This is a genomic window from Streptosporangium sp. OZ121, from assembly GCF_051918885.1.
In the GTDB taxonomy this organism is placed as follows: domain Bacteria; phylum Actinomycetota; class Actinomycetes; order Streptosporangiales; family Streptosporangiaceae; genus Streptosporangium.
Genome location: NZ_JBPXMC010000018.1, coordinates 114328 through 170907, shown reverse-complemented (window position 1 = coordinate 170907; position 56580 = coordinate 114328). Strand labels below are relative to the sequence as shown.

The window sequence follows — 56580 nt, the reverse complement described above, 5'->3', positions numbered from 1 at the left end:
CATCGTCGGCCAGCAGGTGCACGCCGACGGTGAGATCTGGTCGGCGACCCAGTACGACGTGCGCAGGGCCTTCGTCCAGAAGTACGGCCAGGGCACCCCGGCCAAGCAGAAGGCGTGCGCCGACGGCAAGACCCCGCTCGGGGAGTGCCCCGGCAACCGCCGCTGGGCGCAGGTCTCCTTCGACGCGCTGCTGCTGATGGCCTCCGGCGCGGTCAGCTACGTCGACCACCGCGACGCGCTGCTCGCGGCCGACGCCATCCGCTTCGGCGGCGCGAACCAGGCCATCATGTGGCGCGCGTTCGCCGAGCACGGCCTCGGCGAGGGCGCGGCGAGCGCCGGGGCCAACGACCCCGACCCGACGCCGAGCTTCGTCGACCCGGCCGGCAAGAACGGGAAGATCCAGCTCAAGCCGCTGCTCGAGGCCAAGGACGCCGCGCTGCGGCTGTACGTCGGCGACTACGAGGGCCGCGTCGTGCCGGTGGCCGACACCGACCCGGCGACCGAGCTCGGCGACACCGTCGAGATGACCCCGGGGATCTACGACTTCGTGGTCGCGGGCAACGGGTTCGGGCACACCCGGGTGAAGTTCGCGGTGCTGCCCGGCCTGAAGCTGCCGCTGCCGCTCGCGATCCCGAAGAACCTCGCCTCGGCGGCGCTGGGCGCCACCGCGACCGGCGACGGCGTCAACCAGGCCAAGCTGATCGACGAGACGGAGGCCACGAACTGGGCCTCGCTCACCGGCCCGGTCAAGGGCAAGGCCGTCACCGTGGACCTGGCCGGGACCAAGCCGGAGAAGATCCGCCGCGTGCAGGTCAGCGCCATGCTCAGGCCCCCCGCCGCCACCGACCCGGCCGACCCCGGCACCCAGAACCGCTTCAGCGCCCTGCGCGCCTTCGAGGTCCTGGCCTGCGACGCCACCAGGAAGGACTGCTCCTCGCCCGCGTCCTTCTCGGTCGTCTACACCAGCCCGCCCAACGCCTTCGACACGCGCAGGCCGCGTCCTCGCGGCGCCGACCTGCTCATCGAGTCCTTCAAGATCCCCACGACCACCGCGACCCACCTGACCCTGCGGGCCATCTCCACCCAGTGCACCGGCAACCCGGTCTACGCCGGCGAGCAGGACGCCGACCCCAACTCCGCCACCGACTGCGCCACCGCCAGCCCCGCCAGGGACCACCTGCGCGCGGCCGAGTTCCAGGCCTTCACCCGCTAGTCCTCCCGGAGTCTCCTGCCGGCCTCTCCCGAGGGGCCGGCAGGCCCTCCGGACACCCGCCCAGCCCCTCCGGAGCCCGTCAGTCCCTCCGGAGGAGTCCCCGGGTCCCGAGTCTCTCGGGGCCCGGGGACCTTTCCGTTCCGGGGCCTTCCGTTTTCCGGCGCGTTCCGCTTCCGGCTCCCGAAGGGGGCTAGACCGGGTTCGTCTCGGGACTGGCCACCGGCACGATCTCCGGGGCGCCCAGGCGGATGGCGTCGGCCTCCTGGTCGGTGTCCTGCTCCTGGGAGAGGCGCTCGGACTCGACGCGCTTGGTGTAGTACTCCACCTCGCGCTTGATCTGCTCGGCGTCCCAGCCCAGCGGCTCGGCGAGCAGCTGGGCCGTCTCCTCGACCACGCCCACCCCGCGGTGGAAGGTCTCGATCGAGATGTGCGTACGCCGGGTCAGCACGTCGTTCACGTGCCGGGCGCCCTCGTGGGTCGCCGCGTAGACCACCTCCGCCCGGAGGTAGTCGTCGGCCCCCGTCAGCGGCTTGGCCAGCGACGGGTCCCGCTCGATCAGCGCCAGCACCTCGTCGATCATCGACCCGTACCGCTGGAGCAGGTGCTCGATCCTGGCCACGTGCAGCCCGGAGGACTGGGCCAGCCGCTGCCGGGAGTTCCACATCGCCTGGTAGCCCTCGGCTCCGACCAGCGGGACCCGGTCGGTGCAGGAGGGCGGGACCCGCTGGTCAAGGCCGTGCGCCACGGCGTCGACCGCGTCCTTCGCCATAACACGATATGTCGTGTATTTTCCGCCGGCCACCATGACCAGGCCCGGGACGGGGTGGGCCACCACGTGCTCGCGGGAGAGCTTGGACGTCTCCTCCGACTCCCCCGACAGCAGCGGGCGCAGCCCGGCGTAGACGCCCTCGACGTCCTCGCGGGTGAGCGGGACCGAGAGCACCTCGTTCACATGGTCGAGGACGTAGTCGATGTCCGACCGCGACGCCGCCGGATGGGCCCGGTCCAGCTTCCACGCGGTGTCGGTGGTGCCGATGATCCAGTGACGACCCCAGGGGATGACGAACAGCACCGACTTCTCGGTGCGCAGGATGATCCCGGTGAGCGAGTGGATCCGGTCGCGCGGCACCACCAGATGGATCCCCTTGGAGGCGCGCACGTGGATCTGCCCGCGCCCGCCGACCATCTCCTGGACGTCGTCCGTCCACACCCCGGTGGCGTTGACCACCTGGCGGGCCCGCACCTCAAGCTCCCTGCCGCCCTCCAGGTCGCGCACCCGGACACCGGTGACCCGCTCCCCCTCGCGCAGGAAACCCACCACCTGCGCCCGCGAGGCGACGTTGGCCCCGTACATGGCCGCCGTCCGCAGCGTGGTCATCACATGGCGGGCGTCGTCGACCTGGGCGTCCCAGTACTGCACCGCGCCGGAGAACGCCGTCTTGCGCAGCGCGGGCGCGAGCCGCAGCGCCCTCGTACGCGACAGGTGCCTGTGGCCCGGCACGCCCCGGGCGAGCCCGGTGGAGAAACCCATCGTGTCGTACAGCACCAGGCCGGCGCCGACATAGGGCCGCTCCCAGCCGAAATGCGTCAGCGGGAACAGGAACGGCACCGGCCGCACCAGGTGCGGGGCGATCCGCTGCAGCAGCAGGGCCCGCTCCTGGAGCGCCTCCCTGACCAGGTCGAAGTTGAGCTGTTCCAGATAGCGCAGGCCGCCGTGGATCAGCTTGGACGACCTGGACGAGGTGCCCGAGGCGAAGTCACGCGCCTCCAGCAGCCCGACGGACAGGCCCCGGGTCACCGCGTCCAGCGCGACTCCCGCTCCGACGACCCCGCCTCCGATCACCACCACGTCGAGTTCCTCGGCGCTCATCTGCGCCAGTGCGGCGGACCGCTCGGCAGGACCGAGCCGTCCGGTGCCCATTCGCGCCGTCATGTGCAACCCCCTGGGGTGCGGCTTGTCGCCTTACGTGAGGTATCTACCCATCTACCCTAGGCACCATTACCGACCGGTAGGCAACGGCGGCGGTGACGCGCCACCGCGCCCTCCAGGCCCCGCCCGTGGCGTGTGACCGGGCGCGCACGCCCCGGAGCGTACGGTCACCGCTGGAGTGCCGGGAGCCGGTTCTCCCGAGGACCCGCGAGGATGGGGAGCATGAGCATCACACTCGCCGACGCCCGCGTCGTGACCCCCGAAGGTGTCCACGAAGGCTGGCTCACCATCGAAGACGGCCGCATCACCTACGTGGGCCAGGGCTCGGCCCCCGGCGCAGGGCTCGGTCTCGGCGGCCGGTACGTCGTGCCGGGCTTCGTCGACATCCACAACCACGGCGGGGCGGGCGGTTCCTTCCCCACCGGCGACCCGGATCAGGCGAGCCGGGCCGTCGACCTGCACGCCCGCCACGGCACCACCACGCTCATGGCCAGCCTGGTCACCGCGTCCCCCGAGGACCTGGCCAGGGCCGCCTCCTCCCTCGCCGACCTGTGCGAGGACGGGCTGCTGGCCGGGATCCACTTCGAGGGCCCCTACATCTCCGCCGCCCGCTGCGGGGCGCACAACCCGGCGCTGCTGCGCGAGCCCTCGCCCGGGGAGCTCAGAACGCTGCTCAAGGCCGGACGCGGCCACGTGCGGATGATCACCATCGCCGCCGAGCTGCCCGGCGCGCTGGACACCGTACGGGAGGCGGTGGCAGGCGGCGTGATCGCCGCTCTCGGCCACAGCGACGCCACCTACGAACAGACGATCTCCGGCATCGAGGCGGGCGGCAGCGTCGCGACCCACCTCTACAACGCGATGCCGCCGCTGCACCACCGCGACCCCGGGCCGATCGCCGCGCTGCTCCAGGACGAGCGCGTCACGGTCGAGCTGATCAACGACGGCGTGCACCTGCACCCGGCCATGACGCGCCTGGCCTTCGAGGTCGCGGGTCCCGGCAGGACCGCGCTGATCACCGACGCCATGGCGGCGGCGGGCATGGGCGACGGCGTCTACGGGCTCGGCCCGATGACGGTGAACGTCGCGGACGGGGTGGCCCGCCTGGCCGAGAGCGGCACCATCGCGGGCAGCACCCTGACCATGGACGTCGCGTTCCGGCGCGCCGTGCGCGAGGTGGGCCTGTCACTGGCCGAGGCGTCCGAGATCGCCTCCCTGACCCCGGCGCGGGTGCTCGGTCTCGCCGACCGCCTGGGATCCGTCTCGGTCGGCAAGCGGGCCGACCTGGTGGTGCTCACCGACGACCTGGAGGTCTCCGGCGTCATGCGCGGCGGCGCCTGGATCACCGAGCCCCGCTGAACCCCTGGATCCGGGCGGCTCAGGACCAGTCCCAGCGGATGCCGACCAGGCCGGGTTCCAGCGACCCGGCCACCAGGTGCACGGCGTTGTGGGCGTTGAGGGAGAGCTCGCCGAGATCCTCCTCCCCGGTGCCGGAGCCCTGCCGGGCGAACCGCTGGACGCGCACCGGGAGGGCCTCCGGCGCGAAGTTCACCCGGAGCACGTACTGCCCGGCCGGGTGCCGGAAGCCCCGCTCGTACTCGACGGTCTCCACGCCGCTCGGGTCGGCCAGCTCGTAGCGGATGATCTGCGTCTCGCCGGGCCGCAGCATCTGGTCGAACAACAGTTCCGCCACGACCAGGGCGGTCGGCCCGTCGCGGCGCACCCGGCCGACCCGGCAGTCCTCCAGGGCCCGGACGCGCACGCGCTCCACGTCGCATCCCAGGTCACCGCGGTAGACCATGATGTAGCGGTCGGTGGCCTCCTCGTGCGCCTGCACCACCTGGAGCGTCTCGCGCCGCGCGGTGCTGCGGTCGGGACCGATCTGCAGCGTCTCGTACATCCCGGCGATGTGCAGGCGCCGGTCGTCGGCCACCCCGTTCAGATCGTGGATCATCGCCGACAGCGTCTGGGAGGACTCCATGATCGCGGAGTAGGGCAGGGCGCCCACCGGCAGCTTCCCCGCGTCCCGCCCGCGAGGCCTGGGCGGGCCGAGAAGGGCCATGAGGGAGCGCGGCGGCAGGACGAGGATCTCCTCCAGGGCGCGCACGGCGCGCAGCGACTCGGGGCGCTCAGGGCGGCGCAGCCCCTGTTGCCAGTAGCTCAGGCTCGTCATCCCGACCCGGAGGCCGCGTTCGCCGAGATGCCGGCGAAGCCCGGTCAGCGTCAGCCCGCGGGTCTCCACCGCGGCGCGTAGCGCGACGTGGAAGGGCCCCTCCTTGAGGGCGACCCGGAGCTCCCGATCAGTTGGCACGTACGAATGCTCACAGATTTCTTCAAGCGCGTCATTTCGGTTATCGGCGGCACGGGAGACGGCGAGCACCCGGACTCGCGGGAGGGCGGCCCGGACTCGCGGGAGGGCGGCCCGGACTCGCGGGAGGGCGGCCCGGACTCGCGGGAGGGCGGCCCGGACTCGCGGGAGGGCGGCCCGGACTCGCGGGAGGGCGGCCCGGACTCGCGGGAGGGCGGCCCGGACTCGCGGGAGGGCGGCCCGGATGAGGTTCCGCCCCGCCCCGCGAGATGTCAGCCGATCTGCGGAGCCACGACGACCTCGACCCGCTGGAACTCCTTGAGGTCGGAGTATCCGGCGGTGGCCATCGTGCGCCTGAGCGCGCCCATCAGGTTCATCGAGCCGTCGGCGACCGAGGAGGGGCCGTGCAGGATCTGCTCCAGCGTGCCGACCGTGCCGAACTCGACCCGCTTGCCCCTGGGCAGCTCGGGGTGCTGCGCCTCGGAGCCCCAGTGGAAGCCCTGGCCGGGAGCCTCGACGGCCCGCGCCAGCGGCGAGCCGACCATGACCGCGTCCGCGCCCACGGCGATCGCCTTGGCGATGTCGCCGGAGGTGCCCATGCCGCCGTCGGCGATGACGTGGACGTAACGGCCGCCGGACTCGTCCATGTAGTCGCGGCGGGCGGCGGCCACGTCGGAGATCGCGGTGGCCATCGGCACCACCACGCCCAGCACCGTGCGGGTGGTGTGCGAGGCGCCGCCGCCGAAGCCGACGAGCACCCCGGCCGCGCCGGTCCGCATCAGGTGCAGCGCCGCGGTGTAGGTGGCGCACCCCCCGACGACCACGGGGACGTCGAGCTCGTAGATGAACTGCTTGAGGTTGAGCGGCTCGGCCCTGCCGGAGACGTGCTCGGCGGAGACCGTGGTGCCGCGGATCACGAAGATGTCCACGCCCGCGTCGATGACGGCCTTGTGGTACTGGACCGTGCGCTGCGGGGACAGCCGGACGGCCGTCGCCACCCCGGCGGCGCGGATCTCCTCGATGCGGCGGCCGATCAGCTCCTCCTTGATCGGCGCGTCGTAGATCTCCTGCAGCCGCTTCGTGGCGGGCTCGCCCTTGAGCTCGGCCACCTCCTCCAGCAGCGGCATCGGGTCGTCGTACCGGGTCCACAGCCCCTCGAGGTCGAGCACGGCGAGACCGCCGAGCCTGCCGACCTCGATGGCGGTCTTCGGCGAGACCACGCTGTCCATCGGGCTCACCACGACGGGCAGCTCGAAGCGGTAGGCGTCGATCTGCCAGGCGATCGAGACCTCCTCCGGGTCGCGGGTGCGACGGGACGGAACGATGCCGATCTCGTCGAGCGCGTAGGCACGACGGCCGTTCTTGCCGCGGCCGATCTCCACCTGAGTCATATGTCTGTCTTTCCCGTTCCGTGCGTGCACAGCGCACGCCGCGTTCCATGCGTGCGCCATGCACGCCGCGTTCCATGCGGTACGGCCGTGCGCGCGGCGTCCCGTGCGTGCACGGCGCACGCCACGTTCGCCCGCGCGCCCGGCGCGGGCCCGCCCTAGCGACCGTGGTAGTTGGGAGCCTCGACCGTCATCTGGATGTCGTGCGGGTGACTCTCCTTGAGGCCTGCCGCCGTGATCGGCATCAGCTCGCACCGCACGTGCATGTCGGCGACCGTACGGCACCCGGAGTACCACATGCCCTGGCGCAGGCCGCCGATGAGCTGGTGGGCCACCGCGGCGACCGGGCCGCGGTAGGGAACCTGCCCCTCGATGCCCTCGGGGATGAACTTGTCCTCGTTGCCGACGTCGCCCTGGGCGTAGCGGTCCTTGCTGAAGGAGGCGCCGCCGCGCTCGCGGTTGCGGACCGCGCCGAGCGAGCCCATGCCCCGGTACGACTTGAACTGCTTGCCGTTGATGAAGATCAGCTCACCCGGGGACTCCTCGCAGCCCGCCAGGAGGGAGCCGAGCATGACCGTGTCGGCCCCGGCCGCGATGGCCTTGACGATGTCGCCCGAATACTGCAGGCCGCCGTCGCCGATCACCGGGACCCCGGCGGGACCGGCGGCCAGCGAGGCCTCGTGGATCGCCGTCACCTGCGGGGCGCCGACACCGGCGACCACGCGGGTGGTGCAGATGGAGCCGGGCCCGACACCGACCTTGACCGCGTCGACCCCGGCGTCGACCAGCATCTGGGCGCCCGCGCGGGTGGCGATGTTGCCGCCGATCACGTCGACCCGGCTGTTGGACTTGATCTTGGCGATCATGTCGGCGAGGCCCTTGGAGTGGCCGTGCGCGACGTCCACCACGATCACGTCGACCCCGGCCTCGATCAGCGCGATCGCCCGCTTCTCCGCGTCGCCGCCGACGCCGACGGCCGCCCCCACGACGAGCCGGCCGTCGGCGTCCTTGGTGGCGAGAGGATACTGCTCGCTCTTGGTGAAGTCCTTGACGGTGATGAGCCCGCGCAGCCGCCCCCCGGCGTCGACCAGCGGAAGCTTCTCGATCTTGTTCTGCTTGAGCAGGGCGAACGCGTCGTCGGTGGAGACCCCGACCGGCGCGGTGACCAGCGGCATCGGGGTCATGACCTCGCGCACCGGACGGTTCTCGTCGGTCTCGAAGCGCATGTCACGGTTGGTGACGATGCCGACGAGCACGCCGGTCTCGTCGGTCACCGGGACGCCGGAGATCCGGTACGTCGCGCAGAGGCGCTCGACGTCGGCCAGCGTCTCGTCCGGGGAGCAGGTGACCGGGTTGGTGACCATCCCGGCCTCGGAGCGCTTGACGAGGTCGGCCTGCTGGGCCTGGTCCTCGATCGACAGGTTGCGGTGCAGGACGCCGATGCCGCCCTGGCGTGCCATCGCCACCGCCATGCGGGCCTCGGTCACCGTGTCCATCGCCGCGGAGACCAGCGGGATCCGCAGGGTGATGCCCCGCGACAGCCGCGTGGTGGTGTCGGCCTGCCCCGGCTGCAGGTCCGAATACGCGGGAACGAGGAGCACGTCGTCGAACGTGAGCCCCGGCTCGGTGAACTTGGCCATCTGAGATCCTCCTGCCGCGGCGCTCTCATGACGGGGAAAGGCGCCGACCCCCGGGTCACAGTTTAGAGTCTGGCGCCAAAGCCGGTGGACCCGGGGGAAAAGGCGGGGCGCGGAGGCCCCTGGGAGAGACGGGCCCCGGGGGGCCCGGAGGAAGGACGGGCCCCCGGAGGACCCGGGAAAAGCGGGGGACCGAGCGGTCGGTGACCCGCTCGGTCCCCCGGATCACCGGCATCGGCGCGGAGATGCCTTGACGCCAACCGAACCCCCCTCCGCATCCGGCTGGCAGCGTGATCCGCGCCTTCTGCCGACGCTGCGTCAAGAGTGCGTCACGATGCGTTCGTCTCGCAATGTCCAAACGTGCAATTGCACGAAGCTGCACACCACGGCATGCCAGTAGGAGCAACGCCCGGACAGGGACGATTCGCCGAGTTATCCTCGCCAGACCCTCGTGTCACTTGCAGGAGTCCCTCGCCGATGAGTACCGACACACCCACACTGCCCGACCCGCTGGAGAGCCTGGGGCTCACTCCGGCCCAGACGGCCCTGTACAACGCGGTCCTGCGCCTGCACCGCGCCACCTGCGCCGAGCTCGCCCAGGCCACCAACCGCTCGCCCGAGCCGCTCGGCCGCGAGCTGGCCACCCTGGTACGGCTGGGCGTGGTCGACGAGCAGGGGGGCGAGTACCTGGCCCGCCACCCGGCCGCGGCCCTCGGCCATCTGATCGCGGAGAGGCTGGACCGGCTGGCCGCCGAGAGCCGCCGGATCGACACCGTGCTCGGCTCGATCCGCGGCTTCATCCACCAGTACGACGCCGGCCGCGACTACCAGACCGGCCAGTTCTCCGTGGACCTGGTCGGAGGCGCCGACGAGCTCTACGAGAGCGTGATCGGCATGGCGGTCCAGGCCCCGCCGCTGAGACTGCTGTCGAGCATTCCCGACCGGCGGACGATGAGCGACTTCGCGCACCGCTACGCCGACCAGTGGATCGGCGCCCAGCGCACCGGCCTGCTCGCCTGCCGGGTCACCATCCCGGTCCACACCCTGGAGATCCCCGGCCTGCGCGACAAGCTGGACCAGTTCGAGCAGGCGGGGGCCGAGGTGCGCACCCTCGACGCGGTGCCCAGCTGGTTCCTCGTCGCGGGGGACGACGCCGCGGGCATGCCCGCCCAGTGGGGTGGCGCGCTCGCCGAGAACGCCTACAACTTCCACCTGGTCAGGGCTCCGGTCGTGGTGGCCGCGCTGCGCTCGCTCTTCGAGGAGCTGTGGGCCCGCGGGGCCCGCCTGCCCGGGACCCACCGCGACGACGGGGTGGTCCGGGTGCTGCGGCTGGCCGGCCAGGGCGTCCCCGACGAGATGATCGCCCGGCAGCTGGGCGTCTCGGTCCGCACGGTGCGCGCCAGGTTCGCCGACGCCATGGCCGAGCTGGGGGCGCAGTCCCGGTTCCAGGCGGGGGTGGAGGCCTCCCGGCGCGGCTGGCTCGTCTAGTGCCCCTCGGGCGCCGGAGGCCCGGGGCGACAGGGACCGGAGCGTCACGGCACCGGGGCGACAGGGGCCCGGGCACACCGGGTCCAGGCCCCCGCACCGCCGGAATCTCCGCCTCCCCCACGCCGGGAATCCTTCGCGTGCCGGTGCCGCCGGGCCTCTGACCTGCCCGTGCCGCCCCGGAGCGTCCTACTCGTGCAGTTCGGAACCTGTCTGTCACATCCAGGCCATAAGGTGGGATCGTGCTCGACGATGTCCCTCGCGACCCGTTCGCGGATGACCCCGACGACCCGGCGGCGGCGCTGGGCGATCCCGACGATCCCGAGCCGCTGACGACGGACGAGCGTGACGAGGCCATGACCGACCTCGCCGACGTGGAGGTCTTCCGCTCGTTGCTGGAGCCTCAGGGGGTGCTCGGCCTGGTGCTCGACTGCCCCGAATGCGGGGAGCAGCACTACTTCGACTGGGAGCTGCTGCGCGGCAACCTGCGCCAGATGATCGAGAACGGCCAGCCCCAGGTGCACGAGCCCGCCTACCAGCCCAACCCCACCGACTACGTGAGCTGGGAATACGCCCGTGGTTACGTGGACGGCGTGATCGACACCGAGGAACACCGCTGATCCACGTCGTCGATCAGGGCCGCCAGCAGGGCGACCGCGGCGTCTGAGCCGGAGACGGGCCTCCTGCCGGAGAGCGCCTCCAGGAGTTCGTCGGTCTCGGCGACCGCCGGGTCCTCGTCCGGCCCGTATCTCCGAGCCGGACGTCGCGGGTGAACCGTTGTCATGATCGTTCTCGCTCCGGGTCGTCGCGAGCCCCGCCCCGCGGTTCGGGCCTCCGCTCGCGCCCCCTGCTCGACAGCTCCGCGGTCAAGCTATCGACTCCAGCTCCGCCATCGCTCGTAGCCGGGCCAGCGCCCTGTGCTGGGCCACACGAACCGCCCCTGGTGACATGCCAAGTACATTACCGGTCTCCTCGGCGGAAAGGCCCGACACCACTCGAAGCATGAGCAGCTCGCGCTGGTTGTCCGGCAGCCTCGACAGCAGCCGGCGGGCGTGTTCGGCCTCGATGTAACGCACCACGGTCTCCTCCGGCCCCGGACCCTCGTCGGGCCCGTCAGGAAGGTCCTGGGTGGGCACGGCGGATCGTACGGAGCTGCGCAGCGCGTCGGCCACCTTGTGAGACGCGATGCCGAAGACGAAGGACGCGAACGGGCGTCCCATGTCACGGTAGCGGGGCAGTGCGGACAGCACCGCTATGCATACTTCCTGGGCCACGTCGTCCGCGATGTGATACTGACCGGAAACCCGGCCCAGACGACCACGGCAATATCGGACGACCATCGGCCGCAGTTGCGCGATCAGAGATTCGATCGCGGTGCGATCCCCCTGAACGGCGAGGCTCGTCAGATCCTTGAGATCATCCCTGTGGGCGACCCCATCAGACCTCGTCGCAAGCCTCACCCCATTTTTGGCGTCGGCGACGCATCCCTCGGTCACGTTAGGCATGATGCCCGCCCTGGTAGTGACTGTCGTCATCGCAAACGGCTACGGATTGGTCACATTGAGGCGGAGATAACGGCGCGTAATCGAACGGCGACTGCAACGACTACAGAATGTGCAAATATTTCATTCGATTGCCAAATACGTCGACTATTCGTTAGAACCGCGTTTGGTCTTCTGTCCGGCGCGACGCTTGAGATCGTTTTTCGGTTTACCGCGAAACGCGAACGGCTCGCGCCTCCGGGGAGACGCGAGCCGTTCGGAACCGATGATCGGCCGGTGGCCGATCGGGGGCCGGTCGGTGACCGATCAGTGGCCGTGACCGTGGCCGTGACCCTGGCCGGCGGCGGCCGGGGCCTCCTCCTCGGGCTTGTCCACCACGAGAGCCTCGGTCGTCAGCAGCATGCCGGCGATGGAGGCGGCGTTCTGGACGGCCGAGCGGGTGACCTTGACCGGGTCGATGACGCCCTGGGCGATCAGGTCGCCGTACTCGCCGGTGGCGGCGTTGAAGCCCTGGCCGACGGGCAGCTCGGTGACCTTCGCCGTCACGACGTAGCCCTCGAGGCCGGCGTTCTCCGCGATCCAGCGGGCCGGCTCGACGAGCGCCTTGCGGACGATGGAGACGCCGGTCGCCTCGTCGCCGGTCAGGCCCAGGTCGTCGAGGACCTTGGAGACGTGGATGAGCGCGGAGCCACCGCCGGAGACGATGCCCTCCTCGATCGCCGCGCGCGTCGCCGAGATGGCGTCCTCAAGGCGGTGCTTCTTCTCCTTGAGCTCCACCTCGGTGGCCGCGCCGACCTTGAGCACGCAGACGCCGCCGGAGAGCTTGGCGAGGCGCTCCTGGAGCTTCTCGCGGTCCCAGTCGGAGTCGGACTGCTCGATGGCGAGCTTGATCTCCTTGACGCGGTCGGCGATCGCCGAGGCCTCACCGGCACCGTCGACGACGGTGGTGGAGTCCTTGGTGATGACGACGCGCCGGGCGGTGCCCAGCACCTCCAGGCCGACGTGCTCCAGCTTGAGGCCGATCTCCTCGCTGACGACCTGGCCACCGGTGAGGATGGCGATGTCCTGCAGCATGGCCTTGCGGCGGTCGCCGAAGCCCGGCGCCTTGACGGCGACGGAGGTGAAGGTGCCACGGATCTTGTTCGTGACGAGGACCGCGAGGGCCTCGCCCTCGACGTCCTCGGCGATGACCAGCAGGGCCTTCTTCGTCTGCGCGATCTTCTCGAGCAGCGGCAGGAAGTCCGAGACCGAGGCGATCTTGCCCTGGGTGATCAGGATGTAGGGGTCCTCCAGGATCGCCTCCATGCGCTCCTGGTCGGTCACCATGTAGGGCGACAGGTAACCCTTGTCGAACTGGAGGCCCTCGGTGAACTCGAGCTCCAGGCCCATGCTGTTGGACTCTTCGACGGTGATGACACCGTCCTTGCCCACCTTGTCGAACGCCTCGGCGATCAGCTCGCCGATCCTGGCGTCCTGCGCGGAGATCGTCGCCACATTCGCGATCTCCTTCTTGTCCTCGACCGGGCGGGCCGACTCGATCAGCCGGTCGCTGACGGCCTTGGCCGCGATGTCGATGCCGCGCTTGAGGGAGAGCGGCTGCGCTCCGGCGGCCACGTTGCGCAGGCCCTCGCGGACCATGGCCTGGGCCAGGACGGTCGCGGTGGTGGTGCCGTCACCGGCGACGTCGTTGGTCTTGGTCGCCACTTCCTTGGCCAGCTGGGCGCCGAGGTTCTCGTACGGCGTCTCCAGCTCGACCTCGCGGGCGATGGTCACACCGTCGTTGGTGATGGTCGGCGCACCGAACTTCTTGTCGATGACGACATTGCGGCCACGCGGGCCCAGCGTCACCTTGACCGCGTCCGCGAGAGCGTTCACGCCGCGCTCGAGAGCTCGGCGCGCGTCCTCCTCGAACGACAGGATCTTCGGCATGACAATCCTCTCTATAAGTACGTCGGCGCATCAAAGCCCCGGGCGCTCTCGCGACCCGGGGCTCGATACGTCATCTTTGTGAAGCGAGAACTACTTCTCGATGATGGCGAGCACGTCACGAGCGGAGAGCACGAGGTACTCCTCGCCGTTGTACTTCACCTCGGTGCCGCCGTACTTGCTGTAGAGGACCACGTCGCCCTCCTTGACGTCGAGCGGAATCCGCTTCTCGCCGTCCTCATCCCAGTTGCCGGGGCCCACCGCGAGGACCTTGCCCTCTTGCGGCTTCTCCTTGGCGGTGTCCGGGATGACCAGACCGGAAGCGGTGGTCTGCTCGGCCTCAAGCGGCTGGACCACAATGCGGTCGCCGAGCGGCTTAACGGGAACCTTGGTGGCGGTCGTCACGTCGGACCTCCCCTTCAGATTTGAATGATCTAGAAGAGGCGACCAGCGGTCTGCCGTCGCGGGTGTCAGACCTGCCTCGTCGCATGTATTTGGCACTCTCACCGGGAGAGTGCCAATACGGAACAGTATGCAAGGTGGCCTTGACAGTCAACACGAAGCACCCCTTCTCCGCTTCACGCGAACGTCAAGGCAGGTGGAAGCCCCTCGCGAAGCCCTACGGCCGAGGCGGTAGCGTCGGCTGGTGTGAATCTCGACGCATTCCGGGAACTCCTGACCCCGCGCGGCCAGGAGGCCCTGGGCGCGGCGGCCGGGATCGCCGGCGACGACCCGGTGGCGGCGGTGACCAGGTTGAGGAAGACCTACGACGCGGACCTGACCTCGGCGGCGCTCACGCAGGCCACGCTCCGGCTGCGCGCGAGGGAGAAGTTCGGGGCCGACGCCGATCTCATGTACTTCACCCGGACGGGCCTGGAGCAGGCCACCCGCCGGGAGGTCGCCGACCATCGGGCGCGGCGCGTCCCCGCGGGCTCGCGGGTCGCCGACGTCTGCTGCGGCATCGGCGGCGACCTCCTCGCCCTGGCCAGGGCCGGGTGCTCGGTCGAGGCCGTCGACACCGACCCGCTCACCGCGGCGATCGCCCAGGCCAACGCGGACGCCCTGGGCTTCGGCGACCGGGTCTCGGTCCGCGCCGCCGACGCCTCCGCCCTGGACCCGGCCGCCTTCGACGTCCTGTTCGCCGACCCGGCGCGCCGTACCGCGCGGGGCAGGACCTTCGACCCGATGGGCTACTCGCCGCCCTGGCCCGCCGTGCTGGAGATGGTGGCCAGGGCCCGGGCCGCCTGCCTGAAGGTCGCCCCCGGGATCCCGTACGAGTTCGTCCCCGAGGGCGCGGAGGCCGAGTGGGTCTCGTACAAGGGCGACGTCAAGGAGGCCGTGATCTGGTGCGGCGCGCTGGCGGGCGAGACGGCGCGCAGGGCGACGATCCTGCCGTCGGGCGCCACGATGACGCCCGATCCGGCCCTCGGCGCCCCCGGCACCGGCCCCGCCGGTCGCTACATCTACGAGCCGGACGGCGCGGCCATCCGGGCCCATCTGGTGGCGGAGATCGCCGCGGCGGTCGGCGGGCACCTGCTCGACCCGCAGATCGCCTACATCACCGGCGACGTCGCGACGCCGACGCCGTGGGCGTCCCGGTACGAGGTCCACGAGACGCTGCCGTTCTCGCTCAAGCGGCTGCGGGCGGCGCTCCGCGAGCGCGGCGCGGGCAATGTGACGATCAAGAAGCGCGGCTCCGCGGTGGACGTCGACCGCCTCAGGAAAGAGCTCCGCCTTTCCGGTGAGGAATCCGCGGTCGTCATTCTCACCCGAATCGGCGACCGGCCTTTCGCCTTCGTGTGCGGCCCCGGCTGACCGGCCGGATCGAACCCGTTCGACCAGCCGGAGTCAGTCCTGGTTGACCAGCCAAAATAGTCAATTCTTCCAGCCAACCGGCAATTCCTCTCTTTTAATCTCGCTGCCGGAAAACCTTGATCCAGAGGCTAAGGTTGCCAGGCGGGAGTTCTCTCTCGCCTGCGGTTTCCTATCGTTCATCAGCAAATCCCATCAAATCCAACCGCGCGGCTGAGCGTCGGCGAGTGAAGGAGCTCTCGGTGGATCACTCCGACCACACCCTGCTCCAGGCAGGCAGCCAGACCGCCATCTCCGACCGGATGCGCGAGCTCCTCGCCCGCGCGGCGCAGGACCACGTCTACGAGCAGCGGACCCAGGGCGCGGTGCTCGACGAGATCCGGCAGCGCCTGGAGGGCATGGAGTGGCTGCTGCGCGAGGTCAGGGAGCGCGAGATCGGCGGGCTGAACGGCACGCTGGAGTCCGTCCACGGGCGCCTGGACGACATCGCCGCCAAACCACCCTCCTGGGCCGAGGGCCTGGCCCAGCACGTCGAGGCGGTGCGTGACCACGTCGACGCCGTCGGCGAGCGGGTCGACTCCCTCGGCCGCCGGGTCGAGACCGTCCGCGACCGGGTCACCCCCCTCGGCGAGCTGCCGAGCCTGTGGACCGACCTCGGCACCGTCGGCGAGAGCGTGGACGAGGCGCTCACCCGCCTGCGGGCGATCTCCGAGGGCACCCTGGGCCTCGACGAGCAGGTGCGGCAGCTGGCCGAGCACCTCGGCAGGCTCCAGGCCGACATGGGCATCGCGGCGCACCGGTTCAGCCGCCTGGACAGGGCCCTGGCCGACCTCTCCCAGCGCACCGGGCGCATCGAGGCGGGGATGCTCGACCTGTCGGCGAGCGTCCAGCAGGCCGTCGGCACCGCCGCCGACCGGATGCTGGCCGCCGTCGAGCAGGTCAACGGCAAGGTCGACCTGGTGAGCGGCAGGGTCGAGCAGGTGGGCGCCAGGGTCGACCTGGTCGTGCCCAGGATCGACGAGCGCGCCGCCGCCGTCGAGAACCGCGTCGACAGCCGCATCGACCGGCTGGAGAGCCATCGCATGGCGGCCGGTGGCCGCTTCGACACCCTCGACGAGCGCCTCGACGACATCGAGGGCCGCCTCACCGGCCGGATGGACGTCATCGACTCCCGGCTGTCCACACTGGACGGGCACGCGGAGAAGTCCGCCGAGCGCCTGGAGAGCCTGGACGAGCGCCTGGAGGTCCTGCCCGCCGTCCTCGGCGTCGGCGCGCTCATCGGCGTCCAGACCGACGAGCAGCGCGAGCGCTTCGACTCCCTCGACGAGCGCGTCATCCGGGCCGAGGCCGCGCTGGCCCCGCTGGCCGAGACGCTTCGAGCCCTGCCCGACCGTGACCAGCTCTCCGAGGCGCTGAGCGAGACCGTGGAGCCCGCGCACACCGACCTCACCCGCCGCCTGGGCGCCCTGGAGGAGACCATGCTGGCCCTGGCCGAGGCGCTGCTCAGGCCCACCAGGGCCGACAAGGACTGACTCCCGGGGCCCTCGCTCCGGGTGTCCCCGGCCTCACCGGCCCGCGCGGGCCCCGTACGGCCGTCGTCAGGCGCACGATCCCGCCACGGACCCGCCACGGACCCGCCACGGGCCACGTCTCACCGGCCCGCGCGCCGTCTCCGATCGGCGCCCGGCTCCCAGCGGTCCCCGGACCCGTACTGCCGTCGTCAGCCGGCGCGCGCGGCGCCGCCCCTGTGGCTCCCGTCGCCTTCGACGGTTCTCGCCTCGTAGCACAGGTTGCCCCTGACCACGGAGAGCAGGGCCAGCAGTTCCTCGATCTGCCGGGCCGTCAGCCCACGGGTCATCCGGCGATGGACCTCAGCGAGGACCCGGTCCACCTCGGGACGGAGCGCGTGCCCCCTGGGCGTGACGTCGACGATGCTGATCCGCCGGTTGGCCACGTCGGGCCTGCGGCTGACGAACCCGCTGCGCTCCAGGCGCTGCAGGGTCTTGGTCATGGTGGACACGTCGATGCCGATGATCCTCGCCAGGCTGTTCTGCGACTGGGGGCCGTTGTCCCACAGGGCGATCATCACGCGCTCCTGGCCCGGGTAGAGGTCGATCTCCCCGAGAAGGTTGGCGAGCAGCACGCGGTGGCCGCGCGTCGCGTTGGCCATCAGGCAGTTGAGGTCGCTGTCGTACTCATCGCAGTTCCTGGTGGCCTCACCGTACGTCCCGGCGGCGTCCCCGCCGTCTCCCGTCACGCCCCCGACCGCGCCCTCGGCCCTGTGCTCGATCACGTCCCCGGCCGTGGCGTCCTCGTAGGCCGCCAAGCCCTCGGTCACGTCGCGCTTCTCGTCGATCAGCGGCTCCGCCATGTTCAGGTCCTTCCGTCCTTCTCAGACTACCGGCTTGCATGTTGGCCGACCAAGTTGTAAAACTGCATATTGGCTAGCCAAATTGGCCAGCCAACCAAGGAGTCGTCATGCCTTTCACACCGTTCTCGCTCGCCGGTCTCCAGCTGCCCAACCGCCTGGTGATGGCACCCATGACCCGGTCGCGGTCCTACGTCGACGGGATCCCCTCGTCGCTGAACGCCCTTTACTACGCCCAGCGAGCCTCCGCGGGCTTGATCATCAGCGAGGCGATCCAGCCCAGCTCCGCGGGGCAGGGCTACATGAACACCCCCGGCCTGCACACCGACGAGCAGGTGGCCGGGTGGCGCGAGGTCACCGACTCCGTCCACGCGGTGGGTGGCAGGATCTTCGCCCAGCTCATGCACTCCGGCCGGATCGGCCACCCCGACAACAGCGGCCACCTGCCCATCGGGCCGTCCGCCGTGAGGCTTGAGAGCCAGATCTTCACCCCCTCCGGCATGCAGGACAACCCCACCCCGCTCGAGCTGACGACCGCCCAGGTCGAGTCGACCATCCAGGACTTCGCCGACGCCGCCGAGCGCGCCATGGACGCGGGCTTCGACGGGGTCGAGCTGCACGGTGCCAACGGCTACCTCGTCCACCAGTTCCTGTCGCAGAACGCCAACCTGCGCGAGGACCACTTCGGCGGGTCGGTGGCCAACAGGATCCGCTTCGGCGTGGAGGTCTCGCGGGCGATGGCCGACCGGATCGGCGCCTCCAAGGTCGGCGTCCGGTTCTCGCCCGGCAGCGGCGCGGGGGGCCTGATCGAGGACGACGTGCACGAGGTCTACCCGGCGCTGGTCTCCGAGCTCGCCGGCCTCGACCTGGCCTACCTGCACCTGCTGCCCAGCACCTCCGACGACCTCAACCAGCGGCTCGTCAAGTCCTGGCCGAACGCCCTGATCGTCAACGACCACTCGATCAGCGACCCGGCGACCCGGATCGAGCGGTGGCTGGGGCGCGGCGCCGACCTGATCGCGCTGGGCGCGTCGTTCATGGCCAACCCCGACCTGCCGATCCGCCTGCGCCTCGGCGCCGAGCTCAACCAGCCCGACCACGCCGCGGCCTTCGGCGGCGACCACCGCGGCTACACCGACTATCCGGTGCTGGCCCTGCACCCCGCCTGAAACACCCCGCGCACGCCGCCCAGGACACCCCACGCTCCGCCCGGGACACCCTGCCGGGAAGAGCCCGCGCAGCCGCCGCCCGACGGGGGCGCGACGGCCGAGGGGGCACGCGTGACCGGCGCACCCCCACGAGGAGCGAGCCCGTCAGACGTGGACGGTGGTGACGGGCATCGAGGAGTCGGCGGGGATGTCCAGCCGCGACGGCGCGATGCCGGCCGTCACCAGGTCGGAGCCCAGGGCCGCCACCATGGCGCCGTTGTCCGTGCACAGCCCGGGGCTGGGAACCCGCAGCCGGACCCCGGCCGCGTCACAACGCTCCTGGGCCATCGCGCGCAGCCGGGAGTTGGCCGCCACCCCGCCGCCGATCAGCAGGTCCTGGACGTCGTACTTGGCACACGCGCGCAGCGCCTTGCGGGTCAGCACGTCGACGACGGCCTCCTGGAACGAGGCCGCCACGTCGGGCACGTGGACCCGCTCGCCCGTCTTCTCCCTGGCCTCCACCCACCGGGCCACGGCCGTCTTCAGGCCGGAGAAGGAGAAGTCGAGCGTCCCGTCGTCGTACTTGCCGCGCGGGAACGCGATGGCCGCGCCGGAGCCGTCACGGGCCGCCCTGTCGATGTGCGGCCCGCCGGGGAACGGCAGGCCGAGCACCCTGGCCACCTTGTCGAACGCCTCGCCCGCGGCGTCGTCCACCGTGGACCCCAGCGAGACGACGTCCCTGGCGACGTCGGGCACCAGCAGCAGGGACGAGTGCCCGCCGGAGACCAGCAGGGCGATGCAGGGCTTGGGCAGCGCCCCGTGCTCCAGCTGGTCCACCGCGACGTGCGCGGCGAGGTGGTTGACGCCGTACAACGGCACGCCCAGGCCCAGCGAGTACGCCTTGGCGGCGGCGACGCCGACCAGCAGCGCGCCGGACAGGCCGGGCCCGGCGGTGACCGCGATCGCGTCGACGTCGGCGAGGCGCAGCCCCGCCCGCCCCAGTGCCAGCTCGACGGTCGGGGTCATCGCCTCCAGGTGCGCCCTGGAGGCGACCTCGGGCACCACCCCGCCGAAGCGGGCGTGCTGCTCGACGCTGGAGGCGATGGCGTTGGCCAGCATGGTGTGCCCCCTGACGATGCCGATCCCCGTCTCGTCGCAGGAGGTCTCGATCCCCAGGACCACCGGTTCGTCACGCATGGAGATCCTTCCTCATCATGATCGCGTCAGTGCCGTCCTCGTAGTAGCGGCGGCGCAGGCCGATCCGCTCGAACCCGAACCTGTCGTAGACGGCCTGCGCGCCCGGGTTGTCGGCGCGCACCTCGAGGAAGACCGACACCGCGCCCCGGCGGGCGGCCTCGGCCAGCAGCTCGGCCAGCATGGCGCCGCCGACGCCGGTCCGGCGCCACTCGGCCAGCACGGCGATGGTCTGCACGTCGGCCTGGTCCCCCGCCGCGGCGAGGCCCGCGTAGCCGACGATCACGCCGTCGACCAGGGCCACCACGTAGTGCCTCGTCCTCGGCTGGTCGTCGAGCTCGCCGCGGAGCATGCCCTCGCTCCAGGCGTCGGCGGGAAAGGTCTTCCGCTCCACCTCCATGACCGCGGGCAGGTCGTCGACGGTCATCCGGCGCAGCACGGCGGTCATGCCGTGACCCTCTTGGGCGCCGAGGGCTCCTTGGCGTCGGGGCGGCGCAGGTAGATCGGGCGGGGCGGGCCGAGCACGGGGTGGGTGCCGCTCTCCACGGCCTCACGGACGCCCGGCTCGCCGAGCAGCCCGGCGGCGAGCGCCGCCATCGCGCCCGCGTGGGGGTACTCCGGCACGTCGAGAAGCCGGGAGGCGCCGACGACCTCGGCGTACATCCGCGCGCCCGCGCCGGCCAGCGGGAGCTCGGCGGGCAGATCCTGGGGCCGGTCCACCGCGGGGCCCGACAGCCGGGTGCGCGCGTCCCGGTAGTGGCCCCAGAACACCTCCTTGCGCCGGGCGTCGGTGGCCACCAGGAACGGCTCGGCCGACCCGCTGCCGTACGCGAGCGCGTCGAGGGTGCACACGCCGTACGCCGGGACGCCCAGCGTCGTCGCGAGCGCCTGGGCGGTCACCAGACCGACCCGGAGCCCGGTGTAGGGGCCGGGGCCCGAGCCCGCGACGACGGCGGTGACGTCGCCGAGCGAGGCTCCGGCCTCCCGGAGGACCGTCTCGATCGTGGGGACGAGCAGCTCACCGTGTCGGCGCGCGTCGACCGTCGTCGACTCGGCGAGGACCCTCTCACCGTCGTGCAGAGCTGCGGTGACGGCGGGGGTGGCGGTGTCAAAGGCCAGGACCAGCACGAACAGTTAGCCTATCCCGTCCCGCGAGGGCTCAGGGGCACTCCCCCCGAGTGAGCCGCGCGGACAGGCGGAACACCTCAGGTCTTGACCAGGGTGGCGTAGACGATGAGGTTGTCCTCGTACTCGTTGCTGTCCCAGTCGAAGTCCCCGCCGCAGGTGATCAGCCGCAGGCCGTCCTCGAGATAGACCTTGTCGGCGGGGAACCGGTGCTTGCTGATCTGCTCGATCGTGTCCACCCGGTACTGGGCCACCTTGCCGTCGCTGCGCACGACCTTGATGACCTGCCCCTCCCGCATGTCCTTGAGCTTGTAGAAGACCGCGGGCGCGGTCTTGGTGTCCACGTGCCCGAGGATCACCGCGGAACCCTCGTCGCCGGGGACCGCGCTGTCCTTGACCCACCCCGCGACGTTCGGCTTCTCGTACGGCGGCAGATCGACCCGGCCGTCCGTCACGCCGAGCTTCATCAGGGGCGCCTTGATCCCCAGGGACGGGATGTCGATGCGGCTGGGCACGATCGAGGTGCGGGCGGGCGCCTTCTCCTCCTTGACGTCGCCGCCCCTGTTGCCGAACGCGACCATGACGGCACCGGTGATCACTCCGGCCAGGACGATCCTGGACCAGCGGGTGGAATCGGCCATCGGGGACTACGAACGGCGGCGACGCACGACCGCGATGCCGATGCCGCCCGCCAGGGCGAGGGCGAGCAGGACACCGGTCGTGCCGATCGGGGCACTCGAGTCGTCGGGGCCTCCGGCCGCGGTGCCGCCACCGCCCGTACCCGGCGCCTCGGTGCTGATGATCGTCCGGGTCGGCCTGGAGGTGGGGTCGGTGGGGGTGGGGCTCGGCTCGGTGTCGGGCACGATCCTGAGGTTGGCGCTGCCGGTGTCGTTGGTCCCCTCGCACCTGGCGTTGACCTCGTGGACCCCGGCGGCGACGCCCGCGGCGACGGTGGCCTGGCCGCGGACCCACGGGCGCGGCGTCGGGGTCGCGGTCGAGGCGGGGTCGGGCGTGGGCGTCGCGAGGATCGGGTCGAGGGTCACCGGGGTGCGGAAGATCCGGGAGGACGCGGTACCGCGATGCTCGGGACCGCCCTGCGGGATCGGGCAGTTCGCCAGGACCCACACCTTCTGCCCGGCCTTGGCGCGGGCCGGCTGGAGCTGGACCTCGATGTCCTGCCGGCTGATGCCGGAATCAGGCGGGGTTGGGGTGGGAGTGCCCGTGGGGTTGCCCGAGTCGGCGTCAGCCGAGCACCCGAGCAGTCCGAAAAGGACGATGGCTCCCAGAACCGCGACACGCTTGACGCTTGGCACCGTCGAACTCCACTTCGCCCTCCGGCCGACGACCCTCGCCCGGCACGATTTCCCACCTGTTCCCCATTAAACATGGGCAAACCCGCCAGAGTCGATCATCAGGCCTGACGATCTAGACCAATGGTGCGTAGTGCCAGCGTGCCAGGATTTCCCCGGCTTCGTAGGCACATCAGACGACACCGTTCAGATGACATCGCGCCAGTCGGATGACACCGTGCCGGCGCGGCCCGGCTCCCCGGTCAGACGACACCGTGCCAGCGCGGCCCGACCCCCCGGAGGGTCACGGTCCGCTCCTCGCCCGGCTCGCCGGACGCGCCCCTGCCGATGAGGATCTCCAGCCGGTCGTCGGCGAGCCCCTCCACCAGGCCCTCGCCCCACTCCACGACCGTCACCGACTCCTCCAGCGAGGCGTCCAGGTCCAGGTCGTCGACCTCCAGATCGCCCCCGAGGCGGTAGGCGTCGACGTGGACCAGCGGCGGGCCCCCCGAGAGCGAGGGGTGCACCCGGGCGATGACGAAGGTCGGCGAGGTGATCGGGCCGCGCACCTTGAGCCCCTCGGCGATCCCCTGCACCAGGGTCGTCTTGCCCGCGCCGAGCGGGCCCGACAGCACCGCCAGGTCTCCGGGGCGCAGCAGCGCCGCCAGCTCCTCGCCCAGCTCCCGCATCTCCTCGGCGGTCGCCACGATTCTCACCGCTTCGTCACTCCTGTCGATGCCTCTCGGTGTCCCACCGCGCTTCCCGGTGTCCCACCACGCTTCCCGGGGTCCGTCGACCCCCCCCCGTGGCGCCGTTCGGCGCCCTCCCGAACCCCCGGTCCTTGCGTCGGACCTCGGGCTCACCGTACGCCGTGCGCGTGCCCCCGGCTCACCGGTCCATGTCACCGGCGTCGGCGGCGTCGGCCTCGTCGCCCGCGTCCACCCGCTTGAGCAGCTCGTGCAGGGCGTCGTTGACCACGTTAGGCCGCTCCAGCTGGACCAGGTGCGAACTTTCCGCGACCTCGGTGAACCGGGCGCTCGGCAGTGCCGCCGCCATCGCCCTGCTGTGCTCGACGGGCGTCAGCCAGTCCTTGTCGCCGACCATGATGGAGGTCGGGACCCCGTCCAGCACGCGCAGCGCGCTCAGCTTGTCGTGCGACATCAGCGCCGGGTAGAACTCGGCGATCACCTCGAAGGGGGTGGATCGGATCATCGACTCGGCGAAGTCGACGACCGTGGGGCTGACGTTCCTGGAGTCGCCGAAACCCAGGTGGCGCAGGGCGAGGAAGGCCACGTCGTTGCCGACCTGGCGGCTCTTGTCGACCAGCGAACCGCCGCGCCTCAGGATCGACACCGTGCCCGGCGTGACCTTGTGCACCGCCTTCGACAGCAGCGCGGGCAGGCCCAGGGAGATCTCGCCGAGCTTGCCGGTGGAGGTGGAGATCAGCGCGACACCCCTGATCTTGTCGCCGAACAGCTCCGGATGCCGGTCGGCCAGCGCCATGACCGTCATGCCGCCCATGGAGTGGCCGACGAGCACGCACGGGCCGGGCACCAGCGCCTCGATGACCTCGGCCAGGTCGTCGCCGAGCCGGTCGATCGAGCAGTCCTTCATCGGGATGCGCGGCGAGCGGCCGTGGGAGCGCTGGTCCCACAGGACCAGGCGGTGCGTGCCGCCCAGGTCGCGCCGCTGGTAGTGCCAGGAATCGAGGTTGAGCGTGTAGCCGTGGCAGAACACCACGGTCAGCGGGGCCTCCTCCTGCCCGTCGACCTCGGCGTACAGGGGGACACCGTCGGAGGTGGTGACCGTGGTGGGGCGGCCGCGCAGCTCTCCGAGCGGCTCACTCGCCTCCAGGTCCGGGCGGAGCCTGATGCGTCCGACGGCGTACCGCTTGGCGAGGGCCCCGGCGGCCACTCCTGCCGACGTGACACCGACGATCGCGCCCGCGATACCGACCCTGCGCCGTCTGGTACTACTCATGCGACCCCCTGAGCTGCCTTTCACCGGTAAACGCGCGGGACCCGCGAACCGATCCTGGTCACGATCTCATGCGTGATCGTGCCGAGGGAATCCGCCCACTCCTGAGCGGTGGGCTCACCTCGCGAACCGTCACCGAACAGGATCACCTCGTCACCCTCCGCCAACGGGTCGTCCCCTACGTCGATCATGAACTGGTCCATGCAGACCCTGCCCGCGATCCGCCGCCTGCGGCCACCGGCCAGCACCTCCGCCAGGTTGGTGGCGTGCCGCAGAACCCCGTCCGCATACCCGAGCGGGACGAGGCCAAGCGTCGTTTCCCGATCCGTGATGTACAGATGCCCGTAGGAGACGCCCGAGCCGGCGGGGACCCGCTTGACCAGCGCGATCCGTGCGGCGAGCGTCATCGCCGGGCGCAGCCCGAAGTCCCCGAGCCGGGGCACCGGGCTCAGCCCGAAGGTCGCGATGCCCGGGCGGACCAGGTCGTAGCGCGCCTGCGGCAGCGTCAGGATGGCCGCCGAGTTGGCGATGTGCCTGACGACGTGGGAGCCCCCCGCGCCCGCCTTCTCCGCGATGAGCAGCGCCTCCTCGAAGGCGGCCAGCTGGGCCGCGATGGACGGGTCTCCCGGGATGTCGGCGCAGGCGAAGTGGGACCAGAGCCCGACGATCTCGATCGTGCCCTCGGCCCGGTGCCGCATCGCCCGCTCGACCAGGGCGGACCAGTCCGCCGCCGTCGCGCCGCCGCGCGACATGCCGGTGTCGGCCTTCAGGTGCACCCTGGCCGTCCTGCCGGCCCTGGCGGCGGCGCCGGCGATCGCGTCGGCCGTCGCGGCGGAGCCCGCCGACAGCTCGACGTCGTGCCCGACGGCCTGCTCCAGCGGCTCGCCCGGCGGGATGATCCACGCCAGGATCGGCGCGGTGATCCCGGCGGCCCGCAGCTCCAGGGCCTCGCGGACGTAGGCGGTGCCCAGCCGTCCCGCCCCGGCCTCCAGGCAGGCGTGCGCGACGGGGACCAGCCCGTGCCCGTAGGCGTCGGCCTTGACCGCGACCATCATCTCGGCACCGGGGGCGTGGCTCGCGAGCAGCGCCAGGTTCTCACGGATCGCCGAGAGGTCCACCCGTGCCTCGGCGGGAGTCATCGGGAAACTCATAACCCCAGTTTGGCAGGTGAGCCGCCATGCCGGGGGCCGTTGGCCGGTCCGTCGAGCAGGGAGCGCACCGCCCGCGGCAGGGCCTCGGCGACGTCCCAGGCGGTGAGAGGGCCTTCTCTGCCGGCGATCCCGTGCAGGTAGGCGGCGCAGGAGGCCGCGTCGTACCCGCTCAGCCCGGCGGCCAGCAGCGCGCCCGCCAGGCCGGCCAGCACGTCGCCGGTGCCGCCGGTCGCGAGCCAGGGGCTGCCGGTGGGGTTGATCCTGACCGGCCGCCCGTCCTCGGCGACCAGCGTGGTCGAGCCCTTGAGCAGCACCGTCACGCCCAGCTCCGCCGCCGCCCTGCGCACGTTCTCCAGGCGCCGCGCCTCGATCCGCTCCCTCGGCACCTCGATCAGGCGGGAGAGCTCGCCCGCGTGCGGGGTGATCAGCACCGGCGCGCCCCGGCGGAGCAGGGACCTGTCCTGGGCCGCGAGGGTCAGCGCGTCGGCGTCGACGAGGACGGGAACCTCGCTGGACAGCACCGAGCGGGCGATGGCGCGCGCCTCGTCGCCGGTGCCGAGGCCGGGACCGAGGACCCACGCCTGCACGCGGCCCACCTCCTCGACCCCCTCGCCCGGCGCGAGCGTGGTGATCACGGCCTCGGGCCAGCGGGCCCGCACCTGGGCCACCGGCTCCGCGACCCCCGCGTAGCGGACCATGCCCACCCCGGCCCGCAGCGCCCCGCCCACGGCCAGCACCGCGGCGCCGGTGTAGCGCTCGCTGCCGGCCGCGATCCCGACGACGCCCCTGCGGTACTTGTCGGACGACGCGCCGGGCCTGGGCAGCAGCGCGGCCACGTCGGCGTCCGTCGGCACGGCCGCGTCGGGGTCGGGCAGATGGAGGCCGAGGCCGATGTCGACGAGTTCCGTCCGGCCCGCGTGCCCGGAGCCGGGATCGACGAGCAGCCCGACCTTCCACGCCCCGAACGTGACGGTGGCGTCCGCGCGGACCGCGGGGCCCTCCACCCGGCCGCTGCTCGCGTCCACGCCGCTCGGCACGTCCACCGCGAGGACCTCGCCGGGCGCGTCGTTCGCGAGCCCGGCCAGGGTCGCGTACGGCTCCCTGAGCGCCCCGGCCCCGCCGATCCCGAGCATCCCGTCCACGATCAGGTCCGCCGCGCCGAGCAGGTCGCGGACGCGCGCTCCCGCCGGGTCCTCCGAGGTTTTCCGAGCCGAGCCTCCCGAGGCCGGGTCCTCCGCGGGGCCGTGATCGGAGTTCAGGCCCGTCACTCGGCCGCCCGCGCGGCGCAGGGCCTCCAGGCCCGCCGCGTGGACGCGCGTCCCGGCGAGGAGCGCGTCGACCCTGGCCCCCCTGGCCGCCAGGCGGGCCCCGGCGAACAGGGCGTCGCCGCCGTTGTCGCCGCCGCCGACGAGCAGCACGACGCGGGAGCCGTACACGCCGCCGAGCGTCCTGGCGCAGACCACCGCGAGCCCGGTGGCGGCCCGCTCCATCAGGGCGCCCTCGGGCAGCGTCGCCATCAGCGCCGCCTCGGCCGCCCTGATCTGGTCGGAGGTGTACGCGATTCGCATTCCACCGAATCTATCCCTCGGCGATCACGTAGGCGATGGCGACGCCCCCGTCATGGCTCAGGGAGATGTGCCACCGGGCCACGCCCAGCGCCCCGGCGACCTCCGCCGCCCGCCCGGTCACCCGCAGTTCGGGCCGCCCGTGCTCCCCGGCGATCACCTCGGCGTCCAGGTGCCGCAGCCCGGGAGGCGCTCCCAGGGCCTTGGCGACGGCCTCCTTGGCCGCGAACCTGGCGGCCAGGGAGGCCGCGCCCAGCGTGCTCTCCCCCTCGGTGAACAGGCGATCCCGCAGCGCGGGCGTCCGCGCCAGCGTCACCTCGAACCTGGCCGTGTCCACGACGTCGACGCCGATACCAACGATCATCCTCCCAGGCTAGTGGCGTCACGTCACCGGCCCGCGGTCCCGCGGGTCAGAAGCCGCCGCGCTGCCAGGGGCCCCAGATGGCGAAGCTCATCCCCTTGGACGACTGGACGTTGACGTAGAGGGTGTGGCCGCCGGGGCCGAACGTCGAGCCGGCGAACTCCGCGCCGGAGTCGCCGTCGACGGGGACCAGCCGGGAGAAGTCGAAGATCTCGCCCCGGCGGGTGAGCCCGCGCAGGTAGTTGTCGCCCGAGCCGTCCTCGCAGAGGACCAGGGTGCCCCGGGGGCTGGCGGTGACGTTGTCGGGCAGGTCGAGGGTGACCGCGCCCGGCGACTCGTAGACGAGCCTGAGCCGCCCGCTCCACGTCTCGTACGCCCACACCTGGCCGCGTCCCTTGCCGAAGCCGCTGGGCGGGGTGTCGCCGGACGCGGTCGCGCCGCCCTGGGTGGAGACGAAGTAGATCGTGCCGTGGTGGTTGATCGCCCCCTCCAGCCGGGAGAAGATCGCCGCGCCCTTGGCCCTGCCCTGGTTGCCGACGGCCTGGACGGCGACGTCGTTGGCGGGGATTCCGATGAAGGCGGGGTCGGGGTCGTCGATGTCCACCCAGGTGGTCGCGTACGAGGCTCCCCTGGGCTGGCCGAGCGAGAGGTCCTTGCCCGGGGCGCCCCGCACGGCCAGCATCTGGAGCCTGCCGCCGTCGAGGATGCGGCGGGCCTCCAGCGGGTTCTTCGGGGGCAGGTAGCGGTAGAAGCCGGAGGCGAAGCCGAAGTTGTCCTCGGTGAGGTAGATCGCGCCGGTGAACCCGTCGAACGCGGCCGACTCGTGGGCGAACCGCCCGGCGTTCCTGATCGGCCCTCCGGCCTTGCCGTCGAGCGGGACCTCGAAGATGTAGCCGTGCTTCTGCGTGAGCTTGCCGTTGTCCTGGCCGGTGAAGTCGTTGCCCACGTCCGGCCCGTTCACGGTCTCCTCGCAGGTCACCCAGGCGCCCCAGGGCATCGGGCCGCCGGAGCAGTTCATCTGGGTGCCGGTCAGACTGGGGGCGGACTTGAGCACCTTGCCGTAGCGGGTGACCCGGAGGGTCGAGGTGCCGCCGCCCGCCGCCGGGTCGTAGGCCTTGGCCGGGTCGCCGAACGCGCCGACCGGGCCGTTGACCTCGTGGTTGCGGACGAGGATCGCGCTGCCGGCCGGTCCCCGGAACGCGGCCATGCCGTCGTGCCGGGAGGGGACGACGGACCCGTCGCTGAACTTGTCGCCGGCGGCGTTGAAGGACCTGTAGTGGAAGCCGCCGGGCAGGTGGAGCCGTACCACGCCGTCGCGCTCGTCCTTGACCGGCTTCAGCGGCCCGTACCCGGCGCCCGGGAGGATCTCCCCGTTCGCTCCCGCCCGCGCGACGCCGGCGAACGGCCCGGCCACCCCCAGCGCGGCCAGCGCACCGCCTCGGGCGAGGAAACGACGACGATCCATCTTGCGGCTCCCTTGGGTCCGGTGGATTCACGCCACGTTAATCCGTCCCAGTAAACCGCTATATGGCATATATCGACAATTAATCTGACAAGAAGGCGGGCAGCTCCTATACCCACTTCCGGCCGTGGATAATCCATAGGCTTTGTCCACAGGCTGTGGAGAACCCCCGGCCCCGGCTTACTCCACCGTGACCGACTTGGCGAGGTTGCGGGGCTGGTCGACGTCGTGCCCCTTGGCCGTGGCCAGCTCGCAGGCGAAGACCTGGAGCGGCACCGTGGCGACCAGCGGCTGGAGCAGGGTCGGCACGGCCGGGATGTGGATCAGCGTGTCGGCGTACCGCGCGACCGCGACGTCCCCCTCCTCGGCGATGACGAGGGTCCTCGCGCCCCTGGCCCGGATCTCCTGGATGTTGGACACGATCTTGTCGTGGATCACCCGCTGGCCGGACGGCGAGGGGACGACGACGACCACCGGGAGCCCCTTGTCGATCAGCGCGATCGGGCCGTGTTTCAGCTCCCCCGCCGCGAAGCCCTCGGCGTGCATGTACGCCAGCTCCTTGAGCTTCAGCGCCCCTTCGAGCGCGACGGGAAAGCCCACGTGCCGCCCCAGGAAGAGCACGCACCGCTCGCCGGCCAGCGACCTGGCCAGCGCGCGGACCGGCTCGACGGTCGCGAGGACCTCGCTCACCTTGGACGGCGTCTGCGCCAGCCGCTCGACGATCTGGGTGATCTCGTCGCCGAACTTCACCCCCCTGACCTGGGCGAGATACAGCGCCACCAGATAGCACGCCACCAGCTGGGTGAGGAACGCCTTGGTGGAGGCCACCGCGACCTCGGGGCCCGCGTGCGTGTAGAGGACGGCGTCGGACTCGCGGGAGATCGTGGAACCGTTCACGTTGCAGACCGCCAGCACCCGGGACCGCTGCCCGCGCGCGTGCCGTACCGCCATGAGGGTGTCCATGGTCTCGCCCGACTGGCTGATCACGATCACCAGCGTGTCACGGTCGAGGATCGGGTCGCGGTAGCGGAACTCGCTCGCCACCTCGACCTCGCAGGGCAGCTGGGCCCAGTGCTCGATGGCGTACTTGGCGATGAGGCCGGCGTGGTACGAGGTCCCGCAGGCGACCAGAATGATCTTGTTGATGTCGCGCAGCTCCTGGTCGGACAGCCGCATCTCGTCCAGTACCAGCCGCCCGTCCTCGCCGATCCTGCCGAGCAGCGTGTCGGCGACGGCCCGGGGCTGCTCGGCGATCTCCTTGAGCATGAAGTGGTCGTAGCCGTCCTTCTCCGCGGCGGAGGCGTCCCAGTCGACGTGGTAGTCACGCGTCACCGCCGGCAGTCCCTGGAAGTCGATGACCGTGATCTTCGAGGGACGCAGCTCGACCACCTGGTCCTGGCCCAGCTCCACCGCCTCGCGCGTGTACGCGATGAACGCCGCCACGTCCGAGCCGAGGAAGTTCTCCCCGTCGCCCCTGCCGATCACCAGCGGCGAGTTGCGCCGCGCCCCCACCACCACGTCGGGCTCGTCGGCCGAGACCGCGAGCAGGGTGAACGCCCCCTCCAGCCGCAGGCAGACCCGGCGCATCGCCTCCATGAGCCCCCCGGCGGCGAACTCCTCCAGCAGGTGCGCCACCACCTCCGTGTCGGTCTCGGAGATGATCCGGTGCCCCGTGCCCTCCAGCTCGGTCCTGAGCGCGGCGAAGTTCTCGATGATCCCGTTGTGGATGACCGCGATCCGCCCGTCGCAGTCGGTGTGCGGGTGGGCGTTGCGGTCGGTCGGGGCTCCGTGGGTGGCCCACCGGGTGTGCCCGATCCCCGTCGTCGCGCCGGCCGGCGGCACGGGCCGCGAGACCAGGGCCGAGCGGAGGTTTGCCAGCTTCCCCGCCCGCTTCTCCACGGCGAGGCCGTCCGCCCCGACCAGGGCGATCCCCGCCGAGTCGTACCCCCGGTACTCCAGCCGGCCCAGACCCTCGACCGCGACCTCGACCGCCGACCGCTGTCCCGTATATCCCACTATTCCGCACATTGTCATACCCCCTCCCTGAGAGATCGGCCGCCGCGTCTATCGAGAACCCCCCGGACAGCCCAAGAATCCCGACCGGTACCCGGCGGGAACCCACTCCCGGCGGATCAACACCCGGCAGGAACCCACTCCCGGCGGATCAACACCCGGCGGGAACCCACTCCCGGCGGATCAACACCCGGCGGGAACCCACTCCCGGCGGATCAACACCCGGCGGGAACCCACTCCCGGCGGATCAACACCCGGCGGGAACCCACTCCCGGCGGATCAACACCCGGCGGGAACCCACTCCCGGCGGATCAACACCCGGCGGGAACCCACTCCCGGCGGATCAACACCCGGCAGGAGCCCGTTCCCGGCGGATCAGTAGGCTCTCTGAGCATGGCCAACGGTTTGGACACCGCGACACCGTACGTGCAGCTGAGCCGGGCACAGTGGAGCGAACTCCGGAAGAACACCCCCCTCACGCTCACCGTGGACGAACTGGAGGAGCTGCGCGGCGTCGACGATCCGATCGACCTGGCCGAGGTCACCGACATCTACCTGCCGCTCACCCGGCTGCTCAACCTCCACTTCACCGGGGTGAGGCAGCGCAGCGCGGCGCTCAACACCTTCCTCGGCGGCGGGCGGCGGCCGGCCCCGTACGTGCTGGGCATCGCCGGAAGCGTCGCGGTCGGCAAGTCGACCACGGCCAGGCTGCTGCACACCCTGCTGGCCCGCTGGCCCGAGCACCCCCGGGTGGACCTGATCACCACCGACAGCTTCCTGTTCCCGAACGAGACCCTCACCGCCAGGGACATCATGCACAGGAAGGGCTTCCCCGAGAGCTACGACCGGCGGGCCCTGGTCAGGTTCGTCGCCGACGTCAAGGCGGGCCTGCCGGAGGTGACGGCCCCGGTCTACAGCCACCTGGAATACGACATCGTGCCCGGCGCGACCCAGACCGTACGCCGTCCCGACATCCTCATCGTCGAGGGCCTCAACGTCCTCCAGCCCGCCCCGCCCACCGCCCTCGCGATCAACGACTACTTCGACTTCTCCATCTACGTGGACGCCAAGGTCGAGCACATCCGCGACTGGTACGTGGACCGCTTCCACAAGCTCCGGCGCACGGCCTTCGAGGATCCGAAGTCCTACTTCAGGTATCTCGCCGACCTGTCGGAGGAGGAGGCGACCGACTTCGCCAAGAATGTCTGGCGCGACATCAACGAGCGCAACCTCGTCGAGAACATCGCCCCCACCAGAGGCCGGGCCGACCTGGTGCTGCACAAGGGCGCCAACCACTCCATCCAGCGCGTCCGCCTCCGCCGCATCTGACCCTCTTCGGCGCTCCGCGCTGTATCCCGTGGGGCTCCGCCCCACACCCCGGGTGAAGGACCTACCGGCCCCTCACACTCCCCGGCCGATGGCCGATCCCCAAAGATCGTACCCGCCCCGACATTCGTCATCTGGTTGGAGGCGAAGCCAGGACCTACAGGTCCCAAACGAAACGCAGGGACTCTTTAAGATCCTCAATCTGGTTCTTGTCAAGACAACCCATGTATCCACCGAGACGAGCTTGGTCGATGGTCATGATCTGGAAGGAGAGAATCTGTCCCTCCTTCTTCAAAGGCTGATCCCTAGGGAGTGTCACCGCCACCTTCGTAAGCGACGGCTTGACTTGACTGGTCATGGCGGCAACCACGACAACACGCATCCGACTGTTGTAAAGAGTCACGCGAGATGATGACACCTGGCCGCATCCCAGCCTGCTCAGATCCTCGTGCGGGATTGTGATCGACCCAGTAGATCTCACCCCGTTTGGGCGGGTCCGAAGGATGGGGCACTGTGACTACTCGTCCATCCAGGTCTCTGCCGCTACCGGCAGATTCTCTTCGGCCCAGGTAAAGGTGTCATCGGCTACGAGATCAAACTCTTCCTCCAACGTCAGTTCGCGCCCAGCCACTTGAGCGTTGCTGACGACCTTGGACCACGGCCCTTGAACCACGACACACACCTCTTGTGACGTCGCGGAAACGGTCGGCCGACGACGTCGAGAGCGTGTGCCACCGGGAGGGGGCGGGAGAATCTGATAACGGAACTCATCAGCGGTACCAGCGGACGAAAAGGGGGAGAGCATGAGGGATGTCATCGAGTTCACTCCTTCTCATCCTGGCCGGATATGGCGCGGCCTTGCTCTACCAGAGTGTCGTAATTGGCGGCAGTCTGCTGCAGAACATCGATGAGCTCTTCGAGACGCTCACGACTTAGGTGAAAACGTCCATGAACAGTGACCTTCAGCCCATTTTTCAATCCCTCAATGGCCCGACGCTGCCCCTCGGGATCATTGGGAATGACCGGCGGGGGGATGCTGCCGAGCAGCAGGAAGACACCATCGGGCATCCTGCTCAGCGTTGGCGGACCAGGCTGCCCGATGAACTGGTTGACATGCTCGATCGGCACGCCATCCGCTGTGCTCCAGTCAACGACAACCGAAAGCTCTGACAAGTCCGGACTCTCCCGCTCCTTCACGGCCTCAGTCTGACACCAGGCGTGCTGGTGTGCTACGCCCCACCTTTCGTTGCGAAGCAAAGGCTAGATGCGCGAGTGTTCCACATCGTTCACGGTGTTCGCTGCCAAACTTTGACCTGCACGTCGAGCGTGTTCTCGTCGAGAACGTCGCCCCCAGGAGCCGGATCGACCCGGTCCTCCACAAGGGCGCCAACCACTCCACCAAACACGTCCGACTCAGCCCGATTTGACGCTTTCGGCGCCGGACGCTCCACGCTGTGTTCCGTGGGGCTCCGCCCCCCAGGTGAGGGGCCTGCCGGTCCCTTACACTCCCCGATCACCAACCGATTCCCCGGATTCGAGGCGTGGCGGCGCGGGTCCCTCCAGATCCCGCGCCGCCACACCGGCCTATCGGGCTCTCCCGGACAGCAGGGCCGTCCAGATCGCCCGAGTCTCGGTGATCGACCAACGATGGCTCTCGTCCACCCGGTGATCGCCGTCGAGTTGCGTGGTGCGCCGGACGAAACCCTGCCCGCCGCCCTCGCACAGCTCGTACACCGTGGCCCGGCACGCGCACGTCCACGCCACCGGCCGCACCCGTTCCGGCATGCCGTACGACGTGCGCCAATCGAGCCGCGTGTGATCACGCTGCGCCAGACCCAGGTGAGGGCTCAGGCACGTTTCGTCCAGCCCGATCACGGCACCCGCTCCGGAATCACCTCGGACAGCGGATATGCCCGCTGGAGCTCTTCGCGGCGATGGACGACGCGGCGTGCCGCCGTAACCGGATCGTCCACGCCATACGCCGTGTAGAGCCGCCGTCCCGTCTTCCACGACAGATGGCCGGTCCACCACCGGTAGACCGTGCCGTCCGTCCAGACGAGAAGCTCACGCCAGACCGACACCATGGCGACGCCGAACCCGTGGTGGACATCGGCGTGAACGCCCAGAGCCGCGAGCTCGATTCGCAGTTTCTCCGCAGCGGTGCAGGAGTCGCGGAGAGTATCGGATCTCACCGCTTCCGAAGAGATGGCGACCATGCCCGCAAGCATCACGGAGAGTTATGGCCGGCTCCAGATACGTGATGTGGCAGTTGAAGATCACGATCATGGAACCTGCCACGCGAGGTGGCAGTTCGGTCAGGACTCGACTCCCAGGAAACTCGCGATCTCCGCGTACTCGGCCCGCAGCGCCCGCGAGCGGTCCTCGATGAGCTGATCGACCACGCGCCGGGCGAACGACTGGTACCTGAGCCAGTGCGGCACCCGCGTCCTGAGGTCATGGAGGATCGCCCACGATTCGGCCGCGTTGCTCTCGGAGGCGTGAGCGCTCGCCACGTCGAGCATGTGGCGATGCCGGGTGCTGCTCGCCAGCCTGCCCGACGGCCGCACTCCCTCGTGGATCTCCAGGGCTCTGGCGCTCCTCCCCTGGACCACGGCGTACTCGACGGCCTTGATCTGGATCAGTTCCGGGGAGAAACCCGCGAAGGTCGCCGAACCCCGAGCCGCCCACAGCGAAGGAGCCTCCAACTCCCGTCCCTCGATGCGATGAGCCCCGGCTCTGGCGAGGGCCAGCATCTCGTCGGCATCGCCGCCCTCGTTGTTCCGTACGGCCGCCGCCGACCCCCACAGCAACAGCCATCCCCAGGTGGCGAACTGCGCCGGAGTACCGGTCGAGAATCGCGGCTCGATGGCCTCGGCGGTCGTCATGGCGGCCCGGCGGGAGTCGTCCAGGCGGCCCTCACGAAGGAACAGCCAGCACTCGTTGAAGACGTTCCACGCGCCCAGCAGCGGATCATCGGCTCGCTCGGCCGCCGCGATCCCCTCGGAGATCGCCTGGTAGGCGAGGTCGTACTGCTGAAGCTGAATCAGTGCCTGCGCGGAGAACTGGAAGGTCTGTGAGAGAAGCGTCAGCGCGGCGCGCTCCTCGTCTCCACCATGCGCGTCGGCCAGCAGCGAGCGGGCCTCCAGGAGCAGCGAGGGAATCGTCTGCACGACCGCACGGTAGTCGTCCTCCCTGTAGAGCCGATTCGCCGCCAGGAACGAGGCCCGCACCGACTCGTACGTGACCTGGCCGTCAAGGTCGGGCAGCTGGACTCCGGTCAGCCCGCGCACCGGCTTGAGGGTCCGGCGCAGCGCGAAGAGATCGGCGTGCACGGTCTCGTCCAGTGGCGACACAGGTTCGGGAGAGGGCTGGAACAGGTCGGAGGTCCGCACGTTCAGCGCCTGGGCCAGCTTGCGCAGCGTCGAGACGCGGGCACTCTTGCGATCGCTCTGTTCGAGCTTCCGGATGGTGGACACACTGACACCCGAGCGCTCTTCCAGGTCTTCTTGCGTGAGCCCCTTGCTCACTCGGATGCGCGCCAGGTTGTCGCCGAGGGCTGGTTCCGCCGCCATGATCCAGAACACCTCAATCCGAAGTCGGCCTGCCTCCAGGGTAATCCCGGCCGTTGGCCTCCTTCTGGCGGAAGCGCCGTTGTTCCCTCAAGGCGAGTACGCCGGTTACTTGTCGTATACGACACTGGCCAGCATGACACGGGGGGAAAAGCGCATGACCGGCCACGCCTACGAGCACGTCACCGCCGAGCTGCGGGACGCGATCCTCCGTGGCGACTACCCGCCAGGTACCAAGCTCCCCCGGCACGCCGACCTCGCCGCCCGGTACGGCGTCTCCGACATCGTGATCAGGCAGGCGATCGACGGCCTCAAGACCTCAGGGCTGGTCGGCACCAAGGGACGCGGCGGGACCTGGGTCCGCGAGCGGCCGGTCACCAGGCGCCTTTCCATGGACCGCTACCGGGCCGACACCGGCCCTCAGGAGACACCGCAGACCTCCTTCACCACGGATGCCGGGATCACCTGGGCGGAGTACCGGCTGGACAAGGCGTTCCGGTGGATCGAGGCCGACGAGCGCCTGGCCGGTCTGTTCGGTGTCGAGCCCGGCGCCCGGGTGCTGGAACGCCGGTTCGTCTTCTACGCCAAGGGCGTCCCCTCGCAGATGTCCCGGCCGTGCCTGCTCGCCTCCGATGTGGAGGGCACACCGGTCGCGGACCCGAGGAACGAGCCGTGGCCCGGTGGCACCATCGGCCAGTTGCGCACGCTCGGCATCGAGGTCGATGAGATCACGGAGGAGACGGCGGTCCGCATGCCCACCCCGGACGAGTCCGAACGCCTCGGGATCGGCTCCGGGGTGCCCGTTTTCTCGATCACCCGCCTGATGCGCTCCCGTGGACGCGTGGTCGAGGTGGCGGACCCGATCGTCATCCCCGGGGATCGTGCGGTCCGGGTGGACCACATCGACCTGTAGATCCGAAAAACGACGGCCCCGAGGCTCGGCGTATCGCGCTCGTCGAGCGGCCGGGAAACGAGGAGATCGGCCGGAGCCTCCCCTGGCCCGCGGACCGGATGTGCGACCTGGTCCTCTACCTGGAGCGCTCCCGGCAGGCCGGATGACCGCGGCGCTCCGATCGCGGCCGTCGCGGCAGCGGCCTTCCCGGCTGTTTCGGGCAAGGCCCCGCGGATAGTTTTCGAGACGGGAGCGGGTGAGAAGGGCGGGTGCCGTGGGCGAGACGGCGAGCGGTCCGGTGATCGTGGAGGTTTTGGGCCCGGAGGAGGCCGGGACCCTCACCGAGGAGGTCGGCGCGGCGTACCGGGAGGCGTTCGGTGCCCCGCCCAACAGCGAGGGGGCCGCCGAGTTCGAGCACCAGCGCGCCTCCTACGCCGACCTCCTCGGACGGCGGGGGTTCCGGCTGTCGGTCGCCCGGCAGGACGGGCTGCTGGTCGGCTTCGCCTACGGGGCCTTTCTGCGGGAGGGGGGCCGCTGGTGGCACGGCGTACGTGATCCGCTCCCGGCCGGGTTCACCGACGAGTCCGGTTCCCGCACCTGGCACCTGGTGGATCTGGGCGTACTGCCCGGCCACCGCGGGCGCGGCATCGCCAGACGGCTGACCGAGGAGGTGCTGGCGGGGTGCGGGGCGCAGCGGGCGGTGCTGGCCGTGGAGCCGCGGTTGAAGGGCAACCAGCGGCTCTACCGATCATGGGGCTGGCGGCAGGTCGGGAGCGTGGACGCCCCGGCGTCGTCCGTCAACGACGTCTACGACATCTACGTCCTGGAAGACCTGCCCGCGGGCAGACCATAGGAGCGCAGCCGCTCGTCCAGGCGCACCACGGCGTCGGTGCGGTTCCAGGGTGACAGGGCCTGGCGGGCGTCGGCGGTGGCCGCGACCAGTCGCGGGGACCGGTTGCGGCTGGTGAGCTCGGCGGCCAGGGCCAGCTCCGTGCAGGCCTGGCCGATCTCACGTTTCTGGGCGAACGCGCGGCTGAGATACAGGTGGCCGAACGCCAGGTTGCGGGAGAAGGCCGTCCCTATCGAGGTCATCGCCTCGCGCGCGCAGGCGATCGCGTTGTCGGGTTCACGCATGTCGAGGTGGCACAGGGCGCGGGTCAGCGTGAGCATGGCCGGACCGAAGAAGTACGTCAGTCTCCGGCCGGGGTCGTCCTTCGTGGAGTCGTCCAGCCCCGAGCGGGCGGCCGACAGCGCGGTACGGCACCGCGCGTGGTCCCTGGCCCGGTTCTTGCCGTTCTCACGACGCGCGATTCCCGCATAGGCGCGGGCGCCGACGTCGTTGGCGTAGGCGATCAGTATGGGACTGCCGGCTCGCTGCGCCCAGGCGAGTGCCCCGAGAGCGTGCTCGACCCCGAGACGCGGGTCGCCGGACCAGGTGGCCAGGTGACTCCACTGGGCGAGCACGTAACTGGACATGAGGTCGTCGTCGGCTTCATGAGCGGCACGCCGGGCCTGGCCGTAGTAGTGCTCGGCTCCGGCGAAGTCACCGGAGTTGAACAGCAGCCACCCGATGAAACGGGACACGTCGGCGAGCAGCGACATCAGTCGCCGGCGCAGGTCCTCGTCGGCGGCGCCCGCCAGGAGCCGGCGGACCAGCCCGTGCTGCGCCAGAGCCGTCTCCAGCACGGCCTGGGGACCCAGGATGTCCTCCTGCCTGATGGCGTGACGAAGGATCGTCTCCACATGCCCGACCACCTCGCCGTCGACCCGGGAGGGCGCCTGGGAGGCCGACGCCAGGCGTTCGAGGGCGTCGCGGTCCAGGTGGGCGAGAAGGGGGGAGGCGTGCGCCGCGGCGGCCGCGGAGGCGACCACGGCCAGTAGGTCGCGGCGTTTCATCCCGTCCGCCCACTGGGTGAGAGCGGCGACCAGATAGCCGAACTCCTGCTCCCGCAGGGCCGCGACCGTGAGAACCCGATCGGCCTCGTGGCCGGGCGGCTGTGTCGGCAACCCGTCCAGAAATGAGGCGATATCGGTAACGGTGAGTACGGGCCGGGGAACGGGTCGGTCCTTGGCCGCCGGGTGCCTGCCGATGCGGTCGTCTTCACGGCTGTGGTCCTCCCCATGGACCAGGTCCCCGGCCCGGCACCGGTAGATGCGGGCCAGGCGTTCCAGTCCGGAGATGGGAGGCTCGTTGCCTGTCGCCGAAGGCCAGGCCTCCCACGCCCCGAGCCGGCGTTCGCTGAGCACGTCGTCTGGCCAGCGCAGGTTCCATAGTCGGACCACCTCGGACTGCGTGTATCGGTGTGCCTCGCGGAAGCCGCGCAGCGGATTGAGCTTGAAACGGAGCTGGTAGTCCGCGGCGATCTGGCTCCACGTGGCCCCGTGCTCGCGCATCTGGGTCGTGAGAACGTCCATCTGCCGCTTGAGGCTGCGGGGTCTGGGTGGCATCGCTCGCCCCTTCCGGGCGTCACTCCCCCGAGGCGGTTGTTGTTTTCCAAACGCTACGGCATTGGTTACGCCAAGTGACGGCCGATTCAAAAACCGGCGACCAGATCGCCGATTTTGGTCACGGATCACGCCGGTGGCCGGTGGCCGCGTCGTCCGGACCCGCGAAACCCCGCCCTGACCGCGTGCTTCGCGAGTCCGCGGTAGCGGACGGTGACGACGGGGCTGCCGGAGCAGCGGCATATCGGGAACCCGGCACCTCCGGCCGAGGAGCGCGGATGCGCCTTCGCCGGCGCCGCGGGCGGGTCACCTGAAGGCGCCGACGTTGCGTCGCGCCCACTCGGCGAAGGCGCGGGGGGCGCGGCCGAGGATCCGTTCCACGTCGGGGCTCACCCGCCGCTCGGCGGCCGACGGCTCTCCCAGGATGGCGAGGGTGCCGTCCACGACCGGCTCGGGCATGAACCGCAGCATCTGCTCCCGGGCCTCCTCGCGGCTCTGCTCGACGAACCGCACCGGCGTGCCCAGCGCGTCCCCGATCGCCCGGGCCCGCAGGCGCGGGGTGATCGGCGCCGGGCCGGTGAGTTCGTACGTGTGACCGGCGTGCTCCCCCTTGCGCAGGACCACGGCCGCGACCTCGGCGATGTCGGCCGGGTCGACGACCGGCAGCCCGACGTCGCCGAACGGCGCGGCGGCGGTCCGCCGCGAGCGGATCGTCTCCGCCCACGCGAACGCGTTGGAGTCGAAGCCTCCCGGCCGCAGGACGGTCCACTCCAGGCCCGACCGCCGGACGGCGTCCTCCAACGCCCGGAGGGGAGCGTGGGAGCCGGACTCCGGTCGCGTCCCGGCGGCCTGGGAGGACTGCAGGACGACCCGCCGGACCCCGGCCGCCCTCGCGACGTCGAGGATGCCTCGCGGGTTCAGGTGCTCTCCGGCACCGGCGACGAGGAGGAACAGCGCGTCGGCCCCGTCGAGCGCGGGCCGGAGGCTTTGCGGGTCGGCCAGGTCGGCCCGGTGGTGCGTCACGCCCTCCGGCATGTCGGAAGGCCGTCGCGAAACCGCCGTCACCCGCTCCCCGGCCTCGGCGAGCGCCCGTACGAGCACCCGTCCGACGTTCCCGGTCGATCCCGTGACCACGATCATGAAAGTCCCGCCCGTCGCAAGTAAGTTAGTTGACTGACTAAAAGGACCATAGCCAGCAGCCACCCCGGTTGTCTACACTCGTTAGTGAGATGACTGACTCAGTTACCGCGAAGCCGGGCAAGCGGGAGCGGCTCGTCGCCGCCGCGTCCCGGGTCCTGCACGAGCAGGGTGTCGAGAAGACGACGCTGGCCGACATCGCCCGCGTGGCCGAGGTCCCCCTGGGCAACGTCTACTACTACTTCAAGACCAAGGACCAGCTCGTCGAGGCGGCGATCGAGGCGCACGCGCTCGGCTTCCGGGCGATGACCGACTCGCTCGACCTGCGCACCGGCCCCCGCGACCGCCTGAAGGCGCTCCTGCGCGGCTGGATCGACCAACGCGAGCTCACCGCGCGGTACGGCTGTCCCACCGGGAGCCTGTGCTCGGAGCTCGACAAGCGCACCGACGGCCTCGACCGCGCCGCGGCCGAGGTCATGCGACTGCTGATCGACTATGCCGAGCTGCAGTTCCGGGAGATGGGCCGATCCGACTCCCGCGAGCTCGCGGTCGCCCTGGTCGCCGCCTACCAGGGCATCGCGCTCCTCACCAACACCTTCAGGGACCCCGAGCTCATGGCCGGGGAGGGCCGCCGCCTGGAACGCTGGATCGACTCGCTCGCCTGAGCACCCGCGCCTCGATCGCCGCCTCGACGAGACGTCCTTTCCCACCGGACGGCGCCGAGGGGAAGGCGCCGTTCCGGCCGCCGCGAAACCAACACCCGCCGGAGGTAAAACTTCTCTCTACGTGCAGTCATATATGCCGAAATAGCGCCAAAGACCCGCTAGTCAAGGGGGTTAGTGTCTAATGCGTGAGCATCCCATCCCATGGGCCGCTGAAGCTGAGCGTTGGCGCGAGCACCGGCATGAAGATCGGCGCCATCCTCCTGACCGTCCCTTTCGTCGGCATCCCGCTGTTCGTGATCTCGAAGCTCGAACGGGCCGTTCAGCTGTCCGCCGGAGGCTCCTCTCTCGAATCTCAGATCCTGATGGTGCCCTTCGTCGTGGTCATGATGGTCTTCCTCGTCGTTCTCCTCGGCATCTTCCACTTCCGGGCGGAGATGGAGGGAAGCGTCGTGGAGGTCCGCGGCGCGTTCACGACGCGCAGGGTGGACCTCGCGCGGGCCCACGTCTGGCTGGACTCCTTCCCCGAGTGCTCAAGGGCCCGTGACCTCACCGGCCGCAGGCTCCCGTACCTCTACCTGTACGCCCAGGAGCGGGGCGGCCGCAAAGTCCTGCTGCGGCTGCGCGCGGCGCGCGCCTTCCTGCCGCCGCACGAGCTGGCGGCTCTCGCGGGCGCCATCGAGTCGGGCCACCGGACCGGACAGGACGCCGAGCAGGCCTCCCGGACGGCCGGCCTGCTCCGGCGCCTGAGCGCCGACCCCGCCGTCAAGGTCCCCTGAGGGTCCGGCCGCCAAGGTCCCCTGAGGCATGTCGTCAGGGGAACCACGCCCGCCTGGGACAGCGAGGGCCGCAGCCGGACCTCCGTGCTCTCTCAACCGGTGTGAAGGATCCGGAAGCGATCGGGTTCCGCCGGATCTCGATCAACGACTTGGATCGGCGTCCACGTCCATTGCCAAACGCCGGTGCCGGGTGTGCGGGAGAACCGGATCTGCCCGCGGGTGCCGTCGTTCGCCGCCTGCGTCCGGCCGCGGACGACGACCGGCTACGTCGGCAAGCCGGCCGAGACCGAGATCGGCCGGGTTCCGGCCTCCTGAGGTTCCCGGCCCAGCCGCCTGACCGGTTTGATCAACAGCAGCGCCGCCACCACGCCGACCGTCACCAGGGCCGATCCCAGCAGGAAGGCGCGCGGTTCGACCAGCGCGGTGACCGGACCGGCCAGCGCCTGCCCGACCGCCATGCCCGCGACCGACCCGGCCACCTGGTAGGCGTTGACCCGGTTCACCACGTCCGGCGCGACCTGCGTCTGCACGCTGGTCGACCACATCACCGACCAGAACGCCAACGCGCACCCCCCGAGCAGGTGCCCGGCCATCAGCGGCGGCAACGGCAGCCCGAGCGCGACCGTCAGCGGCACCGCCACGTACCCGCTCAGCGCCACCGCCCCGGCCACCAGCGGCCTGCGCGGCCTGAGCCTGATCGCCACCAGCCCGCCCAGCACGGTGCCGAGGCCGAGCGCCGCCATCACCCAGCCGTAGTCGGCCCCGATGACCTGCGACGACAGCGGCACGTACGGCCCGACCACCAGAACGCCCCAGAACACCCAGACCAGGATGACCGACCACATCCAGCTCCTGGCCTTGAACTCCTCCCAGCCCCTGCGCAGGTCGCTCAGCACGTCGGAGGGCTCCGGCCTGGGGACGGTGACCCGGACCAGCAGCAGGCACACCCCGCTGACCAGGAACGTCGCGGCGTCCACCGTGTAGACGAAGACCGGCCCTGCGACGACGACGAGGACTCCGGCCAGGGCGGGACCCGCCAGATGGGTGACCGCCTCGGCGATCTTCAGCGTCGCGTTGGCCCGCTGCGGATCTTTGGCGACCAGGGAGACCATGCCGTTGACGCCCGGTTCGAACATCCCGGCGGCCATGCCCGACAAGAACGCCATCACCAGCAACAGGACGTACGGCGGAGCGCCATCCAGGAAGGCGACGGCCACGACCCCCTGGGTGACGACCCTGACCACGTCCGCGCCGATCATCAGGCGCCGGGCGCCGATCCGGTCGGCGACGACCCCGCCGAACAACATGACCAGCACAGCCGACGCGGTCCAGAGCGCGAGCACGTAGCCGACGCCCGCGATCCCATGGACTTTCCCGATCGCCAGCGCCGAGGCGACGGGCATCATCGCGTCGCCGAGCAGCGAGATCGTGCGGGCCCCGAAGTAGAGGGTGAAGTTCCTCGTCCACATGAGCCCCAATTCTGGATTTTTCCAGATCAGAGCACTGGTGTCCCAAATGACATCATTAGGTACATTTGCGCCATGCCCCTGGATTGCCCGGAAACGCCCCCGGCGCCCCTCAGCCCGCATCGCGTGGTCGCCCTGGTCGCCCCGAACCAGGAGCTCTACCCGGTCACCTCCGCCTCAGCCGTCTTCGGCTACCACGGTCCCGACATCCCCCGGTACTACAGCTTCAGCCAGTGCGCCGAACACCCCGGCTCCCTCCCCACCACCCTCGGCGTCCCCATCCAGGTGGACAGCGGCCTCGAAGCCCTCGACGACGCCGACACCGTGGTCATCGCGAGCTGGACCGTCACCCCCTCGCCCGCCGTGCTCCACGCGGTGTCCCGAGCCCATGCCCGGGGCGCCCGCATCGTCGCCGTCTGCGCGGGAATCTTCATCCCCGCCGCCCTGGGCCTCCTGGACGGCCGCCGCGCCTCCGTCCACTGGGAACTCTCCGGCGAACTCGCCGCCCGCCACCCCCGCGTCATCCCCGACGACACCGTCATCTACGTCGATCACGGCGACGTCGCCACCGCCGGAGCCTCGGCCGCCACCCTCGACCTCTGCCTTCACCAGGTCCTCCAGGAGTACGGCGCGGCCCACGCCATGCGCATCGGCCGCCAGCTCGCCGCCGGTCCGCACCGCGAAGGCTGCCAGCGCCAGTACCCTCCCCTCCCCACCACCGGCCCCATGCCGGACTCCCTGGCCCCCCTGCTCGAATGGCTCCTCTCGCGCCTGCCCGACCAGATCACCGTCGGGGACATGGCCGCCTACTCGGGCGTCTCCCCCCGCACCCTCACCCGCCAGTTCTCCGACCAGCTCGGCGTCCCACCCGCCCGCTGGCTGCTGGAACGCCGGCTGGCCGCCACCCGCGCCCTGCTGGAGGAGACCGACCTGCCCGTCGAGACCATCGCCACCCGCGTCGGCCTCTCCTCGGCGGTCAACCTTCGCCGCCGTTTCCACACCGCCCTGCGCACCACCCCGGCCGCCTACCGCCGTTCCTTCCGCTGAAGGTCCCGGGCGGTTCCGCCGCGATCTCGATCGCGCGTGCCCCGGACCCCACATCGGCCAACCGGCCCGGGCCGGCCCGCGGGCACGGGAAGCTCGTCACTCCCTGGGCCGCTGGGCGGCGGACCCGTCCGGCCCCTCCACCCAACCATGATCATTGTCACCGCCGACGGCTGTCCGCAGGTTCGTTCCTCAGCCCCGGTTCCCCCCGGGGGCGGATCCCCGAACCGGGGCACAGGTCCTAGGGTTGGCCCGTGCTGCATCTACGCGTGATCAGTCCGCCGGAGCTGTCGGACAAGGTGCTGGAGGTGCTCGACGAGTGCGTCGGCGTCGTCAACATCGTGGTGTTCCCCGGTGCCGCGCGCTCCCCCGCCGGTGACCTCGCCCAGTTCGACATCGCCCGCGAGGCCGCCAACGAGGTGATCGAGCGGCTCCAGGAGCTCGGCCTGCACGCGGAGGGCTCGATCGCGGCCGAGGAGGTCGACCTGTCGATCTCGGAGGTGGCCGAGCGCGCCAAGGAGGAGGCGCCAGGCGACAGCGACGACGCGGTGGTCTGGGCGGAGTTCGCCCAGCGGGTCGACGAGGACACCCGGCTCACCTGGGCCTTCCTCGTGTTCCTCACGATCGCCACGCTGCTCGCGGCGATCGGCGTGATCGTCAACTCGCCGATCCTCATCGTCGGCGCGATGGTGCTGGGACCGGAGTTCGGCGCGATCGCGGCCGTCTGCTTCGGCCTGCTCCGTACCGACAGGGACCTCATCGGCCGCGCGGCCAGGACCCTGGTCCTGGGTTTCACCGCCGCCGTCGTGATCACCTTCGTCTGCGCGCTGGTCACGCGGGGGCTCGGCTGGATCGGCGTGGGCACCCTGGCGACCGGGCACGAGGAGATCGAGTTCATCGTCAAGTACGACAGGTGGTCGTTCATCGTCGCGCTGCTGGCCGGGGCCGCCGGGGTGCTCTCGGTCACCGCGGGCAAGTCCTCGGCTTTGGTCGGCGTCTTCATCTCGGTCACCACGGTCCCCGCCGCCGGATACTTCGCGGTCGCCGCCGCGCTGGCCCGCTGGGGCGACATGGCCGCCTCGGCCATCCAGCTCGGGGTGAACGTCGCGGGCATGGTCATCTCCGGCGTGGTGACGCTTCTCATCCAGAAGGCCTACTGGTCCCGGTTCGGGATGAGGTTGCCGGCGCGCCCGGGTGGGAGTTAGCGGCCGAGAATTGCCCTTTCGGACGATGCGAGCCTCCTTCGTGTGACGGAGGTGCGCACCTGCGGCGACGGATAGTGTCCGAGCATGACTATCCTCGCCACCGAGGGACTAACCAGACGTTTCCCCCGGGTGACGGCGCTCGACCAGCTCACCGTCACCGTCGGCCCCGGTGTGACCGGCCTGGTCGGCGCCAACGGCGCGGGCAAATCCACGCTGATCAAGATCCTGCTCGGCCTGCTCGAACCCAGCGCGGGAAGCGCCCAGGTACTGGGCATGGACGCGACGAGCAGGGGGGCGGAGATCCGCCGGGTCGTGGGTTACATGCCGGAGCACGACTGCCTGCCGCCCGACCTGTCCGCCACCGAGTTCACCGTGCACATGGCCCAGATGTCGGGCCTGCCGCGCACCGCGGCCCGCGAGCGCGCCGCCGACGTCCTGCGCCACGTCGGGCTGTACGAGGAGCGCTACCGGGCGATGGGCGGCTACTCCACCGGCATGAAGCAGCGCGTCAAGCTGGCCCAGGCCCTGGTGCACGACCCGCGCCTGGTCCTGCTGGACGAGCCCACCAACGGCCTCGACCCGCGGGGCCGCGACGAGATGCTCGCGCTGATCCGCAGGATCGGCTCCGAGTTCGGCATCAGCGTGCTGGTCACCTCCCACCTGCTGGGCGAGCTGGAGCGGGTCTGCGACCACGTCATCGTGATCGACGGCGGCAAGCTGCTGCGCTCCTCGTCCATCGGGGAGTTCACCCAGATCACCCAGACCGTGACCGTCGAGGTCGAGGAGGGGCAGGACGCGCTGGCGGCCCGGCTGACCGAGCTGGGCGAGACCGTCACCCCGCACGGCAGGCTGCTGCTCGTCCACGTCCGCGCGCCGGAGACCTTCGACGCGCTCCGCGACGCCGTCTGCGAGCTCGACCTCTGCCTCGTGCGCGTGGAGCAGGGCCGCCAGCGCATCGAGGACGTCTTCAGGGAGCCGGTCAATGTCTGAACCCACGGGTGTCATCCACGACATCGGATACCGCCACTACGAGGGGCCGCGGCTCGGCCGCGGCCACGCCACCGCCGCGCTGACCGTGCACAGCCTGCGCGGGATCTTCGGGCTCGGCCGCACCGCCCGCTCGAAGATCATCCCGTTCGTGCTCCTGGGCGTCATGCTCCTGCCCGCGGTCGTCTCCATCGCGATCATGGCGCTGGCCCAGCAGGAGGGGATGCGCTACACCGAGTACGCCGTCGTCATGCAGGCCGTGCTCGCGATCTTCCTGGCCTCGCAGTCGCCGTACGCCGTCGCGCCCGACCTGCGCTTCCGGGTGCTGCCGCTCTACCTGTCGCGCCCGGTGACGATCTGGGACTACGTCGGGGCGAAGCTCGCGGCGATGACGACCGCCGTGTTCCTGCTGCTGGCGGCGCCCCTCACCGTGCTCTACATCGGTGAGGTGGTCATCGACCTGCCCGGCGACACGCACACCGCCGAATACCTCACCTCCATGGCCGGCGCGGTCTGCTACGCGTTGCTGCTGGCCTGCCTCGGCGTGGCCATCGCCTCGTTCACCCCCAGGCGCGGCCTGGGCGTGGCCGCGGTCATCGCCTTCTACCTGCTCGCCTCCGCCACCTCGACCGTGCTGTTCGCGACGCTGGAGTCGATGGGCGACGACACCGCCGCCGCGTGGGCGTGGCTGATCAACCCGTTCTTCCTGGTGGACGCCGCCGTGCACGTCGGGATCTTCGGGGCGACGCCCACCGCGGGCGTCATCTACCCGCCGGACGGCGGATCCCTGGTCGCGGGAGTGATCATGATCGCGCTGATCGCCCTGTCCGTCACGGCCCTGATCGCGCGCTACCGTAAGGCGGCCTCCCGATGAAGATCGAACTGGCCCAGGTGTCCCGCTGGTACGGCAACGTGGTCGCCGTCAACGACATCACCATGACCGTCGGCCCCGGCGTCACCGGGCTGCTCGGCCCGAACGGCGCGGGAAAGTCCACGCTGCTGCACATGATGGCCGGGTTCCTCGCCCCCTCGGGCGGCACCGTCACCCTCGACGGCGACCGCATCTGGCGCAACCACGAGATCTACCGCTCCATCGGCCTGGTCCCCGAGCGCGAGGCCGTCTACGGCTTCCTCACGGGCTGGCAGTTCGTGCTGTCCAGCGCGAGGCTGCACCGCCTGCCCAACCCCGACGACGCCGCGCGCAAGGCGCTCGCCCTGGTGGAGATGGAGAGCGCCAAGGACCGCAGGATCGAGACGTACTCCAAGGGCATGCGCCAGCGCGTCAAGGTGGCCGCGGCCCTCGTCCACGACCCGCAGGTCCTGCTGCTCGACGAGCCGTTCAACGGCATGGACCCGCGCCAGCGCCTGCACCTGATGGACCTGGTCCGCGCCATGGGCACCGCGGGCAAGACCATCCTGTTCAGCTCGCACATCCTGGAGGAGGTGGAGCGGGTCGCCCAGCACATCGAGGTGCTGGTGGCCGGACGCCATGCCGCCTCCGGGGACTTCCGCGAGATCCGCCGCCGGATGACCGACCGCCCGCACCTGTTCAGGGTCCGCTCCAGCGACGACCGCCGCCTGGCGTCCGCGCTGATCGCCGACGCCTCCTCGGGTTCGGTCTCGCTGACCGAGGCGGGCCTGGAGGTGCACGCCGTCGACTTCCGGCGCTTCACCCGGCTGCTGCCCAGGGTCGCCAAGGACGCGGACATCCGGATCCTGCAGGTCTCCCCCGCCGACGAAGACCTGGAGAGCGTCTTCTCCTACCTGATCAACAGGAGCAGCTGACCATGAACGGTGTCATCGCCGGAATCTCCTACCGGGCGCTCCTCGGCCGCCGCCGGATCTGGCTGCTGATCATGCTTCCCGTGGTGCTGGTCGCCATGGCCGCCCTGCTGAGGTTCATCGGCGCCGCCGACGAGCGGACCGCGGTCACGCTCATGCAGACCTTCGCCATCGGCACCATGCTGCCGCTGCTCGGCCTGATCGCGGGGACCGGGGTGATCGCCCCCGAGATCGACGACGGCACGATCATCCACCTGCTGTCCAAGCCGATCTCCCGCCCGGTGATCGCCCGGACCAAGTTCGCGGTCGCCGCCTCGATGCTCGCACTGTTCGCCGCCGTGCCGACCTTCGTCGCGGCCTACCTGCTGGTCAACCTCGAATCCGGTATCGCGTACGGCTTCGCGCTCGGCTCCCTCATCGGCGGGATCGCGTACGCGGCGGTGTTCATGCTGCTGGGCGTGCTGACCCGGCACGCGGTCACGATCGGCATCGTCTACGCGCTCGTCTGGGAGGGCGTGGTCGGCAACTTCGTGCCCGGCGCCCGCAGGTTCTCCATCCAGCAGTGGGCCCAGACGATCGCCGACCAGCTGTCGTCCTCCGCGTTCTTCTCCACCGAGATCACCCTCGGCTTCGCCGTCCCCGCCCTGGTCATCGTCACCGTCGGCGCGGTCGTCTGGGCGGGCAGGCGCCTGCGGAGCTTCTCCCTCACCGGCGACGAGTAGGGGCTCACGTGCGTCCCCTCCGGCAGGGGGCGCACGTGTACCGTTCGAATATGAAGCCGTACCTGCATGAGCTGCGCCTCACGGAGTTCAAGACGTTTCGCGACGCGACACTCCCGCTGGGCGGCATGACGGCGCTCATCGGCCGCAACAGCAGCGGGAAGTCGAACGCGCTCGACGGGCTTGAGGTGCTCTCCCGGCTGGCGGCCGGTACGGACATCGTGGACGCGCTCGACAGCAGGCGCGGCGACGAGGGGCCTCTCCGCGGGGGCATCGAAGGATGTCCCCCGCACGGGACGGACCGGTTCAGCCTGGGCTGCACGGTCTTCCCTCTCAGAAGCGAACCGAGCAGCTATTGGATCGTGCAGCTCGACGTCACGATCCAGGTCCGCCCCGAGCCGGAGATCGTCAGCGAAACGCTCTGGGGCATATCAGGCCACAAACGATCCACGAAAAACTGGCTGGAGCGGTTCCGTCACAAGTTGCTCGCGACCGAAAGCGCCTCGCCGGGGCCGGGCAGTATCGACGCCACCTGGTACACCGGCCGGCCCGGTCGCGGCCCGCGCGCCCCCTTCCGTTCCTCCCGGCTCCTGACCAGCCAGCTCGCTCTCCGGCTGGAGGGCAGGAACGAGAGGGAGCGCGCTGTCCTCACGGCGGCCGAGGACATGCTGGAAGCCTTGCGCGGCGTCTTCCATCTCGATCCCGTCCCGCACCTGATGAGGCAGTACGTCCCCGGTCGCGATATAAGGCTGCGCAGGACGGCGGAGAACCTCTCCGCCGTCATCGGGCACATGGCGACGCATGACACCGAGCGATTCCGGCAGCTTCTCACCCGGGTGCAGAACCTCGTCGAGCACGAGGTGACGGGCATCGAGGCCGTTCGTTCGGACCTGAACGATGTGATGCTCGCCCTGCGGGAAGGACCCGCAATCACCCCCGCACGCGAGATGAGCGACGGCCTGCTGAGGTTCACGGCCATCGCCACGACGCTGCTGCGGCAGGGACGCGATCTCGACCTGGGCGGGCGCGACACGAGTGATGACGGTAAATCGCCCATGCTGGTCATCGAGGAACTCGAGAACGGCCTCCACCCATCCCAGGCGACACAGGTGCTCGATCTCGTGAAGCAGGCGACCGTGGACAATTCCGCCCGCGTGATCTTCACCACGCACAGCCCCGCCCTGCTTTCCGCACTGAGTTCCGAGGATCACAAGAACGTCGTGGTGTGTTCCCGGGATCGCGCCACAGGCCTGTCGAACCTCCGTACACTTCCCGAAATCGACGGTTACCCTAGCCTGATGGCTCAGGGGGATCTCGGCACGATCATCACGTCGGGCCTGCTGGAGCAGGCACCGCCCCGAGAGCGTGACTTCAGCGAGTTCGATCGTCTGATGGGAATCGGCTGACGATGGTCCGCAGGGTCGAGTTCGTCGACACTTCGGTGCTCTGCAACATCCTCGACGTCCCCGGGAGGAACCAGGACCGGGAAAGCGTGCTGCGAGCGCTCCGGGACGAGAAACGATCATGCGATCTCATCCTGCCCGTCACCGCGGTGATCGAGACCGGCAACCACATCGCCCAACTCTCGGACGGCCGGCTCCGCAGGCAGCACGCCGACAAACTGTCCGATCTCCTCGGACTCGTCATCACCGGGCAGGCGCCCTGGGTGCTGCACACCGTCGAATGGGGCGAGGGCTTCCTGCGGTCGCTCCTATCGGGAGCGGGAACGGGAACGCCGTTCTCCGACCACGTGATGACCAAGCTTGGCCTGGGCGACCTCTGCATCCTGACCGAAAGGGAGCTCTACCGCGCGAGGGTCGTCAATGTGGAGGTCGGCATCTGGACCCTGGACGCGCAGCTTCGGTCACACTCCTGAGCAACGGAGCACAAAACCCGTACTCCGTTGCCCAAGGTCGTCACGAGGACGACTGCCGCAGGTGGCGGCCGCGCCTGGAGCGGCGGCGGAACAGCAGCCCGGCCAGCGCCAGGGCCAGCAGCCCGGCCCCCGCGCCCAGGGCCACGTACCCCAGGCGGCTCGACACGGGGTGGGCTCTCGCGTGCGCGGCCTCGGCCGCCGCCGCGCCGGCGGGCAACTGGTCGGAGTGGGTGGCGCAGACGATCGGCCTGTCGCTTCCCTCGGTGTTCGCGCAGGCGATGCTGGCCAGGCGCAGGAGGTCCTCCGGGGTGGCCCCCACCTCCGCGACGGTGTGGAAGGTGGCGTCCTTGCCTGGCGGCACGTCGGCGCTCCAGCGGACCTGCCCCTTCGAGGCCGAGCCCCCGCCGTCCGCCGAGACGAACCTGAGGCCGGTCGGCAGGGTCTGGGTGAGTTCGAGGTCGCGTACGCGGGTCGCCCCGGTGTTGCGCACGGTGACGGCGTAGGTGAGCCGGTCTCCCTCCTCGGCAGTGGTCCGGCCGTTGTCGATGCTGATGCTCAGGCTGGGTACGCCCCCGGTCACCGCCTTACCCGCTCTGCCCCTGGCGCCCCCGGCGCCTCCGGCGTCCCCGGGGTCCTCGGGGTGCGGTTCGAGGGCGGCCGCCGCCGATGACGGTACGGCGAGGGCGACGACCAGGGCCGCGCCGAGCCCGTAGCGGACCGCGGCGCGGAGCGTGCCGGTGGAAGGACGGATCATCGCGATCAGTGGCATGGCTTTCTCCTTCACGTTGCTCGTGTACAGGGGGAGCCCACCCGGGCTTCCAGGGACGGCGCGGTGTCATTTGGCCGTCGCGACGTAGGTGAGCGTCCCCGAATAGGTGCCGACCTGGACGAAGGGGATGTAAGCCTCGAAGTCGGTGCCGATGGCGTCCCCGTTGGGGGCGGACGCAACCGGCTGGTCGTGGACGAGCACCGGGACGGTGGTCGAAAGGGGCTGGAAGGCCGTCGTGCCGCTCTCGCGCACGCGCAGGTTCCCGATCGGGATGGTGGAGTCGTTGCCGGGCTGGTCGGAGGTGAGCTCGGGGGACGCCGCCCGCACGGTGACGGTGTAGCCGTCGAAACTGTTCGTGATGACCGTCATGGTCACGGCCTGGTTGTCGCGGACCGTCGAGTCCGGCTTGCCGGTCAGGGTGAAGGTGCTGGTCAGATCGACGAGGGTGATGCTGGTGGGGGTCACGGCGATCTGGACGGAACAGCCGGGGTCGGTGCCGCCGGCGGGGCAGGTGCTGCCGACGGTCGCCGAGGTGACCTGGTTGTCGAGGATCGCGTCGCCGGTGGTCTCGTGGGTGACGACCACGCTGAAGGTGACGACCGCGCTCGCCCCCACCGGTAGCGCCCCGGTCCAGCTGAGGACGCCGGCGGCGTAGGTGACGGTGCCGACGCTGGCCGTCGCGTCGCCCGCGTAGGTGGCGTCGTCGAGCAGCCCGGCCAGCGCGTCGGTGAACGCGGCCGCGGCGTACGGGGACTCCCCGGTGTTCATGGCCGTGATCGTGTACTGGACGGTGACGGCCGACACCACGTCACCGCTGTTGTCCGCGGTCTTGGTGATGGTGAGGCCGGGAGTCAGGACGGCGACGGTCGTGGTGCAGAGGGGGTCGTCTCCCCCCTCGGGACAGGTCGCCCCGGCCGTGACAGAGCTGACGGTGCTGGTCATGGTCTTGTCGCCCGGCGGAGGGTAGAGGGTGGTGACCGAGTAGGTGATCGTCGCGGTGTCCCCGATGGGCAGGGCGCCTCCCCAGCTGAGGACGCCGGCGGCGTAGGTGACGGTGCCGACGGTGGCGGTCGCGTCGCCCGCGTAGACGGCGTCGTCGAGCACCCCGGCCAGCGGCTCGGTGAACGCGGCGCCGAGATAGTCGGTCTCGCCGGTGTTGACGAGGGTCACCGTGTACTGGACGGCCTCCCCGGCGACGACGGTGGCGGTGTCGGCGGTCTGCGTGATCGTGAGCTGCGGCACCAGGACGCGCACGAACGTCGTGCACGCCGGGTCGTTCCCGCCCACCGGGCAGGTGCTGCCCGGTGCGGTGGAGGACACGCCGCTGGTCAGTGCCTTGTCACCGGGGTCGGGATCCTTCACCGTGACGGAGTAGGTGATCGTGGTGCTCGCACCGATCGCGAGGGACCCGACCCAGGTCAGTTTCGGCGCGGTGTAGTCGAAGACGCCGGTGGAGGCGCTCGCGTCGTTGTTGTAGACCGTGTCGGGGAACAGGCCGTCCAGCGCGGCGACGACGGAGGCGCCGGCGTAGTCCGTCTGCCCGGTGTTGGTGAGCGTGATCGTGTAGCCGACCGTGCCGCCGGGGGTCGTGGTCGCCGTGTCGGCGGTCATCACGATGCTCAGCGCGGGGATCAGGACGGTGACGGTCGCGCCGCAGGCCGGGTCCGTGCCGCCCACCGGGCAGGTGCTGCCGGGCACGGACGAGGAGATGACGCTGGTCATGCTCGTGTCACCGGTGTTGGGGTCGGCGGCCCTCACCGTGTAGGTGACGGTCGCGCTCGCCCCGATCGCCAGGTCGCCGGTCCAGGTCAGGGTCTGCCCGGCGAGGCCGACCGCGCCGGTCGTGGCGGTCGCGTCGTCGTTGTAGGTGGCGCCGTTCAGCACCTCGGCCAGGGAGTTCACGACGCTCGCGCCGGAGTACGGGGTCTGGCCGGTGTTGGCGATCGTGATCGTGAACCGGGTGACGCCGCCCGGGGTCGTGGTCGCCCGGTCGGCGACGATGGAGGTGGTCAGTCCGGGAAGGAGGACCGCCACCGACGCGGCACAGGCCGGGGCGCTGCCGCCCACCGGGCAGGTGCTGCCCGGCGCGGACGAGGTGACGGCGTTGGCGAGCACCCGGTCGCCGGTGTCCGGGTCGCTGACGGTGACCGAGTAGCCGATGGTCACCGTCGCCCCGATCGCCAGGTCGCCGGTCCAGCTCAGGGTCTGCCCGGCGAGGCCGACCGTGCCGGCCGTGGCGCTCGCGTCGCCGTTGTAGGCGGCGTCGTCCAGCACCGCCGCCAGCGGGTCGGTGACGGTCACGCCGGTGTAGGCCGTCTGCCCGCTGTTGGTGGCGGTGATCGTGTAGCCGACCGTGCCGCCGGGGGTCGTGGTCACTGCGTCGGCCGTCTTGACGATGGTCAGCGCCGGGACGAGCACGGTGACGAGCGTCGTGCACGCCGGGACGGTTCCGGTGGACGGGCAGGTGCTGCCCAGCGTGTCGGAGGAGACCTTGTTGGTGATCAACTTGTCGCCGGGATCGGGGTCCAGCACGGTGACCGAGTAGGTGATCGTCGAGGTCGCGCCGATCGCGAGGTCGCCGGTCCAGACCAGGCTGGAGCCGGTGAGGGTGACGGTGCCGCTCGTGGCGCTCGCGTCGCCGTTGTAGGTGGCGTCCGTGAGCACCGCCGTGAGGTCGTCGGTCGCGGTCGCGCCCGTGTACGGGGTCTGGCCGGTGTTGGCGACCGTGATCGTGTAGGTGATGGTCCCGCCGGGCGTGATCGTCGTCCGGTCCGCGCTCTTGGAGACGTCCAGGACGGGGGTCAGCACGGTCACCGTCGAGGTGCACGCCGGGTCGGTACCGCCGACGGGGCAGTTGTTCCCCGGGGTGGCCGAGGTCACGACGGCGGTGAGGGTCTTGTCCCCCGGGTCGGGGTTCAGCACCGTCACCGAGAAGGTCGCGACGGCGCTGGCGCCGACCGCCAGGGGGAACTCCCAGGCTCCCACGTCGGCGCTGGGAAAGGAGAAGCCGCCCGCCGAGACCGCCCCGTCGCCGTTGTAGGCGGCGTCGTCCAGCACCCCCGCGAACAGGGCGTTCACCGCGACGTCGGCGTACGGCGTCTGACCGGTGTTCGTGACCGTGACCGTGTAGTTCACCACCTGGTTCGGGACGGCCGTGGTGACGTCCGCCACGTTCGTGATCGTGATCCTGGAGATCGGGACGTCGCTGAGGCAGCGGGTGTCGGTGCCGCCGGCCGGGCAGGTGCTGCCGGAGGTGGTGGAGGTGACGGCGTTGACCAGCCGCTCGTCGCCGGTGCCCGGGTCGTCGACCGTGATGCTGTAGGTGACCGTGACCGCCTGGCCGGGGTTGAGAGCTCCGGTCCAGGTCAGGTCGGGACTGGTGAAGGTGACGCCACCCGTCGTGGCGCTCGCGTCCCCGTTGTAGGCGGCGTCGTCCAGCACCCCGGCCAGCGCGTCGGTGAACGTCGCCGCGGCGAAGGGCACCTGCCCGGTGTTGGTGGCGGTGATCGTGTAGGTGACCGCCGCCCCGGGGGTGGCCGACGTGGCGCCGGGCGTCTTGACGATCGTCAGGATCGGGGTGAGGACGAGGACGCTCACCTCGCACGCCGCGTTCGTGCTGGAAGGCGGGCAGGTGCTGCCCATCTCGCTGGACGCGACCTGGTTGACCAGGACCTTGTCACCCGTGGCGGGGTCGGTGGTGGTGACCGAGTAGGTGACGGTCGCGCTCGCCCCGACCGCCAGGTCTCCGGTCCAGGTCAGCGTGGTCCCGGCGAGGCCGACCACGCCGGAGGTGGCCGCCGCGTCACCGTTGTAGACCGCTTTGTCCAGCACGTTCGCCAGCGCGTCGGTGACGACGGCACCGGTGTACACGCTGTCCCCGGTGTTGGCGATCGTGATCGTGTAGGCCACGGGGCCGCCCGGGACCACCGTGCTCCGATCGGCGACCTTGGTGATCGTCAGCCCCGGGGTCAGCACGGTGACCGTGTTGGTGCAGCCGGGCGCGGTCACCACGGGGCAACTGCTGCCCTGCGCCGTGGAGAGCGCGGTGAGAGTGATCAGCTTGTCCCCCAGGTCGGGGTTGTTCACCGTGATGCTGCCGGTCAGCGTGACGCTGCCGCCCACGGGGATGTTCCCGGTCCAGGTCAGCCCCTCCAGGCCCAGTGACAGCGACCCGGAGGTGGCGGCCTGGTCGCCGTTCGGGACGGTGTCGTCGACGCCTTCGGGCCCGGCGAACAGGACGCTGATCCCGGAGTAGGGTGTCTGCCCGGTGTTCGTGATCACCGTGGTGTAGTGGATCACTTCACCCGGCAGGTAGGTCGGCTTGTCGGACGAGGTCACGATGGCCAGGCTCGCCACGGTCACCGTCTCCGCGCAGCGCGGGTCGGTGCTTGCCACGCCGCAGTTGCCGCCCACCGAGTCCGAGACCAGGGCGTTGGTGAGGATCCCGTCGCCCGAGGCCGGCGTGTTCGCCGTCACCGAGTAGGTGACCGTGACCGACCCCTCGGCCGGGACGGTCCCGGTCCAGGTCAGCTCGGGTGCGTCGTAGGTGACGTCACCGGTGCCGGCCACGGCGTCGTTGTTGTAGGTCGCATCGTCCAGCACCCCGGCCAGCGAGTCGGTGAACGTCGCGCCGACGTAGGGCGTCAGCCCGCTGTTGCCGATCGTGACGGTGTAGGTGACCGTCTCGCCCTGCGCGACCGAGGGGGTGCTCGCGATCTTGTCGAACGTCAGCGTGGTGGCATCGGTGATCGGGACGCTGTTGGCGCAGCGCAGGTCGGTCCCGCCGGACGGGCAGTTGTTGCCCGGGGTGGCGGAGGTGACGGCGTTCACCAGGTTCAGGTCGCCGGTCACCGGGTTGTCGACGGTGACCGTGTAGGAGACGGTCGCGCTCGCCCCGACCGCGAGATCTCCCGTCCAGACCAGGTCGGACCCGGTGAGGCCGACCGTGCCGCTCGTGGCGGTGGCGTCCGCGTTGTACGCGGCGTCGTCCAGCACCCCGGCCAGCGCGTCGGTGAACGTCGCCCCCGTGTAGGGGAGCGGCCCGGTGTTGGCGGCGACGATCGTGTAG

General features: G+C 70.7%; 51 protein-coding genes and 2 pseudogenes (2 of these 53 cut by a window edge). 20 read left to right on the top strand and 33 right to left on the bottom strand.

Going from position 1 to position 56580, the window contains the following annotated elements; translation table 11 throughout:
- Positions 1 to 1213: the final stretch of a M36 family metallopeptidase gene (locus tag ACTOQ1_RS28250; protein ID WP_440071008.1), read on the top strand. Its footprint begins 1700 nt before the window's first position; only the last 1213 of its 2913 coding nucleotides appear in the window; its start codon lies beyond the left edge, outside the window; it ends in the stop codon at positions 1211 to 1213.
- A 190-nt stretch (positions 1214 to 1403) separates the two neighbouring features.
- Here the strand turns inward: ACTOQ1_RS28250 and ACTOQ1_RS28245 are convergent, their stop codons facing one another.
- Positions 1404 to 3146, bottom strand: coding sequence for a glycerol-3-phosphate dehydrogenase/oxidase (locus ACTOQ1_RS28245; RefSeq protein ID WP_440071007.1), 1743 nt, complete (start codon positions 3144 to 3146; stop codon positions 1404 to 1406).
- A 219-nt stretch (positions 3147 to 3365) separates the two neighbouring features.
- Here ACTOQ1_RS28245 and nagA point away from each other — a divergent pair, with 219 nt between their 5' ends.
- Positions 3366 to 4502 (top strand): N-acetylglucosamine-6-phosphate deacetylase, encoded by a 1137-nt coding sequence (gene nagA, locus ACTOQ1_RS28240; RefSeq protein WP_440071006.1) that lies wholly within the window; start codon positions 3366 to 3368, stop codon positions 4500 to 4502.
- Positions 4503 to 4521: 19 nt separating this feature from the next.
- Here the strand turns inward: nagA and ACTOQ1_RS28235 are convergent, their stop codons facing one another.
- From ACTOQ1_RS28235 to guaB, 3 genes are all read right to left on the bottom strand, one after another.
- Positions 4522 to 5454 (bottom strand): hypothetical protein, encoded by a 933-nt coding sequence (locus ACTOQ1_RS28235; RefSeq protein ID WP_440071005.1) that lies wholly within the window; start codon positions 5452 to 5454, stop codon positions 4522 to 4524.
- A gap of 269 nt (positions 5455 to 5723) precedes the next feature.
- Complete coding sequence (locus ACTOQ1_RS28230; protein ID WP_440071004.1) at positions 5724 to 6842, bottom strand: GuaB3 family IMP dehydrogenase-related protein; 1119 nt, start codon at positions 6840 to 6842, stop codon at positions 5724 to 5726.
- A gap of 155 nt (positions 6843 to 6997) precedes the next feature.
- Positions 6998 to 8479 carry an IMP dehydrogenase gene (gene guaB, locus ACTOQ1_RS28225; protein ID WP_440071003.1) on the bottom strand — a complete coding sequence of 494 codons (1482 nt, stop codon included), beginning with the start codon at positions 8477 to 8479 and terminating at the stop codon, positions 6998 to 7000.
- A gap of 474 nt (positions 8480 to 8953) precedes the next feature.
- On the opposite strand from guaB, the gene ACTOQ1_RS28220 reads away from it, so the two are divergent.
- Together ACTOQ1_RS28220 and ACTOQ1_RS28215 are read left to right on the top strand one after the other, a co-directional pair.
- Complete coding sequence (locus ACTOQ1_RS28220) at positions 8954 to 9964, top strand: LuxR C-terminal-related transcriptional regulator (protein ID WP_440071002.1); 1011 nt, start codon at positions 8954 to 8956, stop codon at positions 9962 to 9964.
- A 239-nt stretch (positions 9965 to 10203) separates the two neighbouring features.
- Positions 10204 to 10581: a DUF5319 family protein gene (locus ACTOQ1_RS28215; protein WP_326635634.1), complete on the top strand. Its 378-nt coding sequence runs from the start codon at positions 10204 to 10206 to the stop codon at positions 10579 to 10581.
- Here ACTOQ1_RS28215 and ACTOQ1_RS28210 read toward each other — a convergent pair.
- The 4 genes from ACTOQ1_RS28210 to groES all read right to left on the bottom strand — a co-directional run bounded on the left by ACTOQ1_RS28210 (position 10542) and on the right by groES (position 13794).
- Entirely contained in the window at positions 10542 to 10745 is a 204-nt protein-coding gene (locus tag ACTOQ1_RS28210) for an anti-sigma-D factor RsdA (RefSeq protein WP_362678531.1), read from the bottom strand. The genes ACTOQ1_RS28215 and ACTOQ1_RS28210 overlap by 40 nt on opposite strands.
- 82 nt (positions 10746 to 10827) lie before the next feature.
- Complete coding sequence (locus tag ACTOQ1_RS28205; protein WP_329090055.1) at positions 10828 to 11466, bottom strand: sigma-70 family RNA polymerase sigma factor; 639 nt, start codon at positions 11464 to 11466, stop codon at positions 10828 to 10830.
- A 303-nt stretch (positions 11467 to 11769) separates the two neighbouring features.
- Entirely contained in the window at positions 11770 to 13392 is a 1623-nt protein-coding gene (gene groL / locus ACTOQ1_RS28200; RefSeq protein WP_440071001.1) for a chaperonin GroEL, read from the bottom strand.
- Between the two features lie 90 nt (positions 13393 to 13482).
- A complete protein-coding gene (groES, locus tag ACTOQ1_RS28195; RefSeq protein ID WP_362678524.1) occupies positions 13483 to 13794 on the bottom strand; it encodes a co-chaperone GroES in 312 nt (103 codons plus the stop codon).
- Positions 13795 to 14037: 243 nt separating this feature from the next.
- On the opposite strand from groES, the gene ACTOQ1_RS28190 reads away from it, so the two are divergent.
- Entirely contained in the window at positions 14038 to 15204 is a 1167-nt protein-coding gene (locus ACTOQ1_RS28190; protein WP_440071000.1) for a class I SAM-dependent methyltransferase, read from the top strand.
- Between the two features lie 239 nt (positions 15205 to 15443).
- On the top strand, positions 15444 to 16733 hold the full coding sequence (locus ACTOQ1_RS28185; RefSeq protein WP_440070999.1) for a hypothetical protein: 1290 nt from the start codon (positions 15444 to 15446) through the stop codon (positions 16731 to 16733).
- 188 nt (positions 16734 to 16921) lie between these two features.
- Here ACTOQ1_RS28185 and ACTOQ1_RS28180 read toward each other — a convergent pair whose 3' ends face one another.
- On the bottom strand, positions 16922 to 17572 hold the full coding sequence (locus ACTOQ1_RS28180) for a MarR family winged helix-turn-helix transcriptional regulator (protein ID WP_440070998.1): 651 nt from the start codon (positions 17570 to 17572) through the stop codon (positions 16922 to 16924).
- A gap of 107 nt (positions 17573 to 17679) precedes the next feature.
- Between ACTOQ1_RS28180 and ACTOQ1_RS28175 the strand changes: the two genes are divergently transcribed.
- Positions 17680 to 18738 (top strand): alkene reductase, encoded by a 1059-nt coding sequence (locus tag ACTOQ1_RS28175; RefSeq protein ID WP_440070997.1) that lies wholly within the window; start codon positions 17680 to 17682, stop codon positions 18736 to 18738.
- A gap of 144 nt (positions 18739 to 18882) precedes the next feature.
- Here ACTOQ1_RS28175 and tsaD read toward each other — a convergent pair whose 3' ends face one another.
- The 12 genes and pseudogenes from tsaD to glmS form a co-directional block, all read right to left on the bottom strand.
- Positions 18883 to 19914, bottom strand: a complete 1032-nt coding sequence (gene tsaD / locus ACTOQ1_RS28170; protein ID WP_440070996.1) for a tRNA (adenosine(37)-N6)-threonylcarbamoyltransferase complex transferase subunit TsaD — start codon at positions 19912 to 19914, stop codon at positions 18883 to 18885.
- Positions 19907 to 20371, bottom strand: a pseudogene (gene rimI / locus ACTOQ1_RS28165) (ribosomal protein S18-alanine N-acetyltransferase); the annotation flags it as partial. The pseudogene rimI and the gene tsaD, both read right to left, overlap by 8 nt.
- Positions 20356 to 21039, bottom strand: a complete 684-nt coding sequence (tsaB, locus tag ACTOQ1_RS28160; protein ID WP_440070995.1) for a tRNA (adenosine(37)-N6)-threonylcarbamoyltransferase complex dimerization subunit type 1 TsaB — start codon at positions 21037 to 21039, stop codon at positions 20356 to 20358. The gene tsaB and the pseudogene rimI, both read right to left, overlap by 16 nt.
- Positions 21040 to 21116: 77 nt before the next feature.
- Positions 21117 to 21677, bottom strand: coding sequence for a class F sortase (locus ACTOQ1_RS28155; protein ID WP_440070994.1), 561 nt, complete (start codon positions 21675 to 21677; stop codon positions 21117 to 21119).
- Positions 21678 to 21683: 6 nt separating this feature from the next.
- On the bottom strand, positions 21684 to 22349 hold the full coding sequence (locus ACTOQ1_RS28150) for a hypothetical protein (protein ID WP_440070993.1): 666 nt from the start codon (positions 22347 to 22349) through the stop codon (positions 21684 to 21686).
- A gap of 239 nt (positions 22350 to 22588) precedes the next feature.
- Positions 22589 to 23041, bottom strand: coding sequence for a tRNA (adenosine(37)-N6)-threonylcarbamoyltransferase complex ATPase subunit type 1 TsaE (tsaE, locus tag ACTOQ1_RS28145; protein WP_344742967.1), 453 nt, complete (start codon positions 23039 to 23041; stop codon positions 22589 to 22591).
- 172 nt (positions 23042 to 23213) lie between these two features.
- Entirely contained in the window at positions 23214 to 24305 is a 1092-nt protein-coding gene (locus ACTOQ1_RS28140; RefSeq protein WP_440070992.1) for an alpha/beta fold hydrolase, read from the bottom strand.
- A gap of 20 nt (positions 24306 to 24325) precedes the next feature.
- Positions 24326 to 25453 carry an alanine racemase gene (alr, locus tag ACTOQ1_RS28135; protein ID WP_440070991.1) on the bottom strand — a complete coding sequence of 376 codons (1128 nt, stop codon included), beginning with the start codon at positions 25451 to 25453 and terminating at the stop codon, positions 24326 to 24328.
- A complete protein-coding gene (locus ACTOQ1_RS28130; protein WP_440070990.1) occupies positions 25450 to 27021 on the bottom strand; it encodes an NAD(P)H-hydrate dehydratase in 1572 nt (523 codons plus the stop codon). Before ACTOQ1_RS28130 ends, alr begins: the two co-directional genes overlap by 4 nt.
- 10 nt (positions 27022 to 27031) lie before the next feature.
- On the bottom strand, positions 27032 to 27382 hold the full coding sequence (locus tag ACTOQ1_RS28125; protein WP_440070989.1) for a holo-ACP synthase: 351 nt from the start codon (positions 27380 to 27382) through the stop codon (positions 27032 to 27034).
- 46 nt (positions 27383 to 27428) lie between these two features.
- Positions 27429 to 28844: a PhoX family protein gene (locus ACTOQ1_RS28120; RefSeq protein WP_440070988.1), complete on the bottom strand. Its 1416-nt coding sequence runs from the start codon at positions 28842 to 28844 to the stop codon at positions 27429 to 27431.
- A 177-nt stretch (positions 28845 to 29021) separates the two neighbouring features.
- Entirely contained in the window at positions 29022 to 30875 is a 1854-nt protein-coding gene (glmS, locus tag ACTOQ1_RS28115) for a glutamine--fructose-6-phosphate transaminase (isomerizing) (protein WP_440070987.1), read from the bottom strand.
- Positions 30876 to 31247: 372 nt separating this feature from the next.
- Here glmS and coaA point away from each other — a divergent pair, with 372 nt between their 5' ends.
- Positions 31248 to 32183 carry a type I pantothenate kinase gene (gene coaA, locus ACTOQ1_RS28110; protein ID WP_440070986.1) on the top strand — a complete coding sequence of 312 codons (936 nt, stop codon included), beginning with the start codon at positions 31248 to 31250 and terminating at the stop codon, positions 32181 to 32183.
- A gap of 154 nt (positions 32184 to 32337) precedes the next feature.
- Here coaA and ACTOQ1_RS28105 read toward each other — a convergent pair whose 3' ends face one another.
- The 7 genes from ACTOQ1_RS28105 to ACTOQ1_RS28075 form a co-directional block, all read right to left on the bottom strand.
- Entirely contained in the window at positions 32338 to 32583 is a 246-nt protein-coding gene (locus tag ACTOQ1_RS28105; RefSeq protein ID WP_440070985.1) for a type II toxin-antitoxin system PemK/MazF family toxin, read from the bottom strand.
- A complete protein-coding gene (locus tag ACTOQ1_RS28100) occupies positions 32486 to 32692 on the bottom strand; it encodes a type II toxin-antitoxin system PemK/MazF family toxin (RefSeq protein WP_440070984.1) in 207 nt (68 codons plus the stop codon). The genes ACTOQ1_RS28105 and ACTOQ1_RS28100 overlap by 98 nt, the downstream gene beginning before the upstream one ends.
- Positions 32693 to 32697: 5 nt before the next feature.
- Positions 32698 to 32997 (bottom strand): hypothetical protein, encoded by a 300-nt coding sequence (locus ACTOQ1_RS28095; RefSeq protein WP_440070983.1) that lies wholly within the window; start codon positions 32995 to 32997, stop codon positions 32698 to 32700.
- Positions 32998 to 33002: 5 nt separating this feature from the next.
- Positions 33003 to 33377 carry a hypothetical protein gene (locus tag ACTOQ1_RS28090; RefSeq protein ID WP_440070982.1) on the bottom strand — a complete coding sequence of 125 codons (375 nt, stop codon included), beginning with the start codon at positions 33375 to 33377 and terminating at the stop codon, positions 33003 to 33005.
- 387 nt (positions 33378 to 33764) lie between these two features.
- Positions 33765 to 34055 carry a hypothetical protein gene (locus ACTOQ1_RS28085; RefSeq protein ID WP_440070981.1) on the bottom strand — a complete coding sequence of 97 codons (291 nt, stop codon included), beginning with the start codon at positions 34053 to 34055 and terminating at the stop codon, positions 33765 to 33767.
- On the bottom strand, positions 34052 to 34408 hold the full coding sequence (locus ACTOQ1_RS28080; RefSeq protein ID WP_440070980.1) for a hypothetical protein: 357 nt from the start codon (positions 34406 to 34408) through the stop codon (positions 34052 to 34054). The genes ACTOQ1_RS28085 and ACTOQ1_RS28080 overlap by 4 nt, the downstream gene beginning before the upstream one ends.
- An 87-nt stretch (positions 34409 to 34495) precedes the next feature.
- Entirely contained in the window at positions 34496 to 35752 is a 1257-nt protein-coding gene (locus ACTOQ1_RS28075) for a helix-turn-helix domain-containing protein (RefSeq protein ID WP_440070979.1), read from the bottom strand.
- A 133-nt stretch (positions 35753 to 35885) separates the two neighbouring features.
- Between ACTOQ1_RS28075 and ACTOQ1_RS28070 the strand changes: the two genes are divergently transcribed.
- Entirely contained in the window at positions 35886 to 36662 is a 777-nt protein-coding gene (locus ACTOQ1_RS28070) for a GntR family transcriptional regulator (protein ID WP_440070978.1), read from the top strand.
- A gap of 232 nt (positions 36663 to 36894) precedes the next feature.
- A pseudogene (locus tag ACTOQ1_RS28065) lies at positions 36895 to 37494 on the top strand (GNAT family N-acetyltransferase); the annotation flags it as partial.
- Here the strand turns inward: ACTOQ1_RS28065 and ACTOQ1_RS28060 are convergent.
- Complete coding sequence (locus tag ACTOQ1_RS28060) at positions 37458 to 39089, bottom strand: hypothetical protein (RefSeq protein ID WP_440070977.1); 1632 nt, start codon at positions 39087 to 39089, stop codon at positions 37458 to 37460. The pseudogene ACTOQ1_RS28065 and the gene ACTOQ1_RS28060 sit on opposite strands and share 37 nt — an antisense overlap.
- A gap of 303 nt (positions 39090 to 39392) precedes the next feature.
- Positions 39393 to 40226 carry an NAD(P)H-binding protein gene (locus tag ACTOQ1_RS28055; RefSeq protein WP_440070976.1) on the bottom strand — a complete coding sequence of 278 codons (834 nt, stop codon included), beginning with the start codon at positions 40224 to 40226 and terminating at the stop codon, positions 39393 to 39395.
- A gap of 89 nt (positions 40227 to 40315) precedes the next feature.
- Between ACTOQ1_RS28055 and ACTOQ1_RS28050 the strand changes: the two genes are divergently transcribed.
- The gene (locus ACTOQ1_RS28050; RefSeq protein ID WP_440070975.1) at positions 40316 to 40888 is read left to right on the top strand and encodes a TetR/AcrR family transcriptional regulator; all 573 of its coding nucleotides are present in this window, start codon (positions 40316 to 40318) and stop codon (positions 40886 to 40888) included.
- A gap of 185 nt (positions 40889 to 41073) precedes the next feature.
- Positions 41074 to 41664: a hypothetical protein gene (locus ACTOQ1_RS28045; RefSeq protein ID WP_440070974.1), complete on the top strand. Its 591-nt coding sequence runs from the start codon at positions 41074 to 41076 to the stop codon at positions 41662 to 41664.
- A gap of 263 nt (positions 41665 to 41927) precedes the next feature.
- Here the strand turns inward: ACTOQ1_RS28045 and ACTOQ1_RS28040 are convergent, their stop codons facing one another.
- Entirely contained in the window at positions 41928 to 43133 is a 1206-nt protein-coding gene (locus ACTOQ1_RS28040) for an MFS transporter (RefSeq protein ID WP_440070973.1), read from the bottom strand.
- 72 nt (positions 43134 to 43205) lie between these two features.
- Here ACTOQ1_RS28040 and ACTOQ1_RS28035 point away from each other — a divergent pair, with 72 nt between their 5' ends.
- The 8 genes from ACTOQ1_RS28035 to ACTOQ1_RS28000 all read left to right on the top strand — a co-directional run bounded on the left by ACTOQ1_RS28035 (position 43206) and on the right by ACTOQ1_RS28000 (position 50743).
- Entirely contained in the window at positions 43206 to 44177 is a 972-nt protein-coding gene (locus ACTOQ1_RS28035; protein WP_440070972.1) for a GlxA family transcriptional regulator, read from the top strand.
- 251 nt (positions 44178 to 44428) lie between these two features.
- Positions 44429 to 45379 carry a DUF389 domain-containing protein gene (locus ACTOQ1_RS28030; protein WP_440070971.1) on the top strand — a complete coding sequence of 317 codons (951 nt, stop codon included), beginning with the start codon at positions 44429 to 44431 and terminating at the stop codon, positions 45377 to 45379.
- Between the two features lie 84 nt (positions 45380 to 45463).
- Positions 45464 to 46369, top strand: coding sequence for an ABC transporter ATP-binding protein (locus ACTOQ1_RS28025; protein ID WP_440070970.1), 906 nt, complete (start codon positions 45464 to 45466; stop codon positions 46367 to 46369).
- Entirely contained in the window at positions 46362 to 47240 is an 879-nt protein-coding gene (locus ACTOQ1_RS28020; protein ID WP_440070969.1) for an ABC transporter permease, read from the top strand. The genes ACTOQ1_RS28025 and ACTOQ1_RS28020 overlap by 8 nt, the downstream gene beginning before the upstream one ends.
- On the top strand, positions 47237 to 48151 hold the full coding sequence (locus tag ACTOQ1_RS28015) for an ABC transporter ATP-binding protein (RefSeq protein ID WP_362678441.1): 915 nt from the start codon (positions 47237 to 47239) through the stop codon (positions 48149 to 48151). The genes ACTOQ1_RS28020 and ACTOQ1_RS28015 overlap by 4 nt, the downstream gene beginning before the upstream one ends.
- A 2-nt stretch (positions 48152 to 48153) precedes the next feature.
- Positions 48154 to 48870, top strand: coding sequence for an ABC transporter permease (locus tag ACTOQ1_RS28010; protein ID WP_440070968.1), 717 nt, complete (start codon positions 48154 to 48156; stop codon positions 48868 to 48870).
- 50 nt (positions 48871 to 48920) lie between these two features.
- On the top strand, positions 48921 to 50273 hold the full coding sequence (locus tag ACTOQ1_RS28005; protein WP_440070967.1) for an AAA family ATPase: 1353 nt from the start codon (positions 48921 to 48923) through the stop codon (positions 50271 to 50273).
- A 2-nt stretch (positions 50274 to 50275) separates the two neighbouring features.
- A complete protein-coding gene (locus ACTOQ1_RS28000) occupies positions 50276 to 50743 on the top strand; it encodes a hypothetical protein (protein WP_440070966.1) in 468 nt (155 codons plus the stop codon).
- A 40-nt stretch (positions 50744 to 50783) separates the two neighbouring features.
- Here ACTOQ1_RS28000 and ACTOQ1_RS27995 read toward each other — a convergent pair whose 3' ends face one another.
- Both ACTOQ1_RS27995 and ACTOQ1_RS27990 read right to left on the bottom strand, forming a co-directional pair.
- A complete protein-coding gene (locus tag ACTOQ1_RS27995) occupies positions 50784 to 51512 on the bottom strand; it encodes a hypothetical protein (RefSeq protein WP_440070965.1) in 729 nt (242 codons plus the stop codon).
- Positions 51513 to 51578: 66 nt separating this feature from the next.
- Positions 51579 to 56580, bottom strand: partial view of a putative Ig domain-containing protein gene (locus tag ACTOQ1_RS27990; protein ID WP_440070964.1) — the 3' portion only. It continues 6725 nt past the right edge of the window; 5002 of the gene's 11727 nt are visible here — the last part of the coding sequence; its start codon lies off the right edge, out of view; its stop codon occupies positions 51579 to 51581.

Coding starts and splice junctions, on each gene's coding strand:
- ACTOQ1_RS28205 (WP_329090055.1), bottom strand. CDS start 11,466: ATGCCTAACGTGACCGAGGGATGCGTCGCCGACGCCAAAAATGGGGTG.
- ACTOQ1_RS28220 (WP_440071002.1), top strand. CDS start 8,954: ATGAGTACCGACACACCCACACTGCCCGACCCGCTGGAGAGCCTGGGG.
- ACTOQ1_RS27995 (WP_440070965.1), bottom strand. CDS start 51,512: ATGCCACTGATCGCGATGATCCGTCCTTCCACCGGCACGCTCCGCGCC.
- ACTOQ1_RS28230 (WP_440071004.1), bottom strand. CDS start 6,842: ATGACTCAGGTGGAGATCGGCCGCGGCAAGAACGGCCGTCGTGCCTAC.
- ACTOQ1_RS28025 (WP_440070970.1), top strand. CDS start 45,464: ATGACTATCCTCGCCACCGAGGGACTAACCAGACGTTTCCCCCGGGTG.
- guaB (WP_440071003.1), bottom strand. CDS start 8,479: ATGGCCAAGTTCACCGAGCCGGGGCTCACGTTCGACGACGTGCTCCTC.
- ACTOQ1_RS28020 (WP_440070969.1), top strand. CDS start 46,362: ATGTCTGAACCCACGGGTGTCATCCACGACATCGGATACCGCCACTAC.
- groL (WP_440071001.1), bottom strand. CDS start 13,392: ATGCCGAAGATCCTGTCGTTCGAGGAGGACGCGCGCCGAGCTCTCGAG.
- ACTOQ1_RS28175 (WP_440070997.1), top strand. CDS start 17,680: ATGCCTTTCACACCGTTCTCGCTCGCCGGTCTCCAGCTGCCCAACCGC.
- ACTOQ1_RS28050 (WP_440070975.1), top strand. CDS start 40,316: ATGACTGACTCAGTTACCGCGAAGCCGGGCAAGCGGGAGCGGCTCGTC.
- ACTOQ1_RS28035 (WP_440070972.1), top strand. CDS start 43,206: ATGCCCCTGGATTGCCCGGAAACGCCCCCGGCGCCCCTCAGCCCGCAT.
- ACTOQ1_RS28040 (WP_440070973.1), bottom strand. CDS start 43,133: ATGTGGACGAGGAACTTCACCCTCTACTTCGGGGCCCGCACGATCTCG.
- ACTOQ1_RS28010 (WP_440070968.1), top strand. CDS start 48,154: ATGAACGGTGTCATCGCCGGAATCTCCTACCGGGCGCTCCTCGGCCGC.
- ACTOQ1_RS28070 (WP_440070978.1), top strand. CDS start 35,886: ATGACACGGGGGGAAAAGCGCATGACCGGCCACGCCTACGAGCACGTC.
- ACTOQ1_RS28060 (WP_440070977.1), bottom strand. CDS start 39,089: ATGCCACCCAGACCCCGCAGCCTCAAGCGGCAGATGGACGTTCTCACG.
- ACTOQ1_RS28095 (WP_440070983.1), bottom strand. CDS start 32,997: ATGACATCCCTCATGCTCTCCCCCTTTTCGTCCGCTGGTACCGCTGAT.
- ACTOQ1_RS28015 (WP_362678441.1), top strand. CDS start 47,237: ATGAAGATCGAACTGGCCCAGGTGTCCCGCTGGTACGGCAACGTGGTC.
- ACTOQ1_RS28055 (WP_440070976.1), bottom strand. CDS start 40,226: ATGATCGTGGTCACGGGATCGACCGGGAACGTCGGACGGGTGCTCGTA.
- ACTOQ1_RS28130 (WP_440070990.1), bottom strand. CDS start 27,021: ATGCGAATCGCGTACACCTCCGACCAGATCAGGGCGGCCGAGGCGGCG.
- nagA (WP_440071006.1), top strand. CDS start 3,366: ATGAGCATCACACTCGCCGACGCCCGCGTCGTGACCCCCGAAGGTGTC.
- tsaD (WP_440070996.1), bottom strand. CDS start 19,914: ATGCGTGACGAACCGGTGGTCCTGGGGATCGAGACCTCCTGCGACGAG.
- ACTOQ1_RS28120 (WP_440070988.1), bottom strand. CDS start 28,844: ATGGATCGTCGTCGTTTCCTCGCCCGAGGCGGTGCGCTGGCCGCGCTG.
- ACTOQ1_RS28210 (WP_362678531.1), bottom strand. CDS start 10,745: ATGACAACGGTTCACCCGCGACGTCCGGCTCGGAGATACGGGCCGGAC.
- ACTOQ1_RS28000 (WP_440070966.1), top strand. CDS start 50,276: ATGGTCCGCAGGGTCGAGTTCGTCGACACTTCGGTGCTCTGCAACATC.
- glmS (WP_440070987.1), bottom strand. CDS start 30,875: ATGACAATGTGCGGAATAGTGGGATATACGGGACAGCGGTCGGCGGTC.
- ACTOQ1_RS28140 (WP_440070992.1), bottom strand. CDS start 24,305: ATGAGTAGTACCAGACGGCGCAGGGTCGGTATCGCGGGCGCGATCGTC.
- ACTOQ1_RS28075 (WP_440070979.1), bottom strand. CDS start 35,752: ATGGCGGCGGAACCAGCCCTCGGCGACAACCTGGCGCGCATCCGAGTG.
- coaA (WP_440070986.1), top strand. CDS start 31,248: ATGGCCAACGGTTTGGACACCGCGACACCGTACGTGCAGCTGAGCCGG.
- ACTOQ1_RS28180 (WP_440070998.1), bottom strand. CDS start 17,572: ATGGCGGAGCCGCTGATCGACGAGAAGCGCGACGTGACCGAGGGCTTG.
- alr (WP_440070991.1), bottom strand. CDS start 25,453: ATGAGTTTCCCGATGACTCCCGCCGAGGCACGGGTGGACCTCTCGGCG.
- ACTOQ1_RS28155 (WP_440070994.1), bottom strand. CDS start 21,677: ATGGCCGATTCCACCCGCTGGTCCAGGATCGTCCTGGCCGGAGTGATC.
- ACTOQ1_RS28125 (WP_440070989.1), bottom strand. CDS start 27,382: ATGATCGTTGGTATCGGCGTCGACGTCGTGGACACGGCCAGGTTCGAG.
- ACTOQ1_RS28245 (WP_440071007.1), bottom strand. CDS start 3,146: ATGACGGCGCGAATGGGCACCGGACGGCTCGGTCCTGCCGAGCGGTCC.
- ACTOQ1_RS28080 (WP_440070980.1), bottom strand. CDS start 34,408: ATGCTTGCGGGCATGGTCGCCATCTCTTCGGAAGCGGTGAGATCCGAT.
- ACTOQ1_RS28005 (WP_440070967.1), top strand. CDS start 48,921: ATGAAGCCGTACCTGCATGAGCTGCGCCTCACGGAGTTCAAGACGTTT.